The organism is Burkholderia sp. WSM2230 (assembly GCF_000472445.1).
Classification (GTDB): domain Bacteria; phylum Pseudomonadota; class Gammaproteobacteria; order Burkholderiales; family Burkholderiaceae; genus Paraburkholderia.
Window position 1 is genome coordinate 1 of sequence record NZ_AXAJ01000024.1, and the last position, 57,196, is coordinate 57,196.

At 63.3% G+C, this 57,196-nt stretch carries 51 protein-coding genes, 1 tRNA gene and 1 pseudogene (1 of these 53 cut by a window edge); 26 read left to right on the forward strand and 27 right to left on the reverse strand.

The genetic code is table 11. From position 1 onward, the window contains the following. Positions 1–362, reverse strand: a 362-nt coding sequence (locus tag A3AC_RS29585) for a citrate/2-methylcitrate synthase (RefSeq protein WP_035476031.1), incomplete at its 3' end; no start/stop codon positions are given. A gap of 216 nt (positions 363–578) precedes the next feature. Here A3AC_RS29585 and prpR point away from each other — a divergent pair. Further along, positions 579–2,555, forward strand: coding sequence for a propionate catabolism operon regulatory protein PrpR (gene prpR, locus A3AC_RS0128090; RefSeq protein ID WP_025602845.1), 1,977 nt, complete (start codon positions 579–581; stop codon positions 2,553–2,555). Here prpR and A3AC_RS0128095 read toward each other — a convergent pair. The 11 genes from A3AC_RS0128095 to A3AC_RS0128145 all read right to left on the reverse strand — a co-directional run bounded on the left by A3AC_RS0128095 (position 2,512) and on the right by A3AC_RS0128145 (position 15,094). Continuing rightward, positions 2,512–2,916, reverse strand: a complete 405-nt coding sequence (locus A3AC_RS0128095; protein ID WP_025602847.1) for a helix-turn-helix domain-containing protein — start codon at positions 2,914–2,916, stop codon at positions 2,512–2,514. The two genes, prpR and A3AC_RS0128095, sit on opposite strands and share 44 nt — an antisense overlap. Further along, positions 2,913–4,079: an NAD(P)/FAD-dependent oxidoreductase gene (locus A3AC_RS0128100; protein WP_025602848.1), complete on the reverse strand. Its 1,167-nt coding sequence runs from the start codon at positions 4,077–4,079 to the stop codon at positions 2,913–2,915. The genes A3AC_RS0128095 and A3AC_RS0128100 overlap by 4 nt, the downstream gene beginning before the upstream one ends. Then, positions 4,076–5,455: an FAD/NAD(P)-dependent oxidoreductase gene (locus A3AC_RS0128105; protein WP_025602850.1), complete on the reverse strand. Its 1,380-nt coding sequence runs from the start codon at positions 5,453–5,455 to the stop codon at positions 4,076–4,078. Before A3AC_RS0128105 ends, A3AC_RS0128100 begins: the two co-directional genes overlap by 4 nt. Next, complete coding sequence (locus A3AC_RS0128110) at positions 5,440–5,754, reverse strand: (2Fe-2S)-binding protein (RefSeq protein WP_025602852.1); 315 nt, start codon at positions 5,752–5,754, stop codon at positions 5,440–5,442. Before A3AC_RS0128110 ends, A3AC_RS0128105 begins: the two co-directional genes overlap by 16 nt. Further along, on the reverse strand, positions 5,751–7,592 hold the full coding sequence (locus A3AC_RS0128115; protein WP_025602854.1) for an ABC transporter ATP-binding protein: 1,842 nt from the start codon (positions 7,590–7,592) through the stop codon (positions 5,751–5,753). The genes A3AC_RS0128110 and A3AC_RS0128115 overlap by 4 nt, the downstream gene beginning before the upstream one ends. Beyond that, complete coding sequence (locus A3AC_RS0128120; protein WP_025602856.1) at positions 7,592–8,539, reverse strand: ABC transporter permease; 948 nt, start codon at positions 8,537–8,539, stop codon at positions 7,592–7,594. The genes A3AC_RS0128115 and A3AC_RS0128120 overlap by 1 nt, the downstream gene beginning before the upstream one ends. Beyond that, the gene (locus A3AC_RS0128125; RefSeq protein ID WP_025602857.1) at positions 8,536–9,489 is read right to left on the reverse strand and encodes an ABC transporter permease; all 954 of its coding nucleotides are present in this window, start codon (positions 9,487–9,489) and stop codon (positions 8,536–8,538) included. The genes A3AC_RS0128120 and A3AC_RS0128125 overlap by 4 nt, the downstream gene beginning before the upstream one ends. A gap of 120 nt (positions 9,490–9,609) precedes the next feature. Next, entirely contained in the window at positions 9,610–11,226 is a 1,617-nt protein-coding gene (locus A3AC_RS0128130) for an ABC transporter substrate-binding protein (protein ID WP_025602859.1), read from the reverse strand. A 97-nt stretch (positions 11,227–11,323) separates the two neighbouring features. Then, on the reverse strand, positions 11,324–12,598 hold the full coding sequence (locus A3AC_RS0128135; RefSeq protein ID WP_025602861.1) for an NAD(P)/FAD-dependent oxidoreductase: 1,275 nt from the start codon (positions 12,596–12,598) through the stop codon (positions 11,324–11,326). Positions 12,599–12,700: 102 nt separating this feature from the next. Beyond that, positions 12,701–13,369, reverse strand: a complete 669-nt coding sequence (locus tag A3AC_RS0128140; protein ID WP_025602863.1) for a haloacid dehalogenase type II — start codon at positions 13,367–13,369, stop codon at positions 12,701–12,703. Positions 13,370–13,600: 231 nt separating this feature from the next. Next, a complete protein-coding gene (locus A3AC_RS0128145; RefSeq protein WP_025602865.1) occupies positions 13,601–15,094 on the reverse strand; it encodes an aldehyde dehydrogenase family protein in 1,494 nt (497 codons plus the stop codon). 283 nt (positions 15,095–15,377) lie between these two features. Between A3AC_RS0128145 and A3AC_RS0128150 the strand changes: the two genes are divergently transcribed. The 4 genes from A3AC_RS0128150 (at position 15,378) to A3AC_RS0128165 (ending at position 19,342) form a co-directional block, all read left to right on the forward strand. After that, positions 15,378–16,244, forward strand: a complete 867-nt coding sequence (locus A3AC_RS0128150; RefSeq protein ID WP_025602867.1) for a GNAT family N-acetyltransferase — start codon at positions 15,378–15,380, stop codon at positions 16,242–16,244. 6 nt (positions 16,245–16,250) lie between these two features. After that, on the forward strand, positions 16,251–17,177 hold the full coding sequence (locus tag A3AC_RS0128155) for a 2-hydroxyacid dehydrogenase (protein ID WP_025602868.1): 927 nt from the start codon (positions 16,251–16,253) through the stop codon (positions 17,175–17,177). Between the two features lie 193 nt (positions 17,178–17,370). After that, the gene (locus A3AC_RS0128160; RefSeq protein ID WP_025602869.1) at positions 17,371–18,792 is read left to right on the forward strand and encodes an aspartate aminotransferase family protein; all 1,422 of its coding nucleotides are present in this window, start codon (positions 17,371–17,373) and stop codon (positions 18,790–18,792) included. A 52-nt stretch (positions 18,793–18,844) separates the two neighbouring features. Next, positions 18,845–19,342, forward strand: a complete 498-nt coding sequence (locus tag A3AC_RS0128165; protein WP_025602871.1) for an Lrp/AsnC family transcriptional regulator — start codon at positions 18,845–18,847, stop codon at positions 19,340–19,342. Positions 19,343–19,371: 29 nt separating this feature from the next. Here the strand turns inward: A3AC_RS0128165 and A3AC_RS0128170 are convergent, their stop codons facing one another. Next, positions 19,372–20,295 carry a LysR substrate-binding domain-containing protein gene (locus A3AC_RS0128170; protein ID WP_025602873.1) on the reverse strand — a complete coding sequence of 308 codons (924 nt, stop codon included), beginning with the start codon at positions 20,293–20,295 and terminating at the stop codon, positions 19,372–19,374. A gap of 146 nt (positions 20,296–20,441) precedes the next feature. Between A3AC_RS0128170 and A3AC_RS0128175 the strand changes: the two genes are divergently transcribed. The 5 genes from A3AC_RS0128175 (at position 20,442) to A3AC_RS0128195 (ending at position 25,073) form a co-directional block, all read left to right on the forward strand. Beyond that, positions 20,442–21,524, forward strand: coding sequence for a tartrate dehydrogenase (locus A3AC_RS0128175; RefSeq protein WP_025602875.1), 1,083 nt, complete (start codon positions 20,442–20,444; stop codon positions 21,522–21,524). 14 nt (positions 21,525–21,538) lie between these two features. Next, positions 21,539–22,525: a succinylglutamate desuccinylase/aspartoacylase domain-containing protein gene (locus tag A3AC_RS0128180; RefSeq protein ID WP_025602877.1), complete on the forward strand. Its 987-nt coding sequence runs from the start codon at positions 21,539–21,541 to the stop codon at positions 22,523–22,525. A 43-nt stretch (positions 22,526–22,568) separates the two neighbouring features. Further along, a complete protein-coding gene (locus A3AC_RS0128185; RefSeq protein ID WP_025602879.1) occupies positions 22,569–22,913 on the forward strand; it encodes a cupin domain-containing protein in 345 nt (114 codons plus the stop codon). A 376-nt stretch (positions 22,914–23,289) separates the two neighbouring features. Then, positions 23,290–24,648, forward strand: coding sequence for an MFS transporter (locus A3AC_RS0128190; RefSeq protein ID WP_025602881.1), 1,359 nt, complete (start codon positions 23,290–23,292; stop codon positions 24,646–24,648). Positions 24,649–24,743: 95 nt separating this feature from the next. After that, entirely contained in the window at positions 24,744–25,073 is a 330-nt protein-coding gene (locus tag A3AC_RS0128195; protein ID WP_025602883.1) for a hypothetical protein, read from the forward strand. Positions 25,074–25,115: 42 nt separating this feature from the next. On the opposite strand, the gene A3AC_RS0128200 is transcribed toward A3AC_RS0128195, so the two are convergent. From A3AC_RS0128200 to A3AC_RS0128225, 6 genes are all read right to left on the reverse strand, one after another. Then, the gene (locus tag A3AC_RS0128200) at positions 25,116–26,276 is read right to left on the reverse strand and encodes a glycoside hydrolase family 53 protein (RefSeq protein WP_025602885.1); all 1,161 of its coding nucleotides are present in this window, start codon (positions 26,274–26,276) and stop codon (positions 25,116–25,118) included. A 94-nt stretch (positions 26,277–26,370) separates the two neighbouring features. Further along, on the reverse strand, positions 26,371–28,335 hold the full coding sequence (locus tag A3AC_RS0128205; protein ID WP_025602886.1) for a beta-galactosidase: 1,965 nt from the start codon (positions 28,333–28,335) through the stop codon (positions 26,371–26,373). 36 nt (positions 28,336–28,371) lie between these two features. Next, positions 28,372–29,223: a carbohydrate ABC transporter permease gene (locus tag A3AC_RS0128210; protein ID WP_025602887.1), complete on the reverse strand. Its 852-nt coding sequence runs from the start codon at positions 29,221–29,223 to the stop codon at positions 28,372–28,374. Positions 29,224–29,241: 18 nt separating this feature from the next. After that, a complete protein-coding gene (locus A3AC_RS0128215; protein WP_025602888.1) occupies positions 29,242–30,147 on the reverse strand; it encodes a carbohydrate ABC transporter permease in 906 nt (301 codons plus the stop codon). A gap of 64 nt (positions 30,148–30,211) precedes the next feature. Continuing rightward, positions 30,212–31,465, reverse strand: coding sequence for an ABC transporter substrate-binding protein (locus A3AC_RS0128220; protein ID WP_025602890.1), 1,254 nt, complete (start codon positions 31,463–31,465; stop codon positions 30,212–30,214). A 126-nt stretch (positions 31,466–31,591) separates the two neighbouring features. Next, positions 31,592–32,731 carry an ABC transporter ATP-binding protein gene (locus A3AC_RS0128225; RefSeq protein WP_025602892.1) on the reverse strand — a complete coding sequence of 380 codons (1,140 nt, stop codon included), beginning with the start codon at positions 32,729–32,731 and terminating at the stop codon, positions 31,592–31,594. A gap of 252 nt (positions 32,732–32,983) precedes the next feature. Between A3AC_RS0128225 and A3AC_RS0128230 the strand changes: the two genes are divergently transcribed. Further along, complete coding sequence (locus A3AC_RS0128230; RefSeq protein ID WP_025602893.1) at positions 32,984–34,000, forward strand: LacI family DNA-binding transcriptional regulator; 1,017 nt, start codon at positions 32,984–32,986, stop codon at positions 33,998–34,000. Positions 34,001–34,246: 246 nt separating this feature from the next. Further along, complete coding sequence (locus A3AC_RS0128235; RefSeq protein ID WP_025602894.1) at positions 34,247–35,722, forward strand: NAD-dependent succinate-semialdehyde dehydrogenase; 1,476 nt, start codon at positions 34,247–34,249, stop codon at positions 35,720–35,722. A gap of 41 nt (positions 35,723–35,763) precedes the next feature. Here the strand turns inward: A3AC_RS0128235 and A3AC_RS0128240 are convergent, their stop codons facing one another. Next, on the reverse strand, positions 35,764–36,483 hold the full coding sequence (locus tag A3AC_RS0128240) for a haloacid dehalogenase type II (protein ID WP_025602896.1): 720 nt from the start codon (positions 36,481–36,483) through the stop codon (positions 35,764–35,766). Positions 36,484–36,561: 78 nt separating this feature from the next. Between A3AC_RS0128240 and A3AC_RS0128245 the strand changes: the two genes are divergently transcribed. From A3AC_RS0128245 to A3AC_RS0128265, 5 genes are all read left to right on the forward strand, one after another. Next, positions 36,562–37,461, forward strand: a complete 900-nt coding sequence (locus A3AC_RS0128245; protein WP_025602897.1) for a LysR family transcriptional regulator — start codon at positions 36,562–36,564, stop codon at positions 37,459–37,461. Between the two features lie 126 nt (positions 37,462–37,587). Then, positions 37,588–38,910: an MFS transporter gene (locus A3AC_RS0128250; protein WP_025602899.1), complete on the forward strand. Its 1,323-nt coding sequence runs from the start codon at positions 37,588–37,590 to the stop codon at positions 38,908–38,910. A gap of 55 nt (positions 38,911–38,965) precedes the next feature. Continuing rightward, entirely contained in the window at positions 38,966–40,006 is a 1,041-nt protein-coding gene (locus A3AC_RS0128255) for an amidohydrolase family protein (RefSeq protein ID WP_025602901.1), read from the forward strand. Continuing rightward, positions 40,003–40,671, forward strand: coding sequence for an RraA family protein (locus A3AC_RS0128260; protein WP_025602903.1), 669 nt, complete (start codon positions 40,003–40,005; stop codon positions 40,669–40,671). The genes A3AC_RS0128255 and A3AC_RS0128260 overlap by 4 nt, the downstream gene beginning before the upstream one ends. A gap of 11 nt (positions 40,672–40,682) precedes the next feature. Beyond that, complete coding sequence (locus tag A3AC_RS0128265; RefSeq protein WP_025602905.1) at positions 40,683–41,081, forward strand: hypothetical protein; 399 nt, start codon at positions 40,683–40,685, stop codon at positions 41,079–41,081. Between the two features lie 127 nt (positions 41,082–41,208). Here the strand turns inward: A3AC_RS0128265 and A3AC_RS0128270 are convergent, their stop codons facing one another. Next, positions 41,209–42,675, reverse strand: a complete 1,467-nt coding sequence (locus A3AC_RS0128270; RefSeq protein ID WP_025602907.1) for an esterase-like activity of phytase family protein — start codon at positions 42,673–42,675, stop codon at positions 41,209–41,211. Between the two features lie 471 nt (positions 42,676–43,146). Between A3AC_RS0128270 and A3AC_RS29590 the strand changes: the two genes are divergently transcribed. After that, a complete protein-coding gene (locus A3AC_RS29590) occupies positions 43,147–43,722 on the forward strand; it encodes a DUF3005 domain-containing protein (protein WP_035476035.1) in 576 nt (191 codons plus the stop codon). 205 nt (positions 43,723–43,927) lie between these two features. Further along, a complete protein-coding gene (locus tag A3AC_RS0128280) occupies positions 43,928–45,757 on the forward strand; it encodes an ABC transporter ATP-binding protein (RefSeq protein WP_025602909.1) in 1,830 nt (609 codons plus the stop codon). Positions 45,758–45,798: 41 nt separating this feature from the next. Here the strand turns inward: A3AC_RS0128280 and A3AC_RS0128285 are convergent, their stop codons facing one another. Then, positions 45,799–46,002 (reverse strand): hypothetical protein, encoded by a 204-nt coding sequence (locus tag A3AC_RS0128285; protein WP_232231997.1) that lies wholly within the window; start codon positions 46,000–46,002, stop codon positions 45,799–45,801. 161 nt (positions 46,003–46,163) lie between these two features. Here A3AC_RS0128285 and A3AC_RS31340 point away from each other — a divergent pair. The 5 genes and pseudogenes from A3AC_RS31340 to A3AC_RS31195 all read left to right on the forward strand — a co-directional run. Then, a pseudogene (locus A3AC_RS31340) lies at positions 46,164–46,253 on the forward strand (LysR substrate-binding domain-containing protein); the annotation flags it as partial. 279 nt (positions 46,254–46,532) lie between these two features. After that, the gene (gene selD, locus A3AC_RS0128295) at positions 46,533–47,597 is read left to right on the forward strand and encodes a selenide, water dikinase SelD (RefSeq protein WP_025602915.1); all 1,065 of its coding nucleotides are present in this window, start codon (positions 46,533–46,535) and stop codon (positions 47,595–47,597) included. A 188-nt stretch (positions 47,598–47,785) separates the two neighbouring features. Continuing rightward, a complete protein-coding gene (gene mnmH, locus A3AC_RS0128300) occupies positions 47,786–48,853 on the forward strand; it encodes a tRNA 2-selenouridine(34) synthase MnmH (protein WP_025602917.1) in 1,068 nt (355 codons plus the stop codon). A gap of 25 nt (positions 48,854–48,878) precedes the next feature. Further along, positions 48,879–49,934 (forward strand): permease, encoded by a 1,056-nt coding sequence (locus tag A3AC_RS0128305; protein ID WP_025602919.1) that lies wholly within the window; start codon positions 48,879–48,881, stop codon positions 49,932–49,934. Positions 49,935–49,941: 7 nt separating this feature from the next. Beyond that, entirely contained in the window at positions 49,942–50,076 is a 135-nt protein-coding gene (locus A3AC_RS31195; protein WP_006049077.1) for a hypothetical protein, read from the forward strand. A gap of 79 nt (positions 50,077–50,155) precedes the next feature. Here A3AC_RS31195 and A3AC_RS0128315 read toward each other — a convergent pair whose 3' ends face one another. Together A3AC_RS0128315 and A3AC_RS0128320 are read right to left on the reverse strand one after the other, a co-directional pair. Beyond that, a complete protein-coding gene (locus A3AC_RS0128315) occupies positions 50,156–51,466 on the reverse strand; it encodes an MFS transporter (protein WP_025602921.1) in 1,311 nt (436 codons plus the stop codon). Between the two features lie 161 nt (positions 51,467–51,627). Then, complete coding sequence (locus A3AC_RS0128320; protein WP_035476036.1) at positions 51,628–52,371, reverse strand: GntR family transcriptional regulator; 744 nt, start codon at positions 52,369–52,371, stop codon at positions 51,628–51,630. A gap of 166 nt (positions 52,372–52,537) precedes the next feature. On the opposite strand from A3AC_RS0128320, the gene A3AC_RS0128325 reads away from it, so the two are divergent. Then, positions 52,538–53,851 carry an MFS transporter gene (locus A3AC_RS0128325; protein WP_025602924.1) on the forward strand — a complete coding sequence of 438 codons (1,314 nt, stop codon included), beginning with the start codon at positions 52,538–52,540 and terminating at the stop codon, positions 53,849–53,851. A gap of 2 nt (positions 53,852–53,853) precedes the next feature. Further along, positions 53,854–54,744 carry an amidohydrolase family protein gene (locus A3AC_RS0128330; RefSeq protein ID WP_025602926.1) on the forward strand — a complete coding sequence of 297 codons (891 nt, stop codon included), beginning with the start codon at positions 53,854–53,856 and terminating at the stop codon, positions 54,742–54,744. Positions 54,745–54,836: 92 nt separating this feature from the next. On the opposite strand, the gene A3AC_RS0128335 is transcribed toward A3AC_RS0128330, so the two are convergent. From A3AC_RS0128335 to A3AC_RS0128345, 3 genes are all read right to left on the reverse strand, one after another. Beyond that, positions 54,837–54,913: transfer RNA gene (locus A3AC_RS0128335), tRNA-Val, on the reverse strand. Positions 54,914–54,992: 79 nt separating this feature from the next. After that, positions 54,993–56,495, reverse strand: coding sequence for a M81 family metallopeptidase (locus A3AC_RS0128340; RefSeq protein ID WP_025602928.1), 1,503 nt, complete (start codon positions 56,493–56,495; stop codon positions 54,993–54,995). Beyond that, on the reverse strand, positions 56,492–57,196 hold the 3' portion of the coding sequence (locus A3AC_RS0128345) for a Zn-dependent hydrolase (RefSeq protein WP_025602931.1). It continues 612 nt past the right edge of the window; the window shows 705 of its 1,317 coding nt (coding positions 613–1,317); its start codon lies beyond the right edge, outside the window; the stop codon is at positions 56,492–56,494. Before A3AC_RS0128345 ends, A3AC_RS0128340 begins: the two co-directional genes overlap by 4 nt.

Sequence of the window (57,196 nt, forward strand, 5' to 3'; positions counted from 1 at the left end):
GTGCCGAGCACCGAGACGCCGGTACGCATCACGTCCATGGGATGCGCGGCCGCGGGAATCCATTCGAGCGCGGCTTTGACGTTCGCGGGCAGGCCGCGCAGCGCCTTCAGCTTCGCCTTGTAGGCGGTGAGCTCGGCCTGCGTGGGCAGCTTTTCATGNACGAGCAGATAGGCGATCTCTTCAAACTCGCAATTGCCCGCAATGTCGAGAATGTCGTAGCCGCGATAGTGCAGGTCGTTGCCGGTCTTGCCGACCGTGCACAGCGCCGTGTTGCCCGCGGTCACGCCGGACAGCGCGACGGATTTTTTCGGTTTGAATGCGCCCGCGTTTGCGGTGCTCGCACTGTTGTCTGCTTCGCTCATCAGTTTGTCTCCAGATGCATTGGGGGATTCTTGACCGCCGCGTTAAACGCAAGGAACGGGCCACCGCGCGCCGCATACGCTAAGTGCCTGATTTGCCACACCGGCCGCGTATCGCGAAACCGCGGCGGTTTCAGAAACGGAATCTTTTTATTTCAATAATGAAACTGATGCGCGCATAATAACCTGGCCAACCCGAGTCCATTCCGAGCCTTCACCTTGAGCACTGCCCCTTTCGACCCAGCGCCGCGCCCGCGCATCTGGGCGCTTAGCATCAGCCGCCTGCGCGATCTGTTTCTCGACATAGCCGGCGAATATGTGGAGCGCGCGGATTTGCGCATCGTCGCACGAGGTTTCGAAGACGCCGTCCGCGAAATCGAGGCCGCCGGCGCGGGCCGTCCCGACGTCGTGATTGCGGGCGGCTCGAACGGCGCCTATCTGAAGACTCGCGTGGCCGTGCCGGTTGTCATGATCACGCCAACGGGTTTCGACGTGATGCATGCGCTCGCCCGCGCCCGCCGCGACGGCGCCAAGGTTGCCCTGGTCACGCATGGCAACACGCCCGACGAAATTCGCCGCTTCGTCGCCGCATTCGGGCTTGATGTCACGTTCGCCTCGCATCAATCGGCGCAGGACGCGGAGAGCGTCGTGCTCGACTTGCGCGATCGCGACATCGACGTGGTGGTCGGCCCGGGGCTCGTCACCGATCTCGCGGCGAACGCGGGCATGAGCGCGGTCTTTCTCTACTCGCGCGCTTCGGTGCGCGCCGGCTTCGAGACGGCGCTCGAAGTCGCGCAGGCAACGCGGCGCGAAACGCTGCGCCGCCAACGGCTCGACAACCTGCTTCAACATCTGCGCGACGGCGTCGTCGCGCTCGATGCCCAAGGACGCGTCGAGGCAATGAACCAGCGCCTTGCCGCCGTGCTCGGCATCGATGCGGCCAACGCAGCGGGCCGCGCCTTGCTGGAACTTGCGCCCGATCTCGCCGGCAGTCTCCCCGACTCGGACGGCGACGCGTTTTGCACGGTGCGCGGCGCGAGCTACGTCGTGCATCGCGGACCGCTGGCGAGCGGCGGCGCGGCGACAGGTACCGTGCTGACATTCCAGGAATCGCGCGCGGTGGAGCGGCTCGACCGCACGCTGCGTTCGCGTCAACGGGTGCAGCAATTCAGCGCGCGTTACCGGCTGGACGATATCGTGGGCGCGTCGGAAGCGATGCAACGCGTGCGCGCGCTCGTGCAGCGTTATGCGAGATCGGACGCAACCGTGCTGATTCTCGGCGAAAGCGGCACCGGCAAGGAAATGGTCGCGCAAAGCATGCATCAGTTGAGCGCAAGGCGCGACTTCGCGTTCGTCGCGATCAATTGCGGCGCGTTTCCCGAGGCGCTGCTCGAAAGCGAACTGTTCGGCTACGAGGAAGGCGCGTTCACTGGCGCGCGCAAGGGCGGCAAGGCGGGGCTGATCGAAGTCGCGCATCGCGGCACCTTGTTTCTCGATGAAATCGGCGAGATGCCTTTGTCATTGCAAAGCCGTTTGCTGCGCGTGTTGCAGGAGCGCGAAGTCGTGCGGCTCGGTTCGACAGAGCCGACGCGCGTGGACATTCGCGTTGTCGCGGCCACGCACCGCGCGTTGACCGAGGGCATCGCAGCGGGGCGCTTTCGTGCCGATCTTTACTACCGGCTCAACATTCTCAGCATTGCACTGCCGCCGCTGCGCGAGCGCCCAACGGATCTGCTGCCGCTTGCCGTCGAGCTGCTGTTGCAAGCCGCGGCGCGCGAGCCGCGGCTTGCCGCGCGCCTGCCCGACGCCGCTGCCGCCGAACGCGTTCTGGCCGCGCTCGCGGAGCCGTTGCAGCGTTATGCGTGGCCGGGCAATGTGCGGGAGTTGCAGAATGTGATCGAACGAATTGCTGTGGAGCTTGCGGAGATGGAGGCGGACGCCGATGCCGACGCCGAGGCAGGTAACCCGCCGTTGATCACGCGAGACATGCTGCGCAGCATCGCGCCTGAAATTGCCGAACCGGCGCACTCGCGTCCGAAGAAAACCGCGTTGACGCTTCGCGAGCGCAGCCGCCATGTGGAAGCCGACGAAATCCGCGCCGCGCTCGCCGCGCATGATGGCGATCGCGACGCGGTCTGCGACGCACTCGGCATCAGCAAGACGACCTTATGGCGGAAGCTGAACGCGGCGCGCTAGCTTTTTTCGCGGCGGCGGCGCCATGCTTGCCGGCATTGGCCGTCGCACGCGCGATGAACATGCTCGGCGTCATGCCGCAGCATCGCTTGAAATGCCGGCCGAAATGACTCTGATCGAAGAAGCCGACCTCGGTCGCGACCACCGAGCCGGGCACGCCTTCCAGCAGCAGCGTCTGCGCCCGCTGAATGCGCACGCCGCAAAGGTAGCGATACGGCGACGAGCCATACTGTTGCCGGAACACCGTCGCAAATCGCGACACGCTGAGCGCGGACAACGCGGCGAGTTGCGCGAGCGTCACCGGCTCGTTGAAGTGGGCCTCGATAAAAGCCCGCGCGGCATTGAGGCTAATGGACTGTTTCATGACGTGACGATGCTCGGGCGCAGCGCCGGCTCCTGGGCAAAACGCCGAATGGAGAATCTGTCGAGCGGAATCGGTGTGCTGCCTGTATCGACGAGTTCGGCCATCGTCTCGCCTACGCCGGGACCGATCTGAAACCCCGAGCCGCTGAAGCCGAACGCATAGAAAAGTCCGTCGACCTTGCTGCTTGGACCGATCACCGGCTCGCTGTCGGGCAGATAACTTTCGACGCCGCTCCACACCCGGATCACATGCAACGGCGCCAACGCGGGCACGAGCCGCCGCATTTGCGCGAGCTGTCGCACCGTGTTCTGCGGCAGCACCGACGCGCGGCTCGTCACCGCATCGGCCGGACCGGCAGGCCCCCCGCCGACAATGATATTGCCGCGCGGAATCTGCCGGAAATAGAGGCTCTCCTGCTTGATGGACGTGAACACGCCCATCGACGATTGGAAAACATACGGCACCGGCTCTGTCACGCACATTTGCGGTCCGCTCACTGCGAGCGGCGCGTGTTCGCCGAACTGTTCGGTGAGACGCGTGGCCCACGCGCCGGCGCAGATCACGAGTTGCGCGGCGTGGTACACGTCGCCGCGCGCGCTTTCCACGCGAAAGCGGCCGCCCTCTTTCTCGACGCGCGCGATCTCCGTGTTTTCGATCACCTGCGCGCCGAGCCGCGCCGCAGCGCGTCCGAACGCGGGCGCGGCAAGGCGCGGATTCGCGTGACCATCCAGCGGCGAAATGGACGCAGCGAGCACTTCGCGGCCGAGAAACGGAAAGCGTCGGAACAGCGCCTGCCCATGCAGCACTTCGAGCTCGAGCCCGTAGGCGCGCGCGTCGATCGCGTACTGCTCGAAATTCTCGACGTCCTTCTCGTGGTAGCACACGCGTGTATGACCGACCGGCAGGAACTCGACGTCCTCGCCGAGCAGTTCCGCCGAACGCTGCCATGTGCGCAGCGCGCGATTGGCCATGGCGAGTTGCGGCAGCGCGCGGCCTTGCCGCCGGATGCCGCCGAAGTTCACGCCGCTCGCCTGCTGTCCGGTCAGTCCTCGCTCCAGCAGGATCACCGAGCGACTGCGCTGACGCAGAAAGAACGCGGTCGTCGTGCCCATGATGCCGCCGCCGATCACGATGACATCGGCTTCGTTACGCGTCGCGCTCATTGCGCCTCCTCCTCGGTGAGCGCCACCGGCAGCGGCTTGACCGGTGCCTGGCCGCGCAGCCGTCCCACCGACGAAAGCGGCACGCAAGCCGCCGCAGCAATGATTTCCGCGCCCGCGTGCCCGCAATAGCGTCCCTGGCAACGGCCCATGCCGACCCGCGAAAACGCCTTGGCGCGATTCGCCTCCTGCGCGCCCGCTCCGCGAACGACGCGGCGCAGTTCGCCCGCCGTGATCGCTTCGCAGCGGCAAACAATCGTCTCGTCAGGCAGCGACGCGGCGAACCTGGCCGGCCACGGAAATGCTTCACGCAGGCCGGCGGCAAAGCGCGAGAAGCGCGCAAGCTCCGCGCGCAAGCCGTCCATATCGCCGATGGCGGCGGCTTGCACGCCGTGATCCCGCATCGCGGCGAGCGCGGCGAGGCGCCCCGCGCGTTCGGCCGCGTCCGCACCGCGCACGCGCGCGCCGTCGCCGGCGAGATAGACGCCCTTGACGCTGCTGCGGCCGTCGCCGTCGATTTCGGGAAGCCACTGCTTCGCGTCGTTATCGAAAACAAAGCGGCAGCCAGCCAGATCCGCGAGCTGCGTTTCGGGACGCAAGTGATAACCGAGCGCGACCGCATCGCATGCGAATTCGAGGCGTTTGCCGTCAGGCAACGCGACCTCCACGCCGCTCACGCCCGTTTGCGGCGAACCTTTTATCTCGACCGGCTGCACGCCGCGATAAACCGGCACGCGTGCTTTCGACAACACCCGCGTCAACGCGATGCCTTTTTTCAGCGCGGCGGGAATGGCGAGCAGGCGCGGCAACGCGGCGACTCGCTGCATGAAAGTCGACGTGTCCAACACGGCTACGATCTGCGCGCCCGCCTTCAGATATTGCGCGGATACCAGATACAACAGCGGCCCGCTGCCCATCATCACGATGCGCGAGCCGATCGCGCAGCCCTGCGATTTCAGCGCAACCTGCGCGCCGCCAAGACTATAGGTGCCAGCCTGGTGCCAGCCCTTCACAGGCATGAGCCGGTCCGTTGCGCCGCTGCAAATGATCAGCACATCGAATGGCAGCGTGCCGTAACGCGTGCCGCCAACGGTATGCACCGCGTTTGCCGAGATATTCCACACGAGCGTTTCGGGCAGATAGTCGATTCCGCTTTTCAGCGCATCGAAGCTTTGGTGCAACGAAGCGGCACGCTCGGCCTCGGTGCCGTAGAGCGTGTCGTAGCTGCGCGAAAAACCGTCCGGTTGACGCCGGTAGATCTGTCCGCCGTCGCGCCGGCTTTCGTCGATAACTGTGGGGCGCAGACCCGCTTGAACGAATGCCTGAGCGGCGCGAACCCCAGCCGGCCCCGCACCGATGATCACTACACGCGGGGCCATGCGCCCTCCCCGGCTTCAGCGAGTTTCGTGACGATCGACATGCCCGGCGCCGCTGGCGTGCTGCATGCGCGCAGGCGCTCGCCTTGCGCGGTCCAGACCCAGCAATCCTGGCACGCGCCCATCAGACAGAAGCCGGCGCGCCGGCCGTCGCCGAATTCGGATTCGCGCAGCGTGCTGCCGCTCGTGAGTAGCGCGACCATTAGCGTGTCGCCTTCGGCGGCTTCGCGCACCACGCCGTCCACGGTAATCGGGAAGGTCTTGCGACCGGTTTCCGCGAGCCGTACAAATCGCTGATTCATGCCGGGATCGTCTCCAGATTCTGCAAACGGCTGAGCTCGGCCGCCGAGTGATGGCAAAGAATCTCCGCGCCGGAAGGCAGCTTTTTCAGCGACGGCGGCGTGACATTGCACACACCGTCGATGCGCACTGGGCAGCGCGCGCGGAACGAACACAGCTCGGGCAGCGCGGCGCTTTCGCCCATAGCGGGCAACGCGCAGGCGGCGACGTGCCGCCGCGCGTCGAGCCAGCCGGGTTTTAGTTCGGGCACCGAATCAACCAGCAAGCCGGTGTACGGGTGATACGGCGGCGCGGCGAGCATGTCGCGCTGTCCTGCTTCCACACGCTGGCCTGCATACAGCACGATCACTTCGTCGCAGATCGCACGCACGGTCGAGATGTCGTGGCTGATGAACATGTACGAGACGCCCAGTTCGCGGCGCAACTCGGCGAGCAGATCGAGAATCGCGGCGCCTACCACCGTGTCGAGCGCGGACGTCACTTCGTCGCAGAGAATCAGCGCGGGATCGGCGGCGAGTGCGCGCGCCAGATTCACGCGCTGCTTTTGACCGCCGGACAGACCCGCTGGCGTGCGCGTAGCGATAGAAGCGGGCAGCTTCACCAGGTCGAGCAGCGCGAGCATGCGCTTTTTCGCGGCCGCGCCACGCATATGGTGATAGAACGCGAGCGGCCGGGCGAGAATGTCCGCAATCGAATGACTCGGGTTCAACGCGGTATCCGCGTTCTGAAACACGATCTGGATCTGCCGATACTGCCCGGGCGTGCGGCGCGACAGTTGCGCCGGCAACGGCTCGCCGTTGAACAGCACTTCGCCGCGCGCCCGGTCCACGAGACCCGCAACCACGCGCGCAAGCGTCGTCTTTCCCGAACCTGATTCGCCGATCACGCCGAGCGCGCTGCCGCGAAGTATGGTCAGGCTCACATCGTCGAGCACGCGCACGGCTGGCACGCCGTCGCGGTCAATGCGGCCATAGCCCGCCGACAGTCCGCGAATTTCGAGGAGCGGCGGCACCGATTCGCCCTTCTGCTGCGGCGTTTGCGATGCCTCCGGGCGGCGCGTCGCGGCGAGCAACTGGCGCGTATAGGCATCGACGGGTGCATCGAGCACTTGCGCGACCGCGCCGTTTTCCTTGACCGCGCCGCCGTTCAGCACGACGATGCGATCCGCCATCTGCGCGACGACGGCGAGATCGTGCGACACATACACGGCGGTCGTGCCGAGTTCGCGCACCACCTTCTTGAAGGCCGCGAGCACTTCGATCTGCGTGGTGACGTCGAGCGCGGTAGTCGGTTCGTCGAACACGACGACAGCCGGATCGGTGATCAACGCCATGGCGGCCATCAAACGCTGCAACTGCCCGCCGGAAACCTGATGCGGATAGCGCTCGCCGATGGTTTCGGGCGCGGGCAGCGCGAGCGCACGAAAGAGTCCGATTGCCTTGGTACGCGCGGCCTCTTTGGTCATCAACTGATGCAGCAGCGCGGGCTCCGTCACCTGGTCCATGATCGTGCGCGCCGGATTGAAGCCGGCCGCGGCGCTCTGCGCGACATAGGCGACGGTGCGCGCGCGCAACGCGCGGCGTCCTTTGGCATCGAGCGCCAGCACGTCGACGTCGCCGATCCGCACCGAGCCGCCGCTGATCGAGCAGCCCGCGCGCGCATAGCCGAGCAGCGCCAGCGCAATGGTCGTCTTGCCAGAACCGGATTCGCCGATCAGCGCGAGCACCTCGCCCTTCTTCACCGCAAAGTCGACGCCCTTGACGATCTCCGCCACCGGCCCGTGCGCCGCGCCCGCGACGACACGCAGCCCCTTCACTTCAATCATGTCCGACTCGGCCATCATGCGTCTCCGTGACTACGGCTGCGACGCCGCAAGTTGTCGATCAGCAGGTTCATGCCGATGGTCAGCGTGGCTATGGCGACGGCCGGCATCAGGACGGCGGGCGCGCCTTCGGACAGGCCGCCGATGTTCTCGCGCACGAGCGAACCCCAGTCGGCGTTCGGCGGCTGCACGCCGAGCCCAAGGAAGCTGAGGCCGCTCAGCAGCAGCACGATGAACACGAAGCGCAGGCCGAAATCGGCGAGCATCGGATGAATCATGTTCGGCAGGACCTCGACCCGCGCGATGTACAGCAGCCCTTCGCCGCGAGCGCGGGCCACCTGAACGTATTCGAGTCCCATCAGATTCAACGCGAGCGAGCGTGAAATACGGAATGCGCCGGGAATGTAGGCGAGCGCGGCGACTGTGGTCAGCATGGGGATCGACGAACCGAATGCGGCGATCACGACGAGCGCAAGCACCTTGCTCGGAATCGAAATGAGCGCGTCCAACAGCCGGCTCAGCACTTCATCGACCCATTTGCCCGACACGGCCGCGAGCAGACCGAAGAACGTGCCGATCACGCTTGCAAGCATGGCCGCGGCGAGCGCGAGGCCGACCGTATAGCGCGCGCCGTAGAGGATGCGGCTCAGCATGTCGCGGCCCAGGTAGTCGGTGCCGAGCGGATACGCCGCGCTGTAACGGCCGAAAATTTCCGTCGAAGTCAGCGCGCCGCCTTTGTACGGCGCGACGAGCGGGCCGACGAAGGCGACCAGCAGCCAGAACAGCACAATCACAAGGCCGAGCAGGCCGAGCACCGAAAAGCGGTGCACGAGCCGTTGCAGCGCGCTGGATCGGGCGGGCACGGCAACCGTTACCGGCGCCTCGATGACGACTTCATCGCGGCTCACGTCGTACAGATCTGTGCCCGCGTGAGGGATGGGGGTATGGGTAGGTCGGATCATCATCGACGCAGCCTCGGGTTGGATACGATCTGACACAGATCCGCGATGAGCACGAGCGCGAGATACGCGGCGCAGAACACCATCACGCAGCCTTGCACGAGCGGCATGTCGCGGTTCGTCACGGCGTCCACCATCAGGCTCGCAAGGCCCGGATAGTTGAAGATGGATTCCACGATCACCACGCCGCCAAACAGATACGACAGACTCAGCGCGACCGCATTGGCAATCGGTCCGATAGTGTTGGGCAGCACATGCCGCAACACCACGCGCACGGGCGACGCGCCCTTGAGCATCGCCATTTCCACATAGGACGAATTCAACTGGTCGAGTACCGCGGCGCGCGTCATGCGCGCCATCTGCGCGACGATTACGCAGCACAGCGTCATGACCGGCATGGCATAGATACGCAACAACGCCCCGAACGAATTCACTTCGGACAGATACGACAGCGCCGGGAGCCAGCGCAGCTTGACGGCAAAAATCAGCACGGCGATTGTCGCGACAAGAAACTCAGGCACTGCAACCGTGGAAAGCGTCAGCACGTTCAGCACGCGATCGAGCAGCGAGCCGCGGAACATCGCCGACGAAATACCGATCAGCAACGCGACCGGCACCGACACAACCGCGGTCAAGCCGGCGAGCACCAGCGAGTTCGGCAGGCGGGTCGCGATCAGCTCGCTGACGGGCAGATTGTTCGACATCGACGTACCGAAGTTGCCGGTGACAATATGAAAGAGCCATTCGCCGTAGCGCTGCAGCGCCGGTTGATCGAGCCCGAACTGATGCCGCAGGGCGGCGACGGCCTCCGGCGTGGCCGCCTGGCCGAGTGCCTGCTGCGCGGCGTCGCCAGGCAGCAATCCGGTGATACCGAACACGATGGCGGAAACCAGCAGCAGCGTGAGCAGCGCGAGGCCGAGGCGCGCGGCGATGAGTCGTTGCGCGTGTGCTTTCATTGAAAGTCGCCTCCTTTTCGAAGCATGCGCGCCGCCGCGAAGCGGTGCGCCCGACATGTATTGCGCGTATTGCGGGGAAGAGGCGCTCCGGCCCGAAAACCGCAGCGCCTTTACTTCGGATTACGCCTCTAGCCAGACGTTTTCCGCGAATGCAAAACCCATCAGACCTGCAAGCGGAATCGAACCGAGACCCTTGAGCTTGCTCGTGTAGCCGTCGAGCGAACTGTGAAAGAGCGGAATGCCGACGCCGCCGTTTTCATGCACGAGCACCTGCATGTCGCCGTAGATCTTCTTGCGCTTCGCGTCGTCCGGTTCGCCACGCGCGGCAACCAGCATCTGGTCGAACTTCGGGTTCTTCCAGTTGGCTTCGTTCCACGGAGCATCCGATTTGAAGAACTGCGTGAAGAGCACGTCCGCGCTCGGGCGCGCATTGATGTTGCCGAAGCCGAGCGGATGCTTCATCCAGTGGTTGGACCAGTAGCCGTCTGCGGGCACGCGGCTCACCTGCAGATTGAGGCCCGCACGCGGCGCGGCCTGCTGCAGCAGCATGGCCATTTCGACTGAGCCGTCTGCTGCCGGGGATGCATAGACCTGCAGCGGTGTCGAACCGAGCTTGGCCTTCTGAAAATAGAACCTGGCCTTGTCGGGATCGAACCCGCGTTGCGGCAAACCGGCGAGGTAGTACTTGTTGGTCGGATCGATCGGCTGATCGTTGCCGATCGCGCCGTAGCCGCGAAACACCGAGCGGCGGATCTGCTCGCGATCGAGCAGGTACATCATGCCGCGGCGGAAATCTTCGTTGCCGGTCAAGCCGCCCTCGTCGCGGACGATCAGGTCCGTGTAGCCGCCCGTCTTCGTTTCCAGCACCTTGAAGCCAGAAGCGGTCTTCAAACGTTCGGCCGAGTTCGGCGTGAGGCCGTTGATCAGTTGCACGTCGCCCGACAACAAGGCGTTCACGCGCGCCGGTTCGTCGCCGATACCGATCAGTTCGATCTCGTCGAGATACGGCATGCCCGGCTTCCAGTACTTGTCGTTTCTCACGCCGACCGTGCGCACGCCAGGTGAGAACTCCTTCAGTTTGTACGGCCCCGTACCGACGGCCGTCCTGAAGTCGCTCGTGCCTTCCCTGATGATCAGGAAGTGCGACGTGGCGAGAATCACCGGCAAGTCGGCATTCGCGCCTTCCAGCGTGATCGTTACTTCGTTCGGGCCCGTGGCCTTCACTTCCTTGATCTGATCGGCGATGGTCTTGGCCTTCGAAGCGGTGGCCGGGTCCTTGTGACGCATGATCGAATAGACCACGTCAGCGGGCGCGAGCGACTTGCCGTCGTGGAACTGCACGCCGTTGCGCAGCTTCACGACCCATACCGTCGCGTCTTTCGTGTCGATCGATTCGGCAAGCGCCATCTTCGCGCCGAGATGGGAATCGAGCTCGGTCAGGCCGTTGTAGAACATGTTGCAGCGAACGTAGTCGGTGCTGAGCGAGCCCTTCGCCGGATCGAGCGTGTCGGCGGCGGACACCGACTGCGTCGCCACGCGAATCTTGCCGCCCTGCTTCGGCTTCGCTTGCGCGAGCGCGGAACCGCTGGCGGCGAAGAGACCCGCGCCCGTCATCGACATCATCCCGGCCGCGGCCATCGCACGCAGCACGTCGCGCCGCGAGGCGCCTCTCGCCGTCAATTGCTCGAGCCCGTTGCCGAGGTCAAGAGCGCCATGTGGTGAGTTTTCCTTATTCATCGAACTTCTCCGCGAGGATGGGCAGTTGTGAGGGCTGCGTGGGGTTGAGTGGTGACTGCAACAGCGGGGCTGCAACGACGGATGCGACAGCGGGACTTCAGTAGAAGATGTCCTTGATACGGTAATACGTGCCCACCAGCGGCAGAAACCAGGGCTTACCGGTGTGCCCGGGAATCGCGGCCCATTCGGACTCGCCCCAGGGGTTGCGATCCGCGCAGCCGTCCATCACGTCGGCCATCACCTGGCCCATGTGCGTGGACATCTGCGTGCCGTGGCCGCTGTAGCCCATCGAAAAATAGATGCCGTCGTGTTGTCCGGCATGCGGCAGGCGATCGGCGCTCATGTCGACGAGGCCGCCCCAGCAATAGTCGATGCGCGCAGTCGCGAGCATCGGAAACATCGCGGCGAGCCCCTGCTGCAGGATGCGCCCGCTCTTTGCATCGGAGGGCCGCTCGGAGGCCGTGAAGCGCGCGCGGCCGCCGAACAGCAAACGCGAATCGGGCGTCACGCGGAAGTAGTTGTGCATCAGGCGCGTGGTCGTGTAGGCGCGCCGGTTCGGCAGCAGTTGCACGAGAAGCGCGGGCGGCAGCGGCTCGGTCACTACGATGAACGAGCCGACCGGCGCGAGGCGGCGCCGATACCAGCCGAACGGTCCATGCCGCGACGGCCCTGTGGCTATCAATACCTGCTTCGCGCGCACTTCACCGCGCGCGGTGACGATACGATGCGCGCCGCCGTCTTTCACAATCGACGTAACGGGAGCGTGCTCATACACTTTTGCGCCGCGCCGTACCGCCGCGTCGGCAAGACCGACCGCGAAGCGGCCCATATGCATCTGGCCGCCGTGACGTTGCAGCAATCCGCCGTAAAAGCCGTCGGACTGCACCTCGCCGCGAATACGCCCGCCGTCGATCAGCTCGATGTCGGGATCCACCGCGCGGCGGATTAGCTCCGCCGTCTTCTCCAGATGCGCGAAGTGATGCGGTTTCGAAGCCAGCTTGAGCTTGCCGCTCGCGACGTAATCGCAGTCGATGTTCTCTTCGCGGATCAGACGCTCGACCGTATTCACCGCATCCGCATACGCGCGATAACACGCGCTCGCGCGCTCGAGACCGAGTTGCGCGGCGAGCGCCACGAAGTCTTGTGCGACGCCCGTGTTCACCTGGCCGCCGTTGCGGCCCGAGGCGCCGCCTCCCACGCGCCCCGCGTCCACCACGGTGACGGACGCGCCACGCTTGCCGAGCGCCTGAGCCGCCGACAGCCCGGTGAAGCCCGCGCCGATCACCACCACATCGGCGTGGCCCTCGACCGGGCCTTCGCACGCCGCGATGAACGGCGGCGCAGTGTCGAGCCAGTACGAATCAAGCTTCATCGTGTGCGTGTCCATGGTTGCGGTGAGCGGGGCAAGGGACCGGCGGTGGCGCGTTGGTCGCGCGGGTTCTTCACTCGGGTTGGTCGCGCAGGTTGGTCCCGCTCAAAGGCCGAGTTCGGCAGCCAGTTGCGGGATGCCGTTCACTTCGTAGTACTGGTAATACGGCGTCGACGGTTCATGGCCGCGGTTGATGAAGGCCTTGTGCTTGACGCCCATGTCATGCACCGTCATCAGGTCGTAGCGCAAGCTCGACGACACGTGCAGCACGTCTTCCGGATTGCAGTTGAGCTTGTCGAACATGTACTCGAAGCCCTGCATGCGCGGCTTGTACGACTGCGCCTGCTCTGCGGTGAACACTGCATGGAAAGGTGCGCCGAGCTTGTCGACGTTGCTCTGGATCTGGTCGTTCGACGCATTCGACAGAATCACCAGCTTGTACTTTTTCGCAAGACGCGACAGACCTTCCGGCACGTCCGGATGCGGGCCCCATGTCGGGACCGCTTCGTAGATCTTTTGCGCATCGGCTTCATTGAATTCGACGTTCACGCGCGCACAGGCACGGCGCAGCGCATTGACCACCACGTCTCGATACGGCTTCCATGCACCCAGCACTTCGTCCCGGCGATAACCCGCGTAGAACGCAACCAGCTTTTCGAGGTCGTCGCCCTTCAGGATATGGCCGTACAGTTCGCGTGTCATGTCGGCCATGCGAAATCTGGTCAGCGTGCCGTAGCAGTCGAAGGTGATGTATTTCGGTTCGAATTCGATCATCGTGCAGTCCTATCGTGGTGGTGAACTCGCGTTGAGTCCATTGGCGAAAACAGCAACTAAAAGCTCGTTCCTGTAAAAGATTTAATCAGCGCAAAAACATAGATGCTCCTGATTCGTGCGCTGCCGGTGACACAAACCATGCGTTTTTAGGCCATTGCGCAGCACAGTCTGCCGTGATCCGGCCTAACCCTTACGCGGCTTGGGTTCGCGGCATCCAGAAGGGCGCGCGCGTCACTGCCGCAGATCGATCAGCACGCTCTTGAAACGCAGGTTGGCCTCGTAAGCCTGGCGCCCAAGATCCTTGCCGATGCCCGAGCGCTTGTAGCCGCCTGTAGGAATCACGAAGTCCGACGTGCGGCCATAGCGGTTGACCCACACGGTGCCCGCTTCCAGACCGCGCACGAAGCGCAGCGCCCGGCCGAGGTCGGCGGTATGCACGCCCGCGGCGAGCCCGTACTCGGGATGCTGCGCGAGCGCGAGCGCTTCTTCTTCGGTATCGAAGGTTTGCAGCGTGAGCACCGGGCCGAATACTTCCTCGCGCACGGCCTCTGACTGAGCGGTGACATCGGTAAGCAAGGTCGGCGTATAGAACGCGCCCGCCGATGCGCCGCCCATGTCGGCCCGCTTGCCGCCATGGCGCAATGTCGCGCCCGCGTGAAGCGTGCGCCCCACAATGCTTTCGATGCGCGCCGCCTGCGGCTCTGAAATGATCGGCGACAGCGTCGTGCCCGCAGCCCAGGTCGCGCCCGGCTTCAGCTCCGCGAAGATGCTGCCGATGCGCTCGGCGAGCGGCTCCGCGAGGCTGCGTTCGACCAGCAGCCGCGAGCCCGCCACGCACACCTGTCCCGCGTTGCCGGTGATCGCCCCGGCGATGCGCCGCGCCACGTCGTCAAGACGCGGCGCGTCGGCGAACACGATCTGCGGGCTCTTGCCACCCAGCTCCAGCGTGACCGGCTTGGTGCCGCTCGTCGCGCAGGCCGCCATGATCGCGGCGCCGGTGCGCGTCGAGCCGGTGAACGTGACCTTGCTGATCTTCGGATGACGCACGAGCTCGTCGCCGGTCGTTTGTCCATCGCCCTGAATCACGTTGAAGATGCCGGCCGGCACGCCGGCCTGCATCGCGAGTTCGGCGAGGCGCAGCACGGAAAACGGCGTCATCTCCGAGGGCTTGAGCACCACCGCGTTGCCGGCGGCGAGCGCCGGCGCGATCTTCCACGAAGCCATTACGAGCGGAAAATTCCACGGCGCAATCGCGCCGATCACGCCATACGGTTCGGCAATCGTCATGCCGAGATGATCGTGGTCGGTGGCGGCGACGTCGCCGCCCAGTTTGTCGGCGAACTCCGCGTAGAAGCGGATGCCCTCTGCAGTGAAAGGCACGTCCCACGAGACGGCCTGGGCGATCGGCCGCGTCGAGCCGAGCGCCTCGAGGCGGCCGAGCGCGGAGGCGTCGGCTTCGACGAGATCCGCGAAACGGCGCAGGATTTTCGCGCGTTCGCGCGGTGCCATGCGCGCCCAGCCGCTGGTGCGAAACGCCTGCCACGCATTTTCGACCGCGCGGTGGACCATGTCCGCGTCCGCTACCGGCACGCTCGCGTAGACCATGCCGTCGGACGGCCGCGCCACGTCGATGCGGCGCGCGCCATGCCCGCTGCCTTCCACATACTTGCCACCGATGAAATGCCCGCTGCGAATCACGACATCGTCCGGATTGAAGCTGTCCATGAGAAAGTGTCCGAGTAGATGACCTTTGGATGGCAACCGCGTGCGCTGCAGCATCGCCGCCGCGCTCGCCATGACAAAATCGTAGAGCCGCGCGCCTGGCATATGTCACCGACAAAAATCGCCACGCAGCAGAACCCGCCTGTAATGCGTGCCCAGACCGCGCGCTTTGCATCGAATTTCGGCGCGGCTTTCTCCGGGGTGCCGGATAGAAAGATCGTCCTAGTCATACCGCGCCCCGGATGACACAGTGACGCGTAAGTCTTTAGCCATTCAGGAGCACGGCGTGCCCGATCCGATTACATACAGACGCTTTACCCTCGACGACATTGCCGCCGCGCATGCGTTGACGGCTGAGCTGAAATGGCCGCATCGCCCGGACGACTGGAAGTTCGTCGCGCAGCTGGGCGCGGGTTTCGTCGCTGAAGACGCGGGCGGCGTGATCGGCACCGCGCTGTGCTGGAAGTACGGCGCGGATCGCGCGTCGCTCGGCATGGTGATCGTGTCGCCGGAGCGGCAGGGACTCGGCATCGGCAGAAAGCTGATGGAGTTGTTGCTCGAAGAGCTCGGCGGCCGCATCACGTTCCTCCACGCGACCACTGCCGGTCAGCCGCTCTACGAAAAGCTCGGCTTTCGCGCGGCCGGCACGCTCGATCAGCATCAGGGCGCGGCGTTTCAACCGCCGCTCGTGTCGCTGCCGGCGGGCGAACGTTTGCGTCCGCTGGGTTCGAGCGACACCGCACGGCTCGTCGAGCTGGCCTCGCAGGCAAGCGGCCTCGACCGGGGCGAAGTGCTGCCGGCGCTGCTCGAGAACGCCGACGGCATCGCACTCGACCGCGACGGCGAACTGGTCGGCTTTGCGCTCTTTCGCCGCTTCGGCCGCGGCTTCGCGATCGGCCCGGTCGTCGCGCCTGCTTCCGGCGATTCGACCCGTGCGAAGGCGCTCATCAGCCACTGGCTCGCGCTCAACGAAGGCGTGTTCGTGCGCGTGGACACGCCCGGCGACAGCGGCCTGACCGAGTGGCTCGAACAGCTCGGCCTGCCGCGCGTGGACACCGTGGTCAGAATGGTGCGCAACGCCAAGCCGCAGAGCGTGGCGGCTAACGCGTCGCCTTACTTGCAGTACGGCATCATCAATCAGGCGATTTTCTGATCCGTCATGGCATTACTCTATAAAGCCGATCCCGCCCGCGGCCTGCAATGGGCAAGGCTCTTCGCCGAGAAGGCGCCCGACCTGCCATTCCATATCTGGCCCGATCACGGCGATCCGGCCGCGATCCGCTATCTGGTGGCATGGCAGCCGCCCGAGGACCCGACACGTACGTTTCCCAATCTGGAAGTGGTGTTCTCCGTGGGCGCGGGCGTCGATCAATTCGATCTTTCCGGCGTGCCCGAGCATGTGCCGGTGGTGCGCATGATCGAGCCGGGGCTCGTGGAAGGCATGGTCGAATACGTCACGCAGGCGGCGCTCACCGTTCACCGCGATCTGTTCGACTACGCGCTTCAGCAGCAACAGCAGGTGTGGCGCGAGTTGCCGCTCAAAACGGCCGCACAACGGCGCATCGGCGTGCTGGGGCTTGGGGTGCTCGGCACTGCGGTGCTGGAGCGGCTGCGCCTTTTCAGCTTTGCGTGCGCGGGCTGGAGCCGCTCGCCGCGCGAGATCGCGGGCGTCGACTGTTATGCGGGCGAAGCCTCGCTCGACGCGTTTCTTGCCCGCACCGACATTCTGGTCTGCCTGCTGCCGCTCACCCCGGCCACGCGCGGCCTGCTCAATGCGAGCCTGTTCGGGAAGCTGCCGCGCGGCGCCTCGCTGATTCAAACCGGCCGGGGCGCACATCTTGATCAGCAGGACTTGCTGGCGGCGCTCGAGAGCGGCCAGTTGCAGAATGCGATTCTCGACGTCACCGACCCCGAGCCGTTGCCGGCCGGTCATCCGCTGTGGACGCATCCGCGCGTGCGCATCACGCCGCACATTGCCAGCGCGACGCGGCCCGACACCGCCGTCGAGGTCGTGCTCGACAACCTGCGCCGCCATCGCGAAGGCCTGCCGATGCTTGGTCAGGTAGACCGCACGCGCGGCTATTGAGTCTCCGAACCGCATCGATCGTGGCGTAATCTGCGCGCGCCGCCGCTTTGCGGGCCTTGCAGCACAAAATGCTATGGGCATGCATCAAAACGCGTCGCGCGCGCTTTTCAGGCAATTGTTTAGGTAAGCGTGCAATCGGCCCTGGTCAGTAGTATGGAACCGTCAACAGCCCTTTTTGCGACGAGAACCCACCATGCCGATCCAATCGCTCATTGAAGCCGACCGCCAGCATCTGATTCACCCTGTCATCAACTATCGTGCGCACGAGGCGCGCGGCGTTACGGTGCTCGAATCCGCGAGCGGCGCGTTCCTGCGCGACGCGGCCGGCAACGAACTGCTCGACGCCTTCTCCGGCTTGTGGTGCGTGAACGTGGGCTACGGCCAGCAGAGCATTATCGAAGCGGCCACCGCGCAGATGAAGAAACTGCCTTATGCGACGAGCTATTTTCACTTCGGCTCGGAGCCCGCCATCGAACTCGCGCAAAAACTGGCGGGGCTCGCGCCCGCTTCGCTGCAGCACGTATACTTCACGCTCGGCGGCTCGGACGCAGTCGATTCAGCGATCCGTTTCATCACGCATTACTTCAACGCGACGGGCCGCCCGTCGAAGAAGCACATCATTGCGTTGCAACGCGGCTATCACGGCTCGTCCAGCATGGGCGCGGGCCTCACCGCGCTGCCCGCGTTTCACCGCAACTTCGATCTGCCGCTGCCGAACCAGCATCACCTGCCCTCGCCGTATGCGTACCGCAACAATTTCGCCGACGACGCGGCGCTGATCGCCGCTTCTGTCGCCGCGCTCGAAGCAATGGTCGCTGAACTCGGTGCCGATAACATCGCAGCGTTCTTCTGCGAACCGATTCAAGGCTCGGGCGGCGTGATCGTGCCGCCGGTCGGCTGGCTCACGGCCATGCGCGAAAGCTGCCGCAAGCTCGGCATTCTGTTCCTTGCCGACGAAGTGATCACTGGATTTGGCCGCACGGGCCCGCTCTTCGCGTGCCAGGGCGAGAACGTGGAGCCGGACCTGATGACGGTCGCCAAAGGTTTGACCGCCGGCTACGCGCCGATGGGCGCCGTGCTGATGTCCGACGAAATCTATCAGGGCATTGCCGACGGCGACGCCGAGGCGATTGTCGGCCACGGTCACACGTATTCGGCGCATCCGGTGAGCGCGGCGATCGGTCTGGAAGTGCTGCGTCTTTATCACGAAGGCGGTCTGCTCGCGAACGGCGTGGCACACGCGCCGCGTTTCGCGCGCGGCCTCGACGCGCTGCTCGCACATCCGCTCGTGGGCGACTCGCGTCACCGGGGCCTGCTCGGCGCGCTGGAACTCGTCGCCGACAAGGACACCAGGGCGCAGTTCGACCCGGCGTTGAAACTGTCGGAGCGTATTGCCACGGCTGCCTATGAAAACCGCCTGATTTTCCGTGCGTTCGGCGACAATATTCTCGGCTTTGCGCCGGCGCTCTCGTACACCGAATCGGACTTTGACCTGATGTTCGAGCGGCTCGAGAAAACCCTGAACGACGTACTCGCGCAAGCTGAGGTTCGAGCAGCGTTGAGCGGCAAAACCACGGCGAACCACCAGCTCAAAACTACTGCCGCTGCATGCTAGAGTAGAGGGCGCCCTCAGACCCTTCTTCAACCGCCGGAGCCACGACGTTACGATGAGCAGCGACTGCAAGCTAGACCGTATTGACCTGCGCATTCTTTCCCAGTTGCAGAAGAAAGGCCGCATAACCAACGTCGAGCTTGCCGATGCGGTCGGCCTTTCGCCCAGCCCTTGCCTGATTCGCGTCAAGCGGCTGGAGAAAGCCGGCTACATCGTCGGCTACGGCGCGCAGATCCAGCTCGAAAAACTCGGTGACGTGCAGATCGTTTTCACAGAAGTCACGCTGGCCGATCATCGGCGGGAAGACTTCATCAAGTTCGTGAATGCGATTCGCGACGTGGATGAAATCGTGGAGTGCCATCTTGCGAGCGGCGGCTACGATTACCTGCTGAAGTTCGTCACGCGCAGCGTGAGCCATTATCAGAGCATTATTGAAGGCTTGCTTGAACGCGACATCGGCATTGAAAAGTACTTCAGCTACGTGATCATCAAGTCGCCGTTTGTCAAAAGCCACTATCCGCTCGAAACGCTGTTCTCGCAGAATCACCAGTAGGCATTCATCCGCTACGCACTAACGCCGGATCATGCGCCCGCCTCCGGCAGACTCCATTGCGCGAACTCTTCGCTGAGAAAGTCCACGCAAACCCGCACTTTCGCAGACTGCGCGAGCCGCGCCGGATACACCGCCCACAGGTTCGCCGGCTGCGTGACCTCCGGCAACACCTGCTGCAACTGGCCGCTTTCCAGCAGCGGCCGCACATCCCACATCGAACGCAGCACGATGCCGCGACCGGCCAGCGCCCATTGCACCGCGACCTCGCCGTGATTGGTCGACAACGGTCCAGTGACCTTGATCGACGCCGCCTCGCCGCGCACAGTCAACCGCCACAAGCCGAACGGATGGTCGCGCTCCTTGATCGCGAGACACGCATGCGACGACAGATCCGCCAGTTGACGCGGCGCGCCATGCCGCGCGAGATAATCGGGCGACGCGCACAGCACCCGATGATTCGACGCGAGCCGACGAGCGATCAGATGCGGCGCGATCTCGTCGCCGATGCGAATGTCCAGATCGAAGCCTTCGCCGGCCACGTCCACGAGCCGGTCGAACAAGTCGAGCCGCACGCTCAGTTGCGGATAACGTTCGGAAAAACGTGCGAGCGCGGGCGCTACGAAGCGCCGGCCAAAACCGAAGCTGCTGGAAATGCGCAGCTTGCCGCCGGGAATGCGGCGCGTGGTGGAGACGTCTTCGACGAGTTGATCGACGTCGTCGAGAATTTTTTCGGCCCACGTGTAGACGCGTTCGCCCGCCTCGGTAATCGCGACGCGGCGCGTGGAGCGGTGCAAGAGGCGCGTGCCGAGCGTGGTCTCGAGCACATTGATACGCTTGCTGACATACGCCGCGGACACCGACAGCGACTCGGCCGCCGCGCTGAAACTGGCTTTGCGCGCGACTTCGCAGAACACGCGTAAATCGCCGAGATCGGGTGACGGAACGGCGTTCATAGGTTGCCTGGTGGCGCTCAGCGGCGCTCGGTTTTGTACACGAATCGTGCACAGTGGCTTAACTAAAGCGATCATTTTAGAGCCAAACAGCAGGAATAGAATAACTGTCATCGAATCAGAACCAGCACTCAATGGAGGAGCGCAACATGTCCAGGAAATATCGGATCGCAGTCATTCCCGGCGACGGCATCGGCGTGGAAGTCATGCCCGAGGCACTGCGTGTGCTCGACGCGGTAAAAACGCGCTTTGGCCTTGAGCTCGAGTACCAGCATATCGAGTGGGCAAGCTGCGACTACTACGCGAAGCACGGCCAGATGATGCCGGACGACTGGAAGGCGCAACTGCAATCGGCCGACGCGATTCTGTTCGGCGCGGTGGGTTGGCCCGACACCGTGCCCGATCACGTCTCGCTGTGGGGGTCGCTGCTCAAGTTCCGCCGGGAGTTCGATCAGTACATCAACCTGCGGCCGGCACGGCTTTTTGCGGGCGTGCCTTCGCCGCTCGCGGGCCGCAAGGCGGGCGACATCGACTTCTGGATCGTGCGCGAGAACACCGAGGGCGAGTATTCGTCAGTAGGCGGCGTGATGTTCGAAGGCACGGAGCGCGAGTTCGTGCTGCAGGAATCGGTGTTCACGCGGCACGGCAGCGAACGCGTGCTGAAGTTCGCGTTCGACCTGGCGCAACGCCGCGAGCGCAAGAAGATCACGGTCGCGACCAAGAGCAACGGCATCGCGATCAGCATGCCGTGGTGGGACAAATGCGCGGCGGGCATCGCGGCGCAATATCCGGACGTGACGTGGGACAAGCAGCACATCGACATTCTCTGCGCGCGCTTCGTGCTCAACCCGGATCGCTTCGACGTTGTAGTGGCCACCAATCTGTTCGGCGACATCCTGTCCGACCTCGGCCCGGCATGCACGGGCACCATCGGTCTCGCGCCGTCGGGCAATCTGAACCCGGACCGCAAGTTTCCCTCGCTGTTCGAGCCGGTGCACGGCTCGGCGCCGGACATCGCCGGCAAGAACATTGCGAATCCCATCGCGATGATCTGGTCCGCCGCGATGATGCTCGACTTCCTCGGCAATCACGAGGGCAAGGAGCGCGAGGCGCATGACGCGATTCTGGCCGCCATCGAAGCGACGCTGGTGGAAGGCCCGCATACCGGCGACCTGGGCGGCAAGGCGAACACCACGGAAGTCGGCCAGGCCATTGCAGCGAGGCTCGGCTGAGCATGAGCGCGAATATGAGCATGGAAAACTATCCGATCGAAGTCGGGTTCCCCGACATTTCGGTGCATGAGCAATCGTCGTCGGGCATTGCCTACGTTCATACGTTCGACTCCGGCGTGGCCGGCCCGCACGTCATGATCAATGCGCTCACGCACGGCAACGAAGTGTGCGGCGCGATTGTCGTGGACGACCTGCTGCGCCGTGGCTTGCGGCCGCGCCGCGGGCGGCTCACGCTCGCGTTTGCCAATGTCGACGCATACCGGCGCTTCGATCCCGCGAAGCCGGATGCGGCCCGTTTCGTCGATCAGGATTTCAACCGCGTGTGGACCGCGGCGGTGCTCGACGATGCATCGCGCAACTCCAGCGAGCTTGCGCGGGCCCGGGCGATGCGGCCGGTGATCGACAGCGTAGACGCGCTGCTCGATCTGCATTCGATGCACGAGAAGAGCAAGCCGCTGATCGTCGCCGGGCCGCTGCAAAAAGGCATCGACCTTGCCGCGCAGCTCGGCACGCCCGCCACCGTTATCTGCGACGAAGGCCATCCGGAAGGCCGCCGCATGCGCGACTACGAAGGATTCGGCGACCCGGCCAGCACAAAGAACGCGTTGCTGATCGAATGCGGGCAGCACTGGGAGAAGAGCGCCGTCGCAGTGGCGCGCGACACCACCGCGCGCTTTCTGCTGCTCGCGGGTGTAGTCGACGAAAGCGATCTGCCCGCGGATTGGCTCGCACCCTTGCCGCCTGTGCAGCACATCGTGCGGGTAACGCAACCGGTGGTCGCCACGAGCATGGATTTCCGGTTCGCCGGACCCTACACGGGGCTCGAAATCTTTCCCGAAGCCGGCGCCGTAATCGGCTGGTCCAACGGTGAAGCAGTCACCACGCCTTACGACGACTGCATGCTCGTGATGCCCTCGTTGCGGCAGTTGCGCCCCGGTGTGACGGTCGTGCGCCTCGGCAAGATCGAGCGAACTATCGACACTTCAACCCGCGGCCTGTGAGCGGGCGCGTGCATCCATACAGTGAGTGAAGGCCAATCAAGCCATGAAGGTTCAACAAATCAGACAAAGCGTGAATCTGCAGAATCTCGAGGACTGGGGCACGGCCGGCTTGCCGGGTACCACGCCAATCCGCGTCTGGGGAGTGCAGCGCGTGATCAAGGGCACCGAGGCGATCGACACCGGCATCTTCGAATGCTCGGCCGGCACGTATCGCCGCTCGGTCAAGCAGGCGGAGGTCATGCATATCCTGTCCGGCCGCGGACGCTTCACGCCGGACAATGAAGAGACGGTTCACTTTGCGGGTGGGGACACGCTGTTTTTCGAAGCGAATACCGAAGGCCTGTGGGAAGTGGACGAGACCATGCGCAAGGTGTACGTGATTCTCTGAGTCCGCCGCCAGGTCCCTCTCACCTGCGGTTTTCTCTTACCGTTTTACCCGGCGCGCGCTCGGCGCGCCGCGGCTTCTGCCTTCCGCTCACTCCTGTTCCATTGTCGGTTTCGACGCGAACCGGCCACAGTGTCGGGTAATCCCGCGTTGACCCCTTGTCAGGAAATTCCTTACAGTGGCGCCTGTTCGCCCTAAGAATCGGAGTTCTATATACGAACACACCGAAATTTAATGGCGACGACCTATCCGTCCGCATACCATGAATCATGCAGCGGCCGGGTGCGAGGCGCCGCCATAGCGCGGCGCCCGCGGGGCGCGCCCGTCAGGTAAGACAAGGCTCGCTCCGACGAGCCTTTTTGCAGTCAGGAGACACATCATGAATCGCAGCGACGCTGTGAACGTTCAGACCTTCCTCAATGAGCACCCATTTTCGCCGTTCCAGTGGCTCGTGTTTTTCATGTGCTTTGTGATCGTGCTGCTGGACGGTTTCGACACGGCCGCCATCGGCTTCATTGCCCCGTCGTTGCTCGCCGAATGGGGCATCGCCAAACCGGCGCTCGCGCCGGTGCTCAGCGCGGCGCTGTTCGGTCTGGCGTGCGGTGCGCTGGCCTCGGGACCGCTTTCTGACCGGCTCGGGCGCCGCTCGATGCTGCTCGGCTCGGTGCTGCTGTTCGGCGCGGCGTGCCTCGGTTCCTCTTTCTCGACGAGCATCGAGCAGTTGACGGTGCTGCGCTTCGTCACCGGCGTCGGCCTCGGCGCGGCCATGCCGAACGCGGTCACGATGATGGGCGAGTATTGTCCGGACAGCCGCCGCGCCACGATCATCAATCTGATGTTTTGCGGCTTTCCGCTTGGCGCGGCATTCGGCGGCTTCCTCGCCGCGTGGATGATTCCGCATTTCGGCTGGCGCAGCGTGCTCGTGCTCGGCGGTATTGCACCGCTCGTGCTGCTCGTGCTGTTGATGATCAGCATGCCGGAATCGGTACGCTATATGGTCGCCAACAATCAGCCGGTCGCGCGGATTCGCGCGGCGCTCGCGCGCGTGTCGAGCGCAGCCGCTCAGGCAGAATCGTTCACGATGACAGAGACCGCGCCGCAAACCGGCGGCAAGGGCGCGGCTGTGGTGCTGTCGCGTGCATACATTATCGGCTCGGTGATGCTGTGGATCACCTACTTCATGGGCCTCGTGATCTTCTACGCGTCGATCAACTGGATGCCGATTCTGCTGAAGGATGCCGGCCTCACGCCGCAACGCGCGACGCTGATCTCCGCGCTGTTCCCGCTGGGCGGCGTGGGCGCCGTGGTGTGCGGCGTGCTGATGGACCGCTTCAACGCGAACCGGATCATCGCAGCCTGCTATGCGCTGACGGCCGTGAGCGTGTACCTCATCGGCCAGGCGGCGGGCAATGTCGGCGCGCTGGTGCTGATCGTGTTCGTGGCGGGCGTGTTGATGAACACCGCGCAATCGTCGATGCCCGCGCTCGCCGCCGCGTTCTACCCGACGCAAGGCCGCGGCACGGGCGTCGCGTGGATGCTTGGCATTGGGCGATTCGGCGGCATTGCGGGGTCATTCCTCGTGGCGGAACTGACGCGCCGTCACTTCACGTTTGGCGGCATCTTCGCGACGATTGCCGTCGCGGGCATCATTGCGTGCATCGCGCTGCTGATCAAGCAGGCGGCCCGGCCGTATGTGTCGAATGCGGCGGTGTCGAAAGCGGAGTCGTTTGGGCATTGAGTGGTGGGCCGCCGCGCAGCGACGAATCGACGCGGCCAGCAACGGTTCGCTGCCGCGTTAAACTGCGGCCTTTGCGCCCAACAGGATCCGTCGTGATGAAACGCGTAGTCGTATCGGCATTGCTTGCAGCGTGTCTTGCGCAGGCGACCGTTCCCGCCGTCGCGCAAACGGTCAGCGAGCAATGCTTTGCGATCGGCGATATTGCCGGTCAGGTCGCCTCATGGCGGGCCCACAAAAAGACCAGGGCCGAGGCGCTGGATCAGGCCGCCAGGTACTATCGCGACGATGCGGACCGCCGGACTTTCGCCGCCATCATCGAGAAGATCTATGCGCCGAACGCACCGCGCATGACACCGGATCAGGCCAGCATGGCGTTCACGTCCGACTGCGCGAAGGCGCACAAGCAGCAGGCGTTAGCGCACTAACGCCTGCTTTGAGCTGCGCTGCGCGGGCGCTTTCACAGGCTCTTACAGCTTGCGAAACGCATCCAGCGAACTCAGTACGTTGCCGTGAAAATCGAACAACGTATTGTTGTCCCACTGATCGCCGGCACCGGCTTTCCATCCCACATTCGGCGTCGGGATCCATTCGGGTTCCCACCAGAACACACCCTTACCGTGGCCGTCCGGAATTGCTTTTACGATTTCGGCGACTGCCGCGAGGAATTGTGCCTGGCCGGCCGGCGTCTGCGGGAAAGTGGTCGAGCCGGTATTGGTCATTGCGTTGGGCTCGGAGTCGCCGTCGCTGGTGGTCCATGGATAGGCAGTCTCGACCACCATCACGTCCTTGTCGTAGCGCGTTGCGAGATCGTTCGCATTGTTTTGCAGATCGCTCAGCGCGCCCTGCCATTGCGGGTAATACGATAGGCCGATCATGTCGAAGCTCACGCCCCGCTCTACTGCGCTATCGAACCACCAGCGGCTCGTCGCGTTGTTGCCGCCGCTGTCGATATGCAGCATGACCTTGATGCGCTCATCGACCGATTTGACCGCGTCATGCCCGGCCTTCAGCAATTGTGCGAGGTTGTCCCACTGATCGTATTTGCCGAGCGGCCAGAGCATGCCGCCGGTGATCTCGTTGCCTACTTGCACCCACTCGGGACGCACGCCGTCGCGCTTGAGCAGGTTCAGCACGTTCGACGTGTACGCCGACAGCAGCGCGCAAGTCTCCGTAATGTCCTTGCCGGCCCATGCATGCGGTGGATACTGCTTGCCCGGATCGGCCCACCAGTCGCTATAGTGGAAGTCGATCAGGATGCGCATGCCGAGCGCGGCGGCACGGCGCGCCAGCACACGCACATGCTCCGCGTTGTTGTAGCCGGCGGCAGGACTCTGATCGGCGGGAAAATAGTTCGGATTCCCAGGATCGTTCCACACCTTGATGCGAATCGAGTCCACGCCGTGGCTCCTCAACAGCAGCAGACAGTCGTGCGGCACGCCGTGCTCGTAGAACTTCGCACCGTTCGCTTCCAGTTCGGGCAGCGTGGATATGTCCACGCCTTTCGCAAATCGCCCGACACGGCCGGCCGATTTCGCGTCAGCCGCCATGGCCGGCGCGCCGATCATCGAGCCGGCGCCCGCCGCTGCCGCCGCGGACGCGAGCCATCCCAGCATTTCTCTTCTATTCATCTGTCATCCTCCATCTATCAAATGGCGGCTCCTTGATAGGCACGCCCGGTTCAGATTGAAGCTGCCGAATGCCACTGCCTTGCTGCTCTGTACCTCATGCCTCCCGCCATACGCAGACACCGCCAGTGGCGAGCTGCGGCTGTCCCAGCAGGAAGGTCGCATTGGCCGGCACGGGAACCTGCACATGCTCTGCGCCAAAGTTGAACGCGAAGTTCAGATCCGCGCGACGCCGGATGCGCAAACCCTCCGGCAGCAATTGCGTCGCGATGCCGGCTTCCTGCGCGGCCTGCTGCAGCACCGTGCGATGCAATCCGTGCGAAAGCCAGCCGGCCACGTAACGAACGCGCCCATGAGCGAGAATTGCGGGCCACGTGTCGGCGAATTGCGCATGTATATGCGTCTCGCCGTTGGCACGCACGTGCTCGCGCCAATGGAGCGCGACGCCATCCATGCCGCCAATCGAAACGGCAGGCGCGAGCGACGAACGCAAGCTCTCCACTTCGAGCACCTGCATCGGCAGCACACGTTGCAGCGCGCCGGGCGGCAGGTTGTCCGGAATCGCAAATGCGCTGGTTTTCGAGCCGCTGCGCGGACCGAACACCCATTGCGCGGAACCGCGCTCGATCTGCTCGACCAATGCGTCGTCGATCACGGCAAGGCTCGGCACGACCACGAGCCGATACGGCGAGAGGTCGGCCTTGCTCGAGACTATGTCCACGTCGAGCCCGAGCTCGCGCAGCGACTCGTAATAGTCGAAGACCAGCGTCTGATAATCGAAGTCCTTGCCGTGGCGCTGAATCTCGAACATCCACTGCGTCTCGTAGTCGAACAGCACCGCAGTAGCCGCATGTGCAGGAGCGTCGAGTCGAGCGAACTCCGCTACGGAGGCAATCTCACGTGCCGCCTGTTGCACCTCGAGACCGCCAGGTGACAGTTCGTTGTTCGGCAGCTTGAGGCCCGAGTGCATCTGTTCCTGCGCATACGGGCACTGACGCCAGCGGAAATACGACACCAGTTCGGCACCATGCGCGAAGGCTTCGTAAGCCCACAACCTGACCATGCCTTTGGCGGGCACCGGATTCCACGGCGCCCAGTTGACGGGGCCCGCCTGCTGCTCCATCACCCAGAAACGCCCGCGGCCGATTGCGCGGTAACGGTCGTGATCGAATGCGGATACATCGGGATGTGCAGTGCGCGCGTAACGGGCCTTCTGCTCCTCGGGCAGCGCAATCGATTCGGTGCGCGCAATCGGATAGCTGTCCCATGCAGCGACGTCGAGCGCCTTGTCTTCGGCAAAGCGGTAATGATCGAACGTCGTGAAGAAGCCCATGAAGTTGTGCAGCACGTCGGCCGCCGGCGCGTGGCGGCGCAACACATCAACCTGCTCGCGATGAAAACCCGCCACCTCGTCCGACATGAAGCGGCGAAAGTCGAGCAGATGAATCGGATTGGCATCCGTCGGTGTGAGGTTCGGCAATTCGACGGCTTCGAACGACGCGTACTCCATGCTCCAGAACACGTTGCCCCACGCGTCGTTGAGTGCTGCGACCGTTTCATAGCGTCGACGCAGCCATGCTTGAAAGCCCTTTAACGCAGCGGCCGAATAGCTCGGCACCGTCTCGTGACAACCGAGTTCGTTATCCGTTTGCCAGGCGACAATCGAAGGATGCCGCCCATAACGATGCGCCATTGCAGTGACGATACGCAGACACTCGCGTCGATAGGTTTCGCTGCAAACATCGTAATGACGCCGCGAGCCGAAATTCCAACGCGTGCCGTCGGCGCGCACGGGGAGCACATCTGGATGAGCGTCGATCAACCACTTCGGCGGCGAAGCGGTCGGCGTGCCAAGCACCAGTTTCAGCCCGGCATTCGCGAGCGTGGCAATCGCTTCGTCGAGCCATTCCCACACGAATTCGCCAGCGCACGGTTCCATCCGGCTCCACGCAAATTCGGCGATACGCACGTGCGTGATGCCGAGCTCGACCATACGCTCAGCGTCGTCGGCCCACATCGTGCGCGGCCATTGTTCCGGGTAATAGCAGACACCAAGTTGCATGAGAGAGTCTCGTTGTGAGTGACGTCGAATGGCCGGTCAGCCCTTGCTTGCACCAAAGGTCAGGCCGGCGACGAAATGCTTCTGCATCGCGAAGAACATCAATACGGAAGGCAGCGCGGCGAGCACAGAGCCGGCGGCCACCAGATTCCAGGCGGTCGTCCATTGCCCCTTGAGTGCGGCGACGCCCACGGTAATCGGCGCGGCTTCGTCGCCTTGCGTGAGACACAGTGCCCAGAAGTAGTCGTTCCAGACAAAGGTAAACACGAGGATGCCGAGCGCGGCGAGCGCTGGACGAATCAGCGGCAAGACGATGCGCCAGTAGATGGTCCATTCGCTTGCGCCTTCCACGCGCGCCGCCTCGATCATTTCGAACGGCAACTGTTTGATGAAGTTGCGCAGAAACAGCGTGCAGAAGCCGGTCTGAAAAGAAACATGGAAGATCACGAGCGCCCACACACTATTGAACAGGCCGAACTTCAGCGCCATGTCGCGCACTGGAATCATCAGGATCTGGATCGGCACAAAATTGCCGGCCACGAAGCCGAGAAGAATCACGGTATTGCCGGGAAAGCGATAGGTGGCCAATGCAAAGCCCGCCATCGACGCGAGCACAATCGCGCCGAGTACCGAAGGCACCGTGATCAGCACGCTGTTCGCGAAGTAATGCAGCATCGGTGTCTGCGTGAGCGCGGTGCCGTAGTTTTCGATCAGCGCGAAATGTTTGGGCCATGTCCAGTAATCGCCTTGCGAAAGCTCGTCGGAAGAACGAATCGACGTGACGAGCACAGCCAGCATCGGCAACAGCCAGACTAATAGCGCGATCGGCAAAGACGCCTTATAAAGCGCACGATTGAGCGGTTTCCAGCGTTCGACAGGAAGCGGATACATGACGCGTGACTCCTGTAATCAGCGTTCTTCGCGCAGCATGCGGCGCAAATGGAACACGATGTAGATGAGCATGATGGCGAACAGCACGACGGCAATCGCCGCGGAATAGCCTTCGCGGTAGTACTTGATGGCCTGGTCGTACATGTAATAGGCGAGCACGGTGGAACTGTCGAACGGGCCTCCGCCGCTCATCACCGCAATGAGGTCGAAGCTGCGCAGCGCGCCGATCACGGTGAGCACCACTGCCATGAAAGTGGCGGGCCGCAATTGCGGCAGGATCACGTGCCACAAAAGACGCAAGCCTTTTGCGCCCTCCATGCGCGCGGCCTCGACCACTTCAGGGTTGATGCCTGTGAGGCCGGTTAGGTACAGCACCATGCAGAATGGTGTCTGCGGCCACAAGGCGGCGAAGATAATGCCGAACGTCACCGTCTTCGGGTCGCCGAGCACAGGAATGCCGTGGCCGACAATCAAGCGCAGCAGGCCGAAGCCGGGATCGTAGAACCAGCTGAACACCACACCGACCACCACGCCGGACAACACGAACGGCGCGAAGAAAAGCGACTTCATGACACGCATGCCGCGAATGTGCTGATTTAGATAAAGCGCGAACAGCAGCCCCAGCGGCGGCGCGAGCAGGAACAGCGCGAGCCACAGCACATTGTTCTTTAGCGCTATGTAGAAGGTATCCGCGTGAAATAGCTCGACGTAATTGTCGAAGCCCGCAAATGTCTTCGCCGTCATGCCGTCCCAATGATAAAAGCTCAGCGAAATGCTGCTGATGATTGGATAGATCACGCATAGACAAAACAACGCACAGCCCGGCAAAAGAAATAGCAACGCCGCGCGATGCTGATGACGGCGCGTCGTCGAGACGTGACGATGCCGGGCCGCGGGTAGGCGGCGCGCTGCGGAATGAGACATGGATCGAGCCTCGTCGGAAATCGAAAGCATGCGCCGGCGCAGTGTGGCGCCGGCGCAGCGGACCTTACTTCGTGTAGATGCGTTTGCGCGTCGTTTCGAGGCGCGCCAGTATCGCGTCGAGTTGCGACGGGTCGCTATAGAACTGCTGCATCGCTTTCATGCCTTCGTCGGCCATTTCTTTCTGCATGTCGCGATCGTAGAACTGCGCAATGCCGCCTTTCGTGTTGGCGAGCGTCTGGAAGCCCACCTTCGAGATCGCGTCTTCAGGTTCGGCTGCCTGACTGTTGGAAGGCAATTGTCCCCAGCCGCGCGCGAGATCCGCGTTGATTTGCGGCTGTTCCATGAAGGCAAGCAGCCTGCGCGCGTCGGTCTTGTTCTTCGCCTTTGCCGGAATCAGAAGCACGTTGACCGGGCCGTCTTCGGCCATCGGTACATTCGCGTCGATCACCGGGAAGCGGAAAAAGCCCGTTTGCGGCTTCACGGATGCAGGAATGCTCGCGGAGAAGAACGTGCCCATCAACATCATCGAGGCTTTGCCGCTGACGAGAAACGGTGCGATTGAATCGAGATCGTAGGAGAGCGCGTTGTCGATGTAGTAGTGATCGTCGATCAACGTTTTCCACGCGGTGTAGACCTTTTTCACGCGCGCATCGGTGTACGGAATTTGTCCCGCCATCAGTTGCTGGTGGAACGCGTTGCCGTTAATGCGAAGGTCCAGATAATCGAACCATGCGGCAAGTGTCCAGCTGTCGCGAGCGGCGACCGCGATGGGCGCAACGCCACTCGCTTTGAGCTTCTTGCACGCGTCGAGAAATTCGTCCCACGTCTTGGGCTCGCCCTTGATGCCCGCCTTCTCGAACAGGTCCTTGCGATAGAAGAAGCCATAAGCGTCGTAGCCGAGCGGCGCCGCGTACTGCTTGCCCTTATACGTCGATGCTTCCTTCACCGATGCATATTGCTGCGACCAGCCGTTCTTGTTCCAGTCCGGCGTGAGGTCTTCAAGCAGGCCACGTTGCGCGTAATACGCCATGCGCTCCCCGTCGTGCCACGACACTACATCCGGCGGATCGGTCGCGAGCCAGCCGCCCATCTGCACCTTGTACGCTTCCTCGGTGATGTAGGTCACTTTCAGATCGACGTCGGGATTGGCTTTCTTGAACTTGTCGAACGCGTCCTGCCACGTCGAGCGTTGATTGCCGCGCGCCGACACGTTGACGGTGAGCGTGGCGGCGTCGGCCGCGACATGGCCGAGCGAGCCGGCAATGAGCGCGGCTGCAACCGACACGCGCGCAAGACGGCGAAGGCGAAGAGCAATCATCTTTTGTCTCCTTGACTACCTTGTTGGCTGGCAGCGAATGGCTGCCAACGTTGTGAACCGCTCTATGGCGGAATCCAGCGTGAAAAACCGGCTATGGCTTGCGGCCATGCATGCAGAGCGGCGCAATCATGCAGCAACGCGCTCGGGGTCGAACGTGCTACGGCGCAGCGCGATACCTTGTGCGTCGAACAGATGACACGCGTGAGGCGGCACATGAATGCGCATGCGCTCGCCGGAGCCGACAGACGAATCGCCCGGCGCCTTGGCCACGAGCGAGCCCGCCGCGTGATCCGCGTGAATGTAGCTGTGCTCGCCGAGCCGCTCCGCGAGCAGCGTTGTGCACTGAATGAATTGTTCATCGCCGTCCAGACGCAAATGCTCTGGACGCACGCCGAGCGTGACGCGCTCACCGCGCTGCAGGCGCCGGCCATCGACGTAAGCGGTCAACTGCTCGCTTCCTTGCGCGAGCGTCACCAGGACCTTGCCCGGTTCTATCAAATCGACCACGCCGTCGATAAAGTTCATGCGCGGCGAGCCGATGAAGCCCGCGACGAAACGCGAGTTCGGGTGGTGATACAACTCGAGCGGTGCGCCGCTCTGTGCGATGCTTCCGAATTGCTCCGCATCGGCGCCCGCATGCAGCAGTACGATTCTGTCCGCGAGCGTCATCGCTTCGACCTGATCGTGCGTGACGTAGACCACGCTCGCATCGGCAAAGCGCTGGTGCAGACGCGCGATCTCGACACGCGTCTGTCCGCGCAATGCGGCGTCGAGATTGGACAGTGGTTCGTCGAACAGAAACACACCCGGCTCCCGCACAATCGCCCGGCCAATTGCCACACGCTGGCGCTGGCCACCGGACAGCGCTTTCGGATAACGGTCGAGCAGCTCGTCGAGTTGCAGAATGCGCGCGGCTTCGCGGACCTTGCTGTCAATCACGCTCTTCGGCTGCCTGGCGAGCTTCAGACCGAACGCCATGTTGTCGAACACCGTCATGTGCGGAAACAGCGCGTAGCTCTGGAAGACCATCGCGACGCCGCGCCCGGCCGCGGGCACGTCGTTCATCAGGCGGCCGCCGATATGCAATTCGCCCGCGCTTACATCCTCCAGACCGGCAATCATGCGGAGCAAGGTTGACTTGCCGCAGCCGGAAGGGCCGAGAAACACACAGAACTCGTGCTGCGCGACTTCGAGATTGACGCGCCGGATCACCGGCGCGTGGCCGCCGTATGACTTCTCCACGTTGGATAGACGAATGGACGCCATGGTTGCCTCTCGAGGATTTAATCGCTTAAATTCCAAGCAAAAAATAGTTGGCGAACCCTTGTGCGAAGGGCATTTAATCGCTTAAATTCGAGGTCGGGCGCGAAAGCCATATTGAGTGTCTCCTGTTCACCGCGATTCGTGTACAGCACGCGAAGGCGGCTGGTCCAAAGTTGTGCTTTCCAGCAAGTTATCAATGTCGCTCGCTGCTTGCAACATCTGAAGCGCGCTCCCTGAATTTGGGATAACAAGAGAATGGTCACCCTGTCTGAAGTCGCAAAGCGCGCGCACGTCACTGCCGCCACGGTATCCAACGTGTTGCGCAATCGCGAGAAAGTCCGCCCCGAAACAGCGGAGCGCGTGCTGAAAGCCATTGCGGATCTGGGCTACCGGCCGAATCTGAACGCGCGCGCACTGGCCGAGGGCCGCTCGTCGACGCTTGCGTTGATGCTCTCGAACATATCGAACCCGTTCTACCCTGAGTTCGTACTGGCTGCCGAACGGGCCGCGCGCAAAGCCGGTTACTTCCTGATGGTGTGCAATACCGACGACGACGCCGAAATAGGCCGCGCTTATCTGAACCAGATCGCGGGCACCCTGGCGGACGGTGTGCTCGTGATGAATACCGACATCGCGATCAACGACCTGTGCGCGTCGGCTACGCACAGTGCGCCGATCCTGCTGGCCATGTGGGAACACCCGGAAACGCCGCCCGCACTGCCTTGCATCGCCGTGGACTTTGCGCGCGCCGGCGAGCTGGCCGCGCGGCATCTGCTCGAACTGGGCCATCGTGAAGTGGGCCTGCTGATCGGCGACGGTTGCGGCGGTCTGCAGGATGCGCGCTCCAACGGCTTTCGCGCGACCATGCGCGCCGCCGGCGTGGAATCGGATAACGCCGCGGTACTGCAGATACGCGACTCGATCGACGCCGGCTACGCCGCGTGCATGCAGTTGATGGCGGTGAAACCGTTCGTCACGGCTATCTTCGCGACCAACGACCTGCTTGCGATCGGCGCGGCGCAGGCCCTGATCACACTGGGCCGCGCGGTGCCCGACGACGTGTCGGTTATCGGCATCACCGACATTCAGCTCGCACATCAGGTCCACCCCGCGTTGACCACGGTGGCGATTCAAACCCCGCAGATCGCTGAGTTGTCGATAGAAAGTCTGATCCGCCTGATTCAGACTCCAGAACGGCAACCGTCGATGGTGCTCGGGCCGCCGCCGCAACTCGTGGTGCGCGCGTCGACAGGGCCGTGCCGCAGACGTTGATGCGGACACCGCTGAGCAACGCTCAGTGATTAGCGGCAGCCACTGCATTCAGCAGAATATGCTGTGACGGCTCGAAAAAAACGATCTGCACGCCGTAGGCCGCTTTCTGAGGCGATTCATTGACTGCGCGACACGCGTAGCATCGGCTTATCGCATGGCCCCATGCATCCCGCCGCGCCACGCGGCGCAACACGGAAGAAACCGCACGCCCGATTCCGCGAAACGGGCAACCCAAGGAGCAACGCAATGTCTCTCGCATTGACGCGCAATGAACTGATCCGCCCGCTCAATTTCATCGACGGCCAGTGGATCGCCGCCGCAAACGGCGCGCGCTTTCCCGTGACCAATCCCGCAACGGGCGAAACGATCGTAGAAGTCGCAAACAGCAGTGCCGCGGACGCGCGCGCCGCCACCGACGCCGCCGCTCGCGCGCTGCCCGCATGGCGCAGCAAGCTTGCGCGCGAGCGCGCTGAAATTCTGCGCCGCTGGCACGCGCTGATCGTCGCGAACACCGAAGATCTCGCGAAGCTGATGTCGACGGAACAAGGCAAGCCGCTCGCGGAAAGCCGGGGCGAAGTCGCCTATGGAGCCTCGTATGTCGCATGGTTCGCCGACGAAGCAACGCGCATTTACGGCGACATCATTCCGCAGCAGCAGCGCGGCAAGCGCATGAGCGCAGTGAAAGAACCCATCGGCATAGTGGCCGCGATCACGCCGTGGAATTTCCCGCTCGCGATGATCGCCCGCAAGATTGCGCCCGCCCTCGCAGCCGGTTGCACGGTCATCGCAAAGCCCGCCGAAGACACGCCGCTCACCGCGCTCGCACTCGCTGCGCTTGCGCAGGAAGCGGGTGTGCCCGACGGCGTGCTGAACATGCTGTCGGCTTCGCGCGAGCAAGGCATTGACGCCGTGGCCGACTGGCTTGCCGATGCACGCGTGCGCAAGATCACATTCACAGGTTCGACGCCGGTCGGCAAGCATCTCGCGCGCGAGTCGGCCGCCACGTTGAAAAAGCTCTCTCTGGAACTCGGCGGCAACGCGCCGTTCATCGTCTTCGACGACGCCGATCTTGACGCAGCCGTCGCCGGCCTCATCGCGGCGAAGTTCCGCAATGGCGGACAAACCTGCGTGTGCCCGAATCGCGTCTATGTGCAGGCGGGTGTGTATGAGCGTTTCGCCGATCTGCTCGCGAAACGCGTGGCCGCGCTGAAGGTTGCGCCCGCAACGGATCCGGGCGCGCAAATCGGCCCGATGATCAACGAGCGCGCCATCAACAAGATCGCGCGTCATGTGGAAGACGCCGTAAAACAAGGGGCAAACGTGTTGACCGGCGGCAAGCGCCTGAGCGAACTGGGCACGAACTACTATGCTCCGACCGTGCTGACCAACGCGCAGGACGGCATGCTCGTGTGTTGCGAAGAAACCTTTGGACCGGTCGCGCCGCTGTTCCGCTTCACTGACGAAGCGCAAGCGCTCCGCCTCGCGAACGATACGCCGTTCGGTCTCGCCGCTTACTTCTATACGCAGGACGTGCGGCGCATCAACCGCGTGGCTGCGCAACTGGAAGCAGGCGTAATCGGTATCAATGAAGGCGCGGTGTCGAGCGAAGCCGCGCCGTTCGGCGGTGTGAAGGAATCGGGCTACGGCCGCGAAGGCTCGAAGTACGGGCTCGACGACTATCTGTCGATCAAGTACCTGTGCCAGGGCGGCCTCGATCAATGAGCCGTCGGGCTCGCGCTACGCGGGACCATTACCCTGCAGCGTTACGCCAAAGCGTTGCGATGGGCTTCCACCAGTTCGGTCATGCTGTTGAAGCGAAAGTCGAACTTCGGCTGGGAGCCCGGATCCATCGTCGCGCCGAATCCCTGCTTCGCATGCCGGCGATAAATCCAGCAGGACGAGAGTCCTAATGCATTCGCCGGCTTGTGATCGTGAAAGAGACTTTCCGCAGTGTGCAGAATAGTCTCTTTGCGAACGCCGCGTTCACCGAGCTTCTCCAGCATGTACTCGAAATTGCGCGGTGACGGTTTGTATGAACCGATATCCTCCGCAGTGAATATCGCGTCGAACTCGACCTTGAGTTTGGCGTTGCTGTAGCTGAAACTATCGTTATCCACATTTGAAAGAATGACCAGCTTGTAGTGCTGCTTCAGGTACTGCAACGCTGCGGCCGAATCGTCGAATGCGGGCCAATCTCGGATCGACTTGCCATACGCGTCGCAATCCGCGAGCGTGTATGGCACGCCCCATTCTTCCGCGAGGCGCTTATAGACGATGGGCAGCAACTCCTGATAGCGCCGGTAAGGCGTGTACTTCTGCTGCGACGATTCATGACGCGCATGCGCCTCCAGCACCTGGTCGCGCGTAAGTGTTCGCCCGACGCGGTCGAGCAGCGGCCGCAAGCCCTCGAAGATGCCTGTTTCCCAATCGATCAAGGTGCCATAGCAATCGAACGTCAGCGTGTCGAAGTCGGTCAGCCGCATTGGTTGCTCCTCGTCTATCAGCGGATCAAAGCAACAGTGTAGGTTATCCTGCACGTACCGACGTCAAACAGAATCGCTATGAATCTTAGGGCTTTACAGTGCTTCGTGATTCTTGCCGAAGAGCTGAATTTCAGCCGCGCTGCGGATCGGTTGCATATTGCGCAGCCCGCATTGAGTCAGCAGATACGTTCGCTGGAGGAGCGGCTCGGCACGCAGCTCGTCGATCGCGCGAGACGTCCGCTTACGCTCACGGAGGCGGGGCACTATCTATGCACTGAAGCGCGTCAGATACTGGGCGCATTGGAACAGGCGAGCCTCGCGACGCAGGAAATCGGCGTGGGCCGGCGCGGCTGGCTCAGCATCGGCTTCACGCGCTCGGCGATGTACAGCATTCTGCCGCCCGCGCTCAAGGCATTTCATCATGCGTATCCGCAAGTCGAATTGAAGCTCTTCGAAATGCTCACCGAGGAGCAAACGGACGCGCTTCGCGACATGCGCATTCATATCGGCATCGGGCGGCAGCCGTTGGCAATCGAAGGCTGCACGTCGTATCCGCTTCTGCGCGAACGGGTGATGGCCGCACTTGAACCCGGCCATCCGCTCGCCGCGCGGAAAAACGTAAGAATCGCCGATCTCGCGGATACACCGTTGATCCTCTACCCCAAGCATCCGAACGCGCAGTTCAAGCGCTCTGTTTTATCGTTGTATCGCGACGCTGGCTTGACGCCTCTCGTCGCTCATCAAGCGTATGAAATTCAGACCGCAATCGCGCTGGTCGCGGCGGGGCTCGGCGTGACCTTCATTGGAGAATCGGTGGCGCGGCTCGGCCGCAGCGATGTCGTCTATCGACATCTGGTGGGGCCGGGTTCCAGGTACCGTTCGACGCTCGCCGCCACCTTCAGGACCGACGACGCCTCGCCGCATCTGCGTGCGTTCCTCGCCTGCCTGCCGCAGCCGATTGCGGACGCCCCACTATAAGCAAAAGCCTATACAAGCATAAGCAACCGGTCTTGGACCCCTCACCAGCACGTTCTTATCATTGACGGTACACATGACAAGAACGCAGGCACCGCCACTTGGCCGTGCCGCAAGGTAGGAGACAGCATGAACCCGATCGACGAAGCCGTCACCATGCGAAAGGTATATGGGCGCCTGATGCCCTTGCTATTCGCGATGATGTTCTTCAATTATCTCGACCGTATCAACATCGGTTTCGCCGCGTTGGACATGAACAAACAGTTGGGCTTCAGCCCCGCTGTGTTCGGCTTTGCGGGCAGCATTTTCTTTGTCGGCTACATGCTGCTGGAGGTGCCGAGCAATCTGCTGTTGCATCGCGTCGGCGCACGGCGCTGGATCGCGCGCATTCTTCTGACGTGGGGCGCGGTGGCTGCGATCACCGCATTCGTCTTCAACGATACGAGCTTCTACGTGCTGCGCTTTTTGCTCGGCGTGATGGAAGCGGGCTTTCTGCCGGGCGTCGCGGTGTATCTCACGAAGTGGTTTCCAGTGCGTTACCGGGCACGCGCAGTGGGTGGCTACATCATCGCGGGCTCATTTTCGGCAGTACTTGGCGGTCCCATTTCCACTGCGCTAATGACCTACGCTGACGGCATTCTCGGTTTGCATGGCTGGCAGTGGATGTTCATTCTTGAAGGCGTGCCGGCAATGCTGCTCGGTCTTCTCACGCTGCGCATCATGACCGAGCGCCCGGCAGACGCCCACTGGCTCTCTACCGATGAAAAGTACTGGCTCGAATCGACGCTCGCCGCCGAACGGGAAGCCCTGGGCGGCAACACCCACTTTCCGCTGCTGCGTGTGGCGGGCGATATACGCGTGTGGAGTCTCGCATGCCTGTTCGGCTGCGCGCTCGTCGGCATTTATGGGCTGTTCCTGTGGCTGCCGCAGATCGTCAAAAGCCTGGGGCACCTAACCAACCTCGAAGTCGGCTTTCTGTCCGCCGCACCGCCGCTGCTCGGCGTGCTCGGTACGTTCCTGATCAGCCGCAGTTCCGATCGCACCGGCGATCGCAAGAAACACCTCGCGTTCGTGTACTTCATGAGTGCGCTGGCGATTGCCGGCAGCGCGTACGCGCCGAATCCGGTCATCGCCTATGTGCTGCTGTGCGTGACCGGCTTGTTCATCTATGCGGGCAATCCGCTGTTCTGGAGCCTTGCGTCGTCATTCAGAACGGGTGCCGCGGGCGCTGCGACCATTGCCCTCATCAACACCATCGCGCAGTTCGGCGGACTGGTCGGGCCATGGAGCATTGGCCTCGTGCGCAGCGCGACCGGCAACTTCAAGCTTGCCTTGCTGACGATTGCAGCGTTTCTGCTGGTGTCGACGATCATCGCGCTCGTCATGCGGGTCACGGCGCCGGAGGACGAAACGGCCTCGCTCACGACCGGCGATGCCGCGCCGCGTGCCTGATGCAGCGAACCAACAACCGGACATTGCGACAACCAGACGAAGGTATTTGCAAACCATGATCATCGATTGTCACGGGCATTACACGACCTCGCCGCCGCAGCACGAAGCATGGCGCACGCAGCAGATCGCCGCATTGAAGGACGGGCGAACACCGCCAGCGCGCCCCAGCATCGGCGACGATGAAATCCGCGAGAGCATCGAAACCGGCCAGTTGCGCATTCAACGCGAACGCGGCACCGACCTCACGATTTTCTCTCCGCGCGCCGCAGGCATGGGCCACCATCTCGCCACGGAGCAAGCCAACGCGCACTGGTCGCGCGAGTGCAACGACCTCGTGCATCGCGTGTGTTCGCTTTTCCCGCGCAACTTTGTCGGCGTATGTCAGTTGCCGCAAGCGCCCGGTGTGCCGCCCGCGAACTGTATTGACGAATTGCGGCGCTGTGTGGAAGAGCTCGGCTTTATCGGCTGCAACCTGAATCCGGATCCGTCGGGTGGACACTGGTCGGGCTTGCCGCTCACGGACCGCTCCTGGTACCCGCTTTATGAAGCGATGGTCGAACTCGACGTGCCCGCGATGATCCACGTGTCATCTTCGTGCAACCCCAACTTTCATGCGACCGGCGCGCATTACATCAACGGCGACACGTCCGCGTTCATGCAGTTGCTCACCGGCGATCTCTTCGCGGACTTCCCCACGCTGCGTTTCATCATTCCTCACGGCGGCGGAGCGGTGCCATATCACTGGGGACGTTACCGCGGCCTCGCGCAGGACATGAAGCGGCCGCTGTTGCGCGAATACCTGCTGAAGAACGTGTTCTTCGATACTTGCGTGTATCACCAGCCCGGCGCTGAACTGCTCGCAAAAGTGATCCCGGTCGAGAACATCCTGTTTGCCTCGGAAACGATAGGCGCGGTGCAGGGCATCGATCCGGAAACGGGCCACTATTACGACGACACGCGCCGCTACATCGACGCGATCGAATGGCTCAGCGACGCGGACCGGCAACGCATTTATGAAGACAACGCGCGTGCGGTTTATCCGCGGCTATCGCGTCAACTCGATCGACAATTTGCAACGCAAGGAGCCATTGTATGAATCAAATCGGATGGCGCGAATTTGAGTCCGCGCCGCAAGCGCGGCCTGCAATACTCGATGCATTGCGCGAACTCGCGGTTTCACTGCTTAGCGACAACATGGCGCGCGCGAGCGGCATGCTGGGCTTGCAGCCCTATCATCAACCGAAGCCTCTCGCCGGTACGGCGGTCACTGTGCATACGCGCCCCGGCGACAACCTCGCCATTCATCGTGCGTTCGACTTCTGCAGGCCGGGCGATGTGCTGGTGATCGACGGCGCAGGCGACCTCACGCAGGCGCTAATGGGCGAGATCATGGCGAGCTTCGCAGAGAGCCTCGGCGTACACGGGCTCGTGATCGACGGTGCAATTCGCGACGTCGGCGCTCTACGTCAGCGCGCTTTTCCAGTGTATGCGCGCGGCGTCACGCATCGTGGTCCCTACAAGCACGGGCCGGGCGAAATCAACGTGCCTGTCACCGTGGGTGGCATGGTGGTACATCCAGGCGATATCATTGTCGGCGATGAAGACGGCCTGCTCGCAATCGCGCCTGCCGATGTCGACGCTGTAATAGAAGGCGCGCGCCGGCAACAGGCGAAAGAGGCGACGGCGTTGAAGTCGATTGCCGAGGGCAACTTCGACCGCTCATGGGTTGCCCCTCAACGCGACAGAATGATGAACACCTGAATGTGAGCCACATGGTGCAATATTTGAACGCTGCAACGCTTCTTGAACTCGCGCGCCGCGCCGAAGCGCGCGCAAGCGCTCCATGCGCGTGCATGAAAACGCCGCTCGACGGCTGGCAATCGCAGCCGCTTTCCCTCGACGAAACGCAGTTCGACGAAATCGGCACGCTGCTGCCCGAAGAGTGTGCCGAGCCGACTTTCAGCGAGTATCTGCCGGACAAGACGACCTACTGGTCCGCCGACGCGCCCATTGCGCCGCGCTACTTTCCCTACAACCGATGCTCTGTATGGGAATGCAGGTTATGCGGACGTCTTTACCTGCACTACACGGAAGGCGGCGGATATTTCGTCGACCGAAGGATTCGCGCTGTAAAAGCGGAGCTTATCGAAGACGTACCCTTGCCGCCGTAATACGCTAACCGCTCGCCGGTCGGGCAATATGCGTCACGGCGACCGCGCTAAGGTAATTCGCCACCGCCGCTCTTTAACGCCGACGCGTAGCGCGCCGCATTCAACGGCGTGCTACGCAGAAAGTGCGTCAGTGGTCGTCGTCGTGATCCGGCGCGCAGACGTGGTCATCGTGACCGCGCGCTTTGCCCGCATCCGCGCCAACGAGTTTTTGCGCGACGTAGGCCGGCAGTTCGCTCGCGTCCCATGCAAAGACAAAAAACTGATTGGGATTGGCGATGCCCGCCGGATGATTCGTATCGGTGACCGTGCCGAGAAAGTCGTTGTCGTTTGCGATGAAGAGCGTGTGCTTCTTCGCGCCGCCGATCATGACGTCCGGCCCGAACGCGAGTCCTTCCAGCTTCGCGGGAATGTCGTTCGCGTTGTAGCCGTGCGCGGTCAGTTGCGCGACCACGTCGAGGAACAACGTTTTCTGCACGGCGTACGGCGCGAGGCCGGCTTGACCACTTGCGTTGCTCACGTCTTGCGCGCCTGCCAGGTCGATATGGAAGACTCTCTTGAACGCAGCCGTCGAATTATCGCCAAGACCTTTGCCGTCGCGTTCGTCGACCAGCAGTTCGTGATCGTTCACGGCCACCACGTCGCTGACGGTCGGATACTTCGGCTTTGCCGTCGTGCCGATGTTGGTAAGCGGATACGCGAACTGCGTGGTTTTTCCAGTGCGAGTGTCGATCTTCACGATACGCGTATAAGCGCCGTCCGTGCCGCCGTCCTGGATCAATGGGCTTTGCATGGCGCCGAAAAGCGTCTTGCCGTCAGGCGAAATCGCGAGACCTTCCATTCCCTTGTTCGCAACGCGGCCTGCGGTGTTCTGCGCAATTTCATCGCTGCCAACGGGGCTTAGCGTCGAGACAGCAAACATGTCCGGCAGCTTGTAAGTCTCGATACGCCGGCCACTGCGCCTTTCGAAACGATAGACATACGGGCCGTATTCGTCAGAGATATACACGCTCTCGCCGTCATTGCTCACGCGCACACTTTCCGGATCGAAGCGTCCGTCGCGATCATTGGTCGAAAGGCGCGTGGGATCGAAATTATCCGAACGGCCCGTGAAGTAATGCGTGTGATTGCGGCTGTTCAGCGCCGGGGCGCCGTCCGGCACACTGGCCGCTGCGCCGGATCCGTAGACCAGCTTCTCGGAGGTATGCAGCAAAGTGGTGGCAATGAGCTTCGGCGTCAGCGAATAGGGCAGCGACGCGCCGGCCGCGCCCGGCTGCAAGCGCAGGCGCAACGTCTGGAAGCGGTTGATGTACGACGCCGTATCGTCGATGGCCGCGTTGTACGACACCGCATTCGGGCCGCGGTCGGGCACGGCAACGAACGTATGGCATCCCGCGTACGCAATGCCCGAACCGAGGCCGCCGAGCAGGTTGCCCGCCACGCCGTTTTCGAGCGGCGCCGCCGTTTCCTTGGAAAGATCGCCAGTCAGGCCGCCAAGCTGGCCCACCGCGATGAGATCGACCGCAGCGTGCGCAGCCGTCGCGAACATGAGCGACGAGGCGATCGCCGTCAGAGCAAACAGTCTTGAACGAGACACGATTGTCTTCCTTGAATGGAATGCTTTGTTTTAGACGTGTCTGGCGCCGCGCATCATCCAGATACTGGCCGGCATGGATGTTCGCGACGTGACAGGAACGGCCGGCGCGCAGCCCGTCGGCCGGGTGGCCGCCGGTAATATTGCGTGAGACATATGACGCAACGGTGACTTGATTCCCGCGGTGCTCGGCGGCCGCGGGGCCATGCGCCTGGCGGGAACGTTCGCTGCGGGTAACAGGCACGGCGCCCGCCATCGCGACGACGCAAGCCGTCCGCGACTCTGGCGCCAGTCAATTTTTTCAACGCTTCATGTAAGGCTTTCATGTGCGTTTTTCGCGTGCTTTTTGCACGGCCTTCTGATCCGGAGGTATCGCACAAGGGCTTTTGAGCGGACTTCGCAAAGCGGCAGCAACGGCAGTAGCGGCCCACAAGCACGGCGCCAGCCGTCGAGTCCCTAACGGCAGGAGCAAAGATGCAGAACGCAGAGCAGAATCCCACCCAGAAACAGCAGAACGAAATGGCGGCGAAAAGTCCGGCGCACACGCCCGCGACCGGCACGGCTTCTCCGGATGCTCACACGCAGGCGAAGGAGTTCGGCAGTTCCGGCAACGCGGGCTCCGCCGAGCCGGGCGCGCGCAAGAACAACGCGGCAAATCTGCCGCCCATCGACCTGGACGCAGTCACCTCCGACTCCCCCGACCCGCTGCAACGTGCCAGGAGCCGCACCGTTTCCGTGGATACCGCGAATACCGCGTCGATGGACAACACAGTCGACACCGACGGCAAAAACCTCGAAGCGAGGAAAGACGAGTCAGCGTGGCATGACAATGTGATCTCGTCGAACGCGACGCTGGAGAACCATGTTCCCGCTCCCGCAGCGGGGCTTGGCGGCATCGACAGCCGCGCGGGCGGCAACCTGCCGCTCGTTGCAGCGCGCGATGGCTGGCAGGTGACGTATCGCGGCACCGTCTACGTCGAGAGGAGAAACGGCTCGCTGGCCGAGCACGTCATTCAGTTCGACGCGCTGCGCGGGGACAATGAAACCTGAACGTAAGCGCAGGCGCTCGCATACCGCCACTAGCGAGCGCACCTAAGGGCACATATAGGCACACAGCGGCAAGTCAGCTCCTGCACTAACGCGTCGCGAGACAAGGCATGACCCTTGCGCCACTTCTTCGCCGGTCACACGGAACATCTTCCCGCGCGGAGGAAAAACGTGTCGCCTGCCGGCGCGCAAGTTCGAAAGGGGCACCATGGAACTCGTCGAGCACGGCGATCGGGGGCGCGCGAGCCGCGTGCGCGGGCGCCGGCATTCGCGCGTTCTGTCGCGTTATGCGGGCCGGCCGATTCACCTCATCTGGCGCTATGTCGCGCGCCGCAAAGCAGCCCATGTCATCGTGCTCGTGAGCGTCGTCGCCGCAGTCGGTTTCGCGCTTGCTTCGCAGTATGGCATCCGCAATCTGATCGACGCGCTGCCTCAGGGACGCGCCCATCCGCAGACAGTCGCCTACGCATTCGTGGTGCTCGTCGCTCTTATCTTCGCGGACAATCTGATGTGGCGCGTCGCCGGCTGGGTCTCGTCACGCGCTTTCGTGCGTGTGACGGGCGACATCCGCCAGGACATGTTCGGCTATCTGATGGGCCACGCGCCGACCTTTTTCGCGGACAAACAACCGGGCGTGCTGTCGAGCCGCGTGTCGGCCACGGCAAACGCCGTGTATGTGATCGAAAACACGGTTGCGTGGACCGCCTTGCCGCCGACCCTCACGGTGATCGGCGCCATCATCATGGTCGCAACCGTCAGCTTGCCGATGAGCATTGCGCTCGTGGCGATTTCCGCGCTGCTGAGCGCATGTCTCTTCTGGCTCGCGCGCAAAGGCACCTCGCGGCATGAAGCGTTTGCGAGCGAGGCGGCTTCGGTGGACGGCGAGCTCGTCGATGTGATCGGCAACATGGGTCTGGTGCGCGCGTTCAGCGCGTTGCATGCGGAATTGCGGCGCTTCGACGGTCACCTGGAAGCCGAGGCTGCGGCGCGCAGACGCAGCTTGCTGTATCTGGAGAAGCTGCGCATTCTGCACGCGTTCGCCACCGTGTTGCTGTCGGCGATTCTGCTCGGCTGGACCCTTTGGCTCTGGACGCAAGGCCGCGCAAGCACGGGCGACGTGGTGCTCGTCGGCTCGCTGGGCTTTGCGATTCTGCACGGCTCGCGCGATGTCGCGGTCGCGTTCGTCGATTTGACGCAACACGTGGCCCGTCTCGCGGAAGCGTCGCAAACCTTGCTGATGCCCTATTCGATGCCCGAGCCGCCCAAAGCGATACCGCTCGTCGTGCGTGAGGCGACGATCGACTTCGAAAACGTTTCGTTTGCTTATCCGGGCCGCAAGCGCGTATTGAGCAACCTGACGCTGCATATCGAAGCGGGGGAGCGCGTGGGTCTGGTCGGGCCGTCCGGCGCGGGAAAATCGACGGTGCTTGCGCTGCTGCAGCACTTCTATGAGCCCGCTAATGGTTGCGTGCGCATTTCAGATCAGGACATCTCATACGTGACGCTTGAAAGCCTGCAGGCAGCAATGTCCGTAGTGCCGCAGGACGTCACGCTGCTTCACCGCTCGCTGCTCGAGAACATCCGCTACGGTCGCCCCGATGCAACCGAAGCAGAAGTGAAGCGCGCATGCGAGGACGCGAGCTGCATGGATTTCATCGCCGCATTGCCGGACGGATTGAATGCGATAGCCGGCGACCGCGGCACAAAGCTGTCCGGCGGGCAGCGGCAACGCATCGCGATTGCGCGCGCGATACTCAAGGATTCGCCCATATTGCTGCTGGACGAGGCGACTTCCGCGCTCGACACCGCGTCGGAGATCGTCATTCAGGCCGCGCTCGAACGCCTCATGCAAAACCGCACGGTGATTGCGATTGCGCATCGGCTTTCGACGTTGCAGTCGTTCGACCGGATCATCGTGCTCAATCGCGGCCGCGTGGTTCAGGAAGGCTCGCCCGCGCAACTGGCCATGGTGCCGGGCATCTATCGCGATACGCTCGCGCGCCACGGCCGGCGCGCGGCAGCGCATACGCTGAATTGAATCGCCCGGTCATCGCCGCACGCGGAAGAAACGGCCAAACACTAACCGTCCATGCGTTCGCCTTCTTTTCTGATCAACTCGATCAGGCGTTCGGCAGGCAGCCGGTAACTGGTCTGCTGCTGTACGCCCCATTCGGAACGCTCGGTTTCCACGAGCACGACGAACTTGCCGTCCGGGCTCGCTTCAAGGTGCTGCATGTTGAGCATTTCCTCGCCGGCAATATCCGTTTCCTGCCTGAGCGTCATGACACCCTTCGCGCCACATCCCATGCCACGCCTCCATGCCCTTTCGCCGGCGATCCGCGTCTGCCGTGCCGCCCGCATCGCCCCGGAAAGATGACAGCAAAGCGCGTACCGGCAAGGCATTGGCGCGCGATTGACGGTGACCGGTTCTCTCGCCGGTCTGAGCCGGTCTGAGCCGGGCGACCGAGCGCGCGTCGAGCCGCACCGAGGTGCAGATTCTGCGCGTGCATTCGAGCCCGAGCTTCGGGCTCATGTAGCTGCCGCCGCGGCTCGCATCGTTTCGGTCGAGGTCGAGGTCGAGGTCGGCGCGCATCATCTGGTTTATCCGCCGCAAAATGCCGAGTTGCCGCGGGTGGCGCGGTTTATCGCGTGGATCGAGCGGGAAATCGGCCACAAGGAGCGCGCGGCCTGAAAAACGCGGCCGGATTCACACCAGAGTTCTGGGTAGCAGCGTAACCCGCGGCGCACCCCGCAGCGCGCCACGCCGACAGGCTTCATAATGCGATCATTCGAAGCTAGAAACACGCGCCACAATGATCGACACTCACGCAGAACCCAGTTCCTCGCCCCGCCTGACCAGTCTCTCGCACGGCGGCGGCTGCGGCTGCAAGATCGCCCCCGGACTGCTCGCGGACCTGCTCAAACGCAGTGCGCCGCTGCCGTTCTTTCCCGACCTGCTGGTCGGCAACGATACCGCCGACGACGCCGCGGTCTACAAGCTCAACGATGAGCAGGCGATTGTCGCCACCACCGACTTCTTCATGCCGATCGTCGACGATCCGTTCGACTTCGGCCGCATCGCGGCGACCAACGCGCTCTCCGACGTCTACGCAATGGGCGGCAAACCGCTGATGGCGCTCGCCATCGTCGGAATGCCGATCAATGTGTTGCCGCACGACGTGATCGCGGCGGTGCTCAAAGGCGGCGAATCGGTGTGCGCCGACGCCGGCATTCCGCTTGCGGGCGGCCATTCGATCGACTCGGTCGAGCCCATCTACGGTCTCGTCGCCATCGGCGTGGTCGATCCGCGGCGCGTCAAGCGCAACGCGGGCGCCAAGGCCGGCGACGTGCTGATTCTCGGCAAGCCGCTCGGCGTCGGCGTGCTCTCGGCGGCGCTCAAGAAAGACCGGCTCGACGCGAACGGCTACGCGGCGATGATCGGCGCGACCACGAAGCTGAACCGGCCGGGTGCGCAACTGGCCGCGCTCGACGGCGTGCACGCGCTCACCGACATCACCGGCTTTGGACTGCTCGGCCACACGCTGGAACTGGCGCGCGGCTCGAACCTGACCGCGCGCGTGCGCTACGCCGATCTGCCCTGGCTGCCCGGGGTCGTCGAGTTTGTCGAGGCGGGCGTGTTCACTGGCGCGTCGGGGCGCAACTGGGACGCCTACGGCAAAGACATTGCATTGCCGGCGACGTTGCCGTGCGCCGCGCGCACCCTGCTCACCGACCCGCAAACTTCCGGCGGCCTGCTCGTGTCCTGTTCGCCCGAAGCCGTCGATGACGTGCTCGCCCTCTTTCGCGCCGACGGTTTCGGCGACGCCCGTGTGATCGGCGAAATGGTTGCCGGCGCGGGGCGCGTGGAGGTCGTCTAAAAGGTCAACTGGAGGGCGCCGGCGCCCAGCATTGCCGGCCGAAAGGCTGCCGAAAGCAGCGCTCTGCTGCTGCACGCGGCGCGTGCGATAATTTCGGTCTTTCCGGCGTCCTGCGGGCGCCGCTTTTATCCGCTTTCGCGCGGCTTTTGCGCCCTCGCTTTTGCGGGCTGTCTGCTCCCGGTACACCCTTGAAAAACCTACTCGTCAGCCTCGATCAAGCAGGTGATTTCGATGAAATCATCGACGTGCGCACGCCTCTCGAGTTTGCCGAGGACCATATTCCAGGCGCGATGAACGCGCCGGTGCTGAGCAACGAGGAACGGGTGATCGTCGGCACCATGTACAAGCAGGTGTCGCCCTTCGAGGCCACCAAGGTCGGCGCGGCGCTCGTCGCCCGCAATATTGCGCGGCACCTGGAAACCACGTTTGCAGACCGGCCGCGCAACTGGCGGCCGCTGGTGTATTGCTGGCGCGGCGGCAAACGCTCGGGCTCGGTCACCACATTGTTCAACATGATCGGCTGGCCGGCGCGGCAACTGGACGGCGGCTACAAGACGTATCGGCGCGCCACAGTCGAAGCGCTCGCCACGCTGCCCGCCCAGTTCCGCTATGTCGCGCTGGTCGGCCCGACCGGCAGCGGCAAGACACGGCTGCTGGCGGCGCTTCACGAAGCCGGCGCGCAGACGCTCGACCTGGAAGCGCTCGCCGCGCATCGCGGCTCGCTGCTCGGTGCGTGGGCGGGTGTGCCGCAGCCGTCGCAAAAGGGCTTCGACACCTTGCTCGCGAGCGCGCTGCGCGGTTTCGATCCGGCCCGGCCTGTGTTCGTGGAAGCGGAGAGCCGCCGCATCGGCGCGATCACGCTGCCGCTCGCACTGCTCGACACGTTTCATCGCGGCGCGTGCGTGGAAGTGGTGACGAGCCGCGAAGACCGCTCGACCTTCCTGCTTCACGACTACGCACATCTGTTCGACGATCCAGAGTCGCTGAAGGCGCAACTGCAGCGTCTGATCGGCTTGCATAGCCGCGAGCGCGTGGCCGGCTGGCAGAAGCTCGTCGACCAGAACCGGCGCGCCGAACTCGCGAACGAACTGATCGAGTTGCACTACGATCCTGCGTATGCGCGCAGCAGCCATGAGCATTTCGTGCAATTGCCGCAAGCGCTAAAAATCCACTTCCGGCCCAACGACGCCGACGTCGTCGATCAGGCCCGGACGCTTCTCGCGCAACTGGAGAAGCACTCATTCGCGCTCGTCTGACCCAACATCAACGTTTAAGAACAACATGCAATCAACCCTTCGGCAGCCCCGCGTCGCGCTTGGCTGGATCGTGTTCCTCGCGATCGCCGTCGTCGGACTCTTCTATGTGAAGTGGTTTCCGTATTACAACCGCGCGTTCGTCGCCGCTAGCCAGCACTCGATCGGCAAGTCGATTCTGATGGGCACCTCGGCGAGCGCACCGGAGGCGTCGTGGCAATCCGCCATCGACTATGCACTCGCCTACGGTAAGGCGATCTGGCAGGCAATGGTGCTGGGTCTGCTGCTCGGTTCGGCCGTCCAGGCGCTGATTCCGCCGCAATGGGTCGCACGCGCGCTCGGCCGCAGCGACTTCAGCAGTGTCGTGAAAGGCGGCCTGATGTCGTTGCCCGGCATGATGTGCACATGCTGCGCGGCGCCGGTCGTCGCGGGACTGCGCGCACGCGAGGCCGCACCCGGCGCGGCAATCGCATTCTGGCTCGGCAATACCGCGCTGAATCCGGCCACGCTGGTTTTCATGGGCTTCGTGCTCGGCTGGCAGTGGATGGGTCTGCGGCTCGCGCTCGGCCTCGTCATGGTGTTCGGGCTTGGCTATCTGGTGAACCGCATGGTCACGCCGACGGAAGCCGAGGCGTCGCGCGAAGCCATCGCGCAATTCGTCGCCGAGGACGAATCGGGCACCGCCTTCACGCGCTGGGTCAAAATCCTCGGCTCGATGACGCTGCGTCTCGTGCCCGAATACATCGTGCTCGTGCTGATTCTCGGCGCGGCGCGCGCGTGGCTCTTTCCGCACATCGGGCCGGATATCGACAACAGCGTGCTGTGGATCGTTGCGTTGTCCATCGCCGGCACATTGTTCGTGATTCCGACGGCGGGCGAAGTGCCCATCATTCAGGCCATGCTGTCTTTCGGCATGGCCGCCGGCCCGGCTGGCGCACTGCTGATGACGCTGCCCCTGATCAGCGTGCCGTCTATGGCGATGCTCGGGCGCTCGTTCCCGAAGCGCGTTCTGACCGTCGTGGCGTTGGCTGTGGTGATCTGCGGCGTGGTAAGCGGCCTGCTCGCGGCGGCCTTGAGGTTCTGAGGTTCTAATGAAAAAGCTTGCGGTGTTTACGCTCGCCTCGTGGTCGGCGGCGGCGCTTCTCTACTTCGGCCAACACTCGGTGGCGCTGATCGCCGTGACGGGCGTTCTAGTGCTGGCGAGCTTCGATCTGCTTCGTCCTTGAAGCAACGCTAGAAGCCCGTTATCGAAGCTCGTTGCGGCGGCCGTGTTTTATGCGCGGCCGCTTCTTCATGCAACGTCTATCAGTTCGAACGCAGCGCCGCTGCTTCGAGCGTCATGCGGCGGCGCGCGCCGATCAGAGCGGCAATGCCGGTGCCTATTCCCAAGGTGAGCAGACAGGCGGTCGGCACCAGCATGGGCGCAATCTGACTGTGCGCTGCCTTGCCGACATACGGCATCAGGTTCTGTCCCGCGAAGCCGCCCAGATTTCCGATCGCATTGATCGCCGCGACGCTCGCCGCAGCGCGCGCGCCCGAGAAGAAGCGCGGCGGCAGCGACCAGAAGCATGGATACAGCAATGGAATGCACGCTCCGCCGAAGCACAGCGCTGCAAAGCGCAGCGTTGCAGTCGGCAGCACGAGGCTCGATGCGAAGCACACCACGCCGATGCCCGCCACCATGCTCATCGCCTTCAACACCAGACGCTCGCGCTTGAGCTTGCCCGGCAGCCACAGCAGCAGGAGCGTGGCAAGCGCCCACGGAATCATGTTGAGCACGCCATTGAGCGACGACGACACGCCGTCGCTCTTCAGCAGAGTCGGCATCCAGTACGTCACACCGTAGAGCGACGTCGACATCAGCATGTAGGTCGCCGCGAACATCAACACCCTGGGATCGAGCAGCGCGGCCCACGGACGGGTCGCCTTCGCATGGTCGGACGCTTCGCGTTTGAGCGCGGCGAGCACCACTTCCTTCTCGCGCGGCGAGAGGAACGGCGCCTCGCTCACCGAATCCGGCAGGTATCTGAGCGCGACAAAGGCAACAATCACAGCGGGCAGACCGGTCGCGATGAACACCCACTGCCAGCCCGCGAAGCCCCACGTCCCGCCGAGCGTAAGCAGGAGCCCGCCGATCAGCGAGCCGAGCATGTTCGCGAGCGAGCTGCCGAGCGTGAAGAAACCCAGCACCTTGGTGCGGTAGCTCTGCGGAAACCATTGCGTGAGGTAGTAGATGACGCCCGGATAAAACCCGGCTTCAGCGACGCCCAATGCAAAACGGAACGAATAGAACACCGGCAGCGAACGGGCAAACGCCATCAATACCGTAACGACGCCCCACGTCATCATGATGCGCGCAAGCCAGGCGCGCGCGCCGAAGCGATGCAGCGCGAGCGTGCTCGGCACCTCGAACAGCAGATAGCCGATGAAGAACAGCGACGCGCCCAGGCCGTAAGACGCTTCGGTCATGCCGAGCGCGTGCACCATCTCCAGTTTGGCGAAGCCGACGTTCTGCCGGTCGATGAACGAAATCAGAAACATGACGATGAGAAGCGGCATTAACCGCCACGCCATCTTCTTCATGACCTGCTGCTCGAATGCGAGTTCGTTGGACATGCTTTCTCCGCTGCCGCGTCCCACGGCGAAAATTGATACAGTCATATATATGATTGTATGAATCGTAGACTGACGCCATGGGGTGATACCCGCATAGCGTGAGTGGACGCGAGGCTCGCCTCGGGCCGCCTCGCTTCAGGAGAAAGACGCCGAAGCCGCGTTTAGCGGATTTCGACCTGATACTGGAAGGTATCGGCCGCGCCGCGTGTGCTGCGCCATTCGAACGGCGCGCCGGCGAAGTCGGAGGCCACGCGGTGGACCAGAATAACCGGGCTGCCGGTTTTGATGCGAAGCAGCGTGGCCGTTTCGGCGGTAGCCTGTTCGACACGGAGAATTTCCGTCGCCGAGGCCACCATCTGTTTGCACAGCCTTTCGTAGAGCGGGTACAGCAGGTCTTCGAATTGATCGAGCGGCAAGGTGGCGAGCGCCTCGAAGCGCGCGCGCGGCAGCCAGATTTCCTCCGCGAGGACCGTTCGCCCTTCGATCATGCGTACGCGCGACAGATGAATCGCTTTTTCCGACGCCTTCATTCGCAGCGCGTCGCGGATCTCTTCGGTCGGTTTGACGATCTCGCGCTTGAGCACGCGCGCCGTAGGACGCACCGGCTGGCCGTCGCGCGAGACAAAGCGAAAGAAGCGGAACAGAGACGAGTCGAAGCGCGGCCGCCGCACGAACGTGCCCTTGCCCTGCGTTCGCGTCAGCACGCCGTCGCTTACGAGCAGATCGATCGCCTTGCGCACCGTGCCCGTCGAAACGTTGTAGAACTGGCCGAGTTCGGCCTCGGTGGCGATGGCCTCTTCGGGCGCCCACTCGCCGGCGGCAATGCGGCTGACGAGATCGTCGCGCAACTGCTGATAGCGGGGCAGCCGGTCATCTGGCTTGGACACGAAAGACGCCGTATTCATGAATTCATACAGTTATACAGAGAAGTAACTACTGTACCGCATCGCCTCAGTCAGGGGCGAGCAAGGGTTATTACCCAATGACCAGGCGTCCAATTAAGCGCAATATTCATACAGTCATATATATGAATACATGAATACTGGGCACGAACAACGGACGGAGATGGCCATGTTCAGGTGGTACAAAGAAAGTACGCCAGTGGAGCGCAACACCTTCTGGGGCTGTTTCGCAGGATGGGGGCTCGATGCGCTCGATGTGCAGATGTTCACGCTCGCCATTCCGGCGATCATCGCGGCGTACGGCATCGGTCACACGCAGGCGGGCGCGATCAGCGGCGTCACGCTGATTTCGTCCGCGCTCGGCGGCTGGATTGCGGGCGCGCTGTCGGACCGCTTCGGCCGCGTGCGCACCTTGCAGATGACGATTCTGTGGTTTGCCGGCTTCACCTTCCTGTGCGCGTTCGCGCAGAATTTCCCGCAACTGCTGGTGCTCAAAGCGCTGCAAGGCTTCGGCTTCGGCGGCGAATGGGCTGCGGGTGCGGTGTTGATGGCGGAGACCATCCGCAACGAACATCGCGGCAAGGCGATGGGCGCGGTGCAAAGCGCATGGGCCGTCGGCTGGGGCGCGGCGGTGCTGGTCTACGCCGCGGTGTTTTCATGGCTGCCGGCAGACAACGCGTGGCGTGTGATGTTCGCAGTCGGCTTGCTGCCCGCCGGCCTCGTGCTGTTCGTGCGGCGCAATCTGAAGGAGCCGGTACGCGCGGCGTCGGCAGAGGCCGGCGCCGTGGCCAAGGTGTCCGCGCCGGGTCAGATCCTTCAGGTATTCCAGCCGCGCGTGCTGCGAACTACGATCATCGGCGCGGTGCTCGGTACGGGCGCTCACGGCGGTTACTACGCGATCATGACGTGGCTTCCCACATTCCTTGCCAAGGAGCGGCATCTGTCCGTGTTGAACACGGGCGGCTACCTCGCGGTCGTGATCGCCGCGTTCTGGTGCGGCTGCATGCTGAGCGCCTATCTGCTCGATCGCATCGGTCGCCGTCGCAACATTGCGTTGTTCGCTTTCTGCTGCATCGTCACGGTGCTCGCCTACGTCATGCTGCCGTTAACGAACACGCAGATGCTCGTGCTCGGTTTTCCGCTCGGCCTCTTCGCCGCGGGCATTCCCGCGAGCCTCGGCCCGCTTTTCAATGAACTCTATCCCGCCGACATGCGCGGCACCGGCGTGGGCTTTTGCTACAACTTCGGGCGCATCGCGTCCGCAGGTTTTCCCGTGCTGGTCGGCTACATGAGCCACTCGATGTCGCTCGGCGCGGCCATCGGCATCGACGCGGCCATCGCATACGGGCTGGCCATGATCGCCGTGCTGCTGCTTCCGGAAACGCGCGGCAAGCGTCTGCGTGGCGCAGCGCCGGAGCAGTCCGCCAACGGCACGCGCAGCACCGACGCCGCTCATCTCACTCTGAATCCTCCGCGTAGTTGAACATGAACGCATCTGCATCCTCAATTCCGTTTGCACAAAGTGGCGTCGACGCGCACGCGCACGTCTTCGAGCGAGGCCTGCCCCTGAGTGGCGACCGGCGCTACGCGCCCGCGTACGACGCAACACTGGACGACTATCTGCCGCTCCTTAACGCCCACGGAATGAGCCATGCGGTGCTCGTGCAGCCGAGCTTTCTCGGCACGGACAACCGCTATCTGCTGCAGGCCTTGTCCGCTCAGAGCCAACGCCTGCGCGGCGTCGCCGTGGTCGCGCCGGATATAGCCGAATGCGAACTGACGGAGATGCATGAGCGTGGCGTAACGGGAGTTCGCCTGAACCTGATGGAACAGTCGCTGCCTGAACTCGGCACAAAGCCGTGGACAGCGCTGCTCGACAAGGTGGTGCGGCTCGGCTGGCATGTCGAGCTGCACAGAAACGCAGCCGATCTCGCGCCGTTGATCGACCGTCTGCTCGAGCGCGGCGTGCGTGTGGTGGTCGACCATTTCGGCCGGCCCGAGCCGGCTTTGGGCACACACGATAGCGGCTTCAAGGCGCTGCTCGCTTATGGCAAGACAGGGCGCGTGTGGGTCAAGGTGTCGGGCGCGTATCGCTGCACGGTGCCAGGCTCGCGCTTCGTTGCGGACGCAACGAGGCAATTGATCGACCACTTCGGCGCGGAACGTTTGATGTGGGGCAGCGACTGGCCGCACACGCAATATGAAACGGTGACGAGTTATGGAGACACTTTGTCGACGCTGCTGAAGCTCGACCTTGGAGCACACGCGCTGGACGCGATTCTTCGCACGACGGCGTTGCAGTTCTATGCATTCGAGCTCGAATCTGCCGCGCACGATGCACAAGCACCAGGCGCCGCTCTGCAACGCGCGACTTGAGCTTGATTCGAACGGGGCGAGGAACTGAAGAAACTGCTTTGACAGGACAGTAGACGAAAGCGAAGCCGCTTTCGTCTACGTCACCGATGCGTTGGTAGGCTCGATTGGATTCGAACCAACGACCCCCACCATGTCAAGGTGGTGCTCTAACCAACTGAGCTACGAGCCTGTAGAGGCGCGAATTATAGAGAGTCTCTCGCAACTGCACAAGAGCCGCGCGGCATTCATGCGATAGGCGCTCGCGGCGCTCAGTGCGCCGGATTCCATTCGGCTTGCGCGTCAAGCGGAAAGACCGGGCGCTTCACGTTTTTGAAAGCGAAGAGCGCATAGTCGGAGCTCGTCACGCCGCGGCTATCGCACTCCACGAGCCCCGCCGAAATCGGCACGAACACCGGGCGGCAATACATGCGCGACTTGAGCAGCAGAAAGCGCGCGCGACGCGGGTCGATGCCGACGCTTTCGAATACACCGAGGTCCCACGGTTCATGCGTGTGCTCGGTCACGACCAGTTTCACCGTGCCGGTGTCGAGCACCGCGGCGCGGCCCATGTGGGCGCGTTGTCCTGTGTAAGTGGGGCCGCTGATCACGTACTCGCCGTCGGTCAAAGCGCGCACTACACCGGTCATCGCAACGGGTGCACGCGACGCCACTACGCTGCTCTCTACCTTGTTGCCGATCGTGATGGTGATCGTGCTGCCGACGCCCGCGGCCATCAACGCGGCCACCGCCTGAGGATCGCACAACGGCCCGATGACGATGCCGTCGAGATTCTGCGCAAGCGCTTCTTCTAGCAGATCCATGCGGTCGCACGTGCCGCCCGACATGCAGTTGTCGCCATGATCGAGCAGCAATACGGGCTTGTCGGCGCCCTTAACGAGCGCGGCGGCTTGTGCGACCGACTCCGCGAGCGGCGCGCTGCGATAGACGAAATCTTCGCGTTCGTTCCAGATTTGCCGCGCGATGCGCTCCGCCACCGCGTCCGCTTGCGCGCGATCTCCGTTGCCGACCACCACGACGCTGATGCACGGCGCCTCGATATCCGCGAGCGAAAAACCGGACAGCACGGAGACCGCGAGCATGCCCTCGGCCTCGGCGGCGCGAGCGGCGTCCACGGCGCGCTTCATCGCGCCCTCGGCCGTCGCACTGCGCAACGTGTGCGTGAGCAGCGGCGGCTGACACCACGCAAGCACGGGCTGCGCGTCGCCATGCATGAGAGTGAACAGCAAACGCGCAGCGTGCGCGCCGGTTTCATACATATCGACGTGCGGATACGTCTTGAAGCTGACGATCACGTCTGCGTTGTCGATCATCTTTTGCGTGACGTTGCCGTGCAGGTCCAACGCGACGGCAATTGGCGCAGTGGGCAACACGGCGCGCACGCGTTCGAGCAGATCGCCTTCGCCGTCGTTCGAATTCTCCGCGACCATCGCGCCGTGCAGATCGAGCATCACGGCATCGCAGCCCGGCGCGGCGGCAAGAATCGCGGCGCAAATCGTGTCGTACGCGGCCGCTTCGACGGGTCCGCTCGGATTCGCCGCCGCCGAAACAGGCGTCACGATCTGCGCGCCCTCGCGCTCCGCGGCGTCGATAAACGCGGCCATTGCCGTCTGCATGCCCTTGTTGTCGTGGTACGCGTCGTCGCCGAAACTCGGGCCGGGGTTCGCGCCGTTCTGACCAAAAGCGGACAACGGCGTGGCCACCGGCGAAAACGTGTTGGTCTCGTGATTGATCCGTGCGATCAGGATTTTCATGCGCTCGAGCCCTCCGGTAGCGGCGCTCTCTGCGCTCTCTGCACTGTCTGCACGTTTTGCGCCGCGTTCAGCATTGCATGCAGCAGCACATTGCAGCCGGCTTCGAGATGATCCGCGCGTGCGTCTTCGATCTCGTTGTGGCTGATGCCGTCCTTGCAGGGCACGAAGATCATCGCGGCGGGCGCGACGCGCGCGAGATAGACGGCGTCGTGGCCCGCGCCGCTGATCACGTCCATTGACGAAAGGCCCAGCATGTCGGCGCTTTTCTTCACGGCGGCCACCAGCTCCGACGCGAACGGTTGCGGCGCAAAGTACACGACTTGCTCGATGGCAACCTCGATGCCCACCTGTTTGCCGGCGGCGTCGCACGCCTCGCGCAAAGCGCGGTCCATCGCGGTGAGGGTCGCGTCGTCGGCGGCTCGCAGGTCGACCGTCAGCTTGACGCGGCCTGGGATCACATTGCGCGAGTTCGGATGCACGTCGACCCAGCCGACCGTGCCGCGGCCATGCGGCGCGTGGTCGAGCGCGATGCGGTTCACCGCGTGAATCAGATCGGCGGCGACGAGCAGCGCATCGCGGCGCAACGCCATCGGCGTGGGTCCAGCATGCGCTTCCATGCCCTGCACCGTGACGTCGTACCAGCGCTGGCCAAGCGCGCCTTGCACGATGCCGATGGTCTTGTCATGCGCCTCCAGCACCGG

Excerpts from the sequence above, each read along its gene's own strand:
- A3AC_RS0128325 (WP_025602924.1), top strand. The coding sequence starts at position 52,538 with ATGTTCAGGTGGTACAAAGAAAGTACGCCAGTGGAGCGCAACACCTTC.
- A3AC_RS0128330 (WP_025602926.1), top strand. The coding sequence starts at position 53,854 with ATGAACGCATCTGCATCCTCAATTCCGTTTGCACAAAGTGGCGTCGAC.
- A3AC_RS0128235 (WP_025602894.1), top strand. The coding sequence starts at position 34,247 with ATGTCTCTCGCATTGACGCGCAATGAACTGATCCGCCCGCTCAATTTC.
- A3AC_RS0128140 (WP_025602863.1), bottom strand. The coding sequence starts at position 13,369 with ATGATCGAATTCGAACCGAAATACATCACCTTCGACTGCTACGGCACG.
- A3AC_RS0128245 (WP_025602897.1), top strand. The coding sequence starts at position 36,562 with ATGAATCTTAGGGCTTTACAGTGCTTCGTGATTCTTGCCGAAGAGCTG.
- A3AC_RS0128285 (WP_232231997.1), bottom strand. The coding sequence starts at position 46,002 with ATGACGCTCAGGCAGGAAACGGATATTGCCGGCGAGGAAATGCTCAAC.
- A3AC_RS0128170 (WP_025602873.1), bottom strand. The coding sequence starts at position 20,295 with ATGAACGCCGTTCCGTCACCCGATCTCGGCGATTTACGCGTGTTCTGC.
- A3AC_RS0128265 (WP_025602905.1), top strand. The coding sequence starts at position 40,683 with ATGGTGCAATATTTGAACGCTGCAACGCTTCTTGAACTCGCGCGCCGC.
- A3AC_RS29590 (WP_035476035.1), top strand. The coding sequence starts at position 43,147 with ATGCAGAACGCAGAGCAGAATCCCACCCAGAAACAGCAGAACGAAATG.
- A3AC_RS0128175 (WP_025602875.1), top strand. The coding sequence starts at position 20,442 with ATGTCCAGGAAATATCGGATCGCAGTCATTCCCGGCGACGGCATCGGC.
- A3AC_RS0128320 (WP_035476036.1), bottom strand. The coding sequence starts at position 52,371 with ATGAATACGGCGTCTTTCGTGTCCAAGCCAGATGACCGGCTGCCCCGC.
- A3AC_RS0128105 (WP_025602850.1), bottom strand. The coding sequence starts at position 5,455 with ATGGCCCCGCGTGTAGTGATCATCGGTGCGGGGCCGGCTGGGGTTCGC.
- A3AC_RS0128260 (WP_025602903.1), top strand. The coding sequence starts at position 40,003 with ATGAATCAAATCGGATGGCGCGAATTTGAGTCCGCGCCGCAAGCGCGG.
- A3AC_RS0128180 (WP_025602877.1), top strand. The coding sequence starts at position 21,539 with ATGAGCATGGAAAACTATCCGATCGAAGTCGGGTTCCCCGACATTTCG.
- A3AC_RS0128230 (WP_025602893.1), top strand. The coding sequence starts at position 32,984 with ATGGTCACCCTGTCTGAAGTCGCAAAGCGCGCGCACGTCACTGCCGCC.
- A3AC_RS0128280 (WP_025602909.1), top strand. The coding sequence starts at position 43,928 with ATGGAACTCGTCGAGCACGGCGATCGGGGGCGCGCGAGCCGCGTGCGC.
- A3AC_RS0128130 (WP_025602859.1), bottom strand. The coding sequence starts at position 11,226 with ATGAATAAGGAAAACTCACCACATGGCGCTCTTGACCTCGGCAACGGG.
- A3AC_RS0128225 (WP_025602892.1), bottom strand. The coding sequence starts at position 32,731 with ATGGCGTCCATTCGTCTATCCAACGTGGAGAAGTCATACGGCGGCCAC.
- A3AC_RS0128205 (WP_025602886.1), bottom strand. The coding sequence starts at position 28,335 with ATGCAACTTGGTGTCTGCTATTACCCGGAACAATGGCCGCGCACGATG.
- A3AC_RS0128250 (WP_025602899.1), top strand. The coding sequence starts at position 37,588 with ATGAACCCGATCGACGAAGCCGTCACCATGCGAAAGGTATATGGGCGC.
- A3AC_RS31195 (WP_006049077.1), top strand. The coding sequence starts at position 49,942 with ATGAAAAAGCTTGCGGTGTTTACGCTCGCCTCGTGGTCGGCGGCGGCG.
- A3AC_RS0128220 (WP_025602890.1), bottom strand. The coding sequence starts at position 31,465 with ATGATTGCTCTTCGCCTTCGCCGTCTTGCGCGCGTGTCGGTTGCAGCC.
- A3AC_RS0128315 (WP_025602921.1), bottom strand. The coding sequence starts at position 51,466 with ATGTCCAACGAACTCGCATTCGAGCAGCAGGTCATGAAGAAGATGGCG.
- selD (WP_025602915.1), top strand. The coding sequence starts at position 46,533 with ATGATCGACACTCACGCAGAACCCAGTTCCTCGCCCCGCCTGACCAGT.
- A3AC_RS0128160 (WP_025602869.1), top strand. The coding sequence starts at position 17,371 with ATGCCGATCCAATCGCTCATTGAAGCCGACCGCCAGCATCTGATTCAC.
- A3AC_RS0128135 (WP_025602861.1), bottom strand. The coding sequence starts at position 12,598 with ATGAAGCTTGATTCGTACTGGCTCGACACTGCGCCGCCGTTCATCGCG.
- A3AC_RS0128120 (WP_025602856.1), bottom strand. The coding sequence starts at position 8,539 with ATGATGATCCGACCTACCCATACCCCCATCCCTCACGCGGGCACAGAT.
- A3AC_RS0128155 (WP_025602868.1), top strand. The coding sequence starts at position 16,251 with ATGGCATTACTCTATAAAGCCGATCCCGCCCGCGGCCTGCAATGGGCA.
- A3AC_RS0128115 (WP_025602854.1), bottom strand. The coding sequence starts at position 7,592 with ATGGCCGAGTCGGACATGATTGAAGTGAAGGGGCTGCGTGTCGTCGCG.
- A3AC_RS0128200 (WP_025602885.1), bottom strand. The coding sequence starts at position 26,276 with ATGAATAGAAGAGAAATGCTGGGATGGCTCGCGTCCGCGGCGGCAGCG.
- A3AC_RS0128210 (WP_025602887.1), bottom strand. The coding sequence starts at position 29,223 with ATGTATCCGCTTCCTGTCGAACGCTGGAAACCGCTCAATCGTGCGCTT.
- A3AC_RS0128110 (WP_025602852.1), bottom strand. The coding sequence starts at position 5,754 with ATGAATCAGCGATTTGTACGGCTCGCGGAAACCGGTCGCAAGACCTTC.
- A3AC_RS0128190 (WP_025602881.1), top strand. The coding sequence starts at position 23,290 with ATGAATCGCAGCGACGCTGTGAACGTTCAGACCTTCCTCAATGAGCAC.
- A3AC_RS0128165 (WP_025602871.1), top strand. The coding sequence starts at position 18,845 with ATGAGCAGCGACTGCAAGCTAGACCGTATTGACCTGCGCATTCTTTCC.
- A3AC_RS0128305 (WP_025602919.1), top strand. The coding sequence starts at position 48,879 with ATGCAATCAACCCTTCGGCAGCCCCGCGTCGCGCTTGGCTGGATCGTG.
- A3AC_RS0128255 (WP_025602901.1), top strand. The coding sequence starts at position 38,966 with ATGATCATCGATTGTCACGGGCATTACACGACCTCGCCGCCGCAGCAC.
- A3AC_RS0128215 (WP_025602888.1), bottom strand. The coding sequence starts at position 30,147 with ATGTCTCATTCCGCAGCGCGCCGCCTACCCGCGGCCCGGCATCGTCAC.
- A3AC_RS0128100 (WP_025602848.1), bottom strand. The coding sequence starts at position 4,079 with ATGAGCGCGACGCGTAACGAAGCCGATGTCATCGTGATCGGCGGCGGC.
- A3AC_RS0128195 (WP_025602883.1), top strand. The coding sequence starts at position 24,744 with ATGAAACGCGTAGTCGTATCGGCATTGCTTGCAGCGTGTCTTGCGCAG.
- A3AC_RS0128145 (WP_025602865.1), bottom strand. The coding sequence starts at position 15,094 with ATGGACAGCTTCAATCCGGACGATGTCGTGATTCGCAGCGGGCATTTC.
- A3AC_RS0128185 (WP_025602879.1), top strand. The coding sequence starts at position 22,569 with ATGAAGGTTCAACAAATCAGACAAAGCGTGAATCTGCAGAATCTCGAG.
- A3AC_RS0128125 (WP_025602857.1), bottom strand. The coding sequence starts at position 9,489 with ATGAAAGCACACGCGCAACGACTCATCGCCGCGCGCCTCGGCCTCGCG.
- A3AC_RS0128340 (WP_025602928.1), bottom strand. The coding sequence starts at position 56,495 with ATGAAAATCCTGATCGCACGGATCAATCACGAGACCAACACGTTTTCG.
- A3AC_RS0128240 (WP_025602896.1), bottom strand. The coding sequence starts at position 36,483 with ATGCGGCTGACCGACTTCGACACGCTGACGTTCGATTGCTATGGCACC.
- A3AC_RS0128095 (WP_025602847.1), bottom strand. The coding sequence starts at position 2,916 with ATGAAACAGTCCATTAGCCTCAATGCCGCGCGGGCTTTTATCGAGGCC.